This is a genomic window from Nocardia sp. NPDC052112, from assembly GCF_040680135.1.
Lineage (GTDB): Bacteria > Actinomycetota > Actinomycetes > Mycobacteriales > Mycobacteriaceae > Nocardia.
This window is the reverse complement of the sequence record NZ_JBFAWD010000007.1, coordinates 226695-284365: the sequence shown is the minus strand read 5'-3', so window position 1 is coordinate 284365 and position 57671 is coordinate 226695. Positions and strand designations below refer to the sequence as shown.

The following is a 57671-nucleotide window of genomic DNA, read 5'->3' as shown; positions in this document are numbered from 1 at the left end:
ATGCGCAGAGTCGGTGCGATCGCAGCATGGGTGTGCGCCGCAATGTTTCTTGTTCCTGCGTGCGGCAGCGGCGGCTCCAGCGGCCCGGCCGATACGAGTGGGCCGGTCAAGGTGGGCGTGCTGACCTCGCTCAGCGGCGCCGCGACCGCCAATTACGCAGGTACCGAAGCCGGGGTGAAAGCCCGTTTCGCCGCATACCAGGCGGCGAACGGGAAGTGCGCGGTGCGCGGCTTCGACGTCGTCATGGGTGATGACCAGTCCACGCCGCAGGGCGCGTTGACCGCGGCGCAGAAGTTGGTGCAGCAGGATCGCGTCTACGCGGTACTGCCGGTGAGCACGTATTTCTACGGCGCGGGGCAGTACGCGGGCACCCAGGCGAGCAAGACGCCGTTCCTCGGCGCCGGCTTCGACGGCGGCGAGCAGTGGTTCAACCCGAAGTACGACAACCTCTTCGCCGCGACGGGTGGCACCGACTACAACAAGACCGCGACAACCCTGGGTGACTACTGGAAGAAGATCGGCGGAACCAAGGCCGCCGTGCTGTCCTATAACACCCCGAGTGCCACGAAGTCGGCGGAAGGCGCGGCGCTGTCGGCCGAACACGCCGGGCTGACGCGCGGCTATGTCAACATTCGCATTCCGTTCGGAACCACCGATGTCGGTCCCTATGTCCTCGGCATCAAGGAATCCGGTGCCGATGTGCTGTACGCGCCGGTCATTCCGGATACCGGATTCGCGCTCATGACCGGTCTGCGGCAGGCCGGAGTCGAGATGAAGTCCGTGCTGCTGGCCACCGGCTACGGGGCGGATCTGCTGAAGTCGCCGCCGGCGATCGCGGCGGGCCAAGGCGTCGGCTTCATGACGTCCTTCGCACCGACGGAGATGAATACCGAAGCGACCCGGGCCTTTTCGGCGGCGCTGAAGCAGTACGCGGGCTCGGAGAGCGGTATCCCGTCCTTCTCGATGGCGGTGGGCTGGGTCAGCGCCGACCTGCTGATCGAGGGGCTCGAGAAGGCCGGCTGCAATGCCGGCCAGGAGCAGTTGATGTCCGCGCTGCGTACCGATAAGACCTGGACCGCCGGTGGCTTGTTCCCGAAGCCCGCCGATTTCGAGAACCGGGGCTCCTATTCGGTGGGCTCCCCGGGCAACTGCACCTTCATCTCCATCCTGCGCGGCGACAAGTTCGTGCCGGACACGAATGGCGCTCCGGCCTGCGGCGAGCAGATTCCGGACCTGAAGGTCGTGCCGAAGTAGACGTCCCTCCACATCGAAGTCCGAGGGATCCGAAAGAAAGAGAACGCAGGATGAGGAAGATCGCAGCCGCCGGTGTGTTACTGGCATCCGCGCTCGCAGTAACCGCACAGGCCGGGGTCGCAGCACCGCAGGCCGACAACGGTGGCGTCGAGTACACGACGAACGTCACCGACACATCGACGATCATCACCACCGATGCCGGTTCGATGGCCGTGGAAGACGGAGTATTCAAGATCAAGGCCGCCAATGGGATCACCCTCGCCGGTGCCGAATTGGCTTTCCGGGTGGACGATTTCGTCTTCCCCATCGCCGCCGAGATCAAGGACCACACCGCCACACTGACCCCGCAGTTCGATCGTGAACACGCGGTATACAACCCGGTCGCCCTGCCCTTCGAGGACCAGGCTCCCTGGAAGACCCCGTACGACCGGGAACAGGCCGCGTTCAGCCGGATGATCAGCACCATCACAGCGGGTGCGACGGTCGGCACCATGGTCGGCGGCATCGCCGGCGGGGCTGTCGGCTGTGTCCTGGGCGGCATCGCCGGCGCCACCGTCGCCTCGGCGACGATCATCGGCCTGTTCGGTCCGTTCATTCCCGCAGCGGCCATCGGCTGTCTCGGCGGGATCGTGGCCATCGGTGCGCTCGGCACCCTGGCCGGGCAGCTCCTGGTGACCGCGCCGGTCGCGATCATGGCGGCCATCCAGTACTTCACCACGATCAACTCGCCGATGCCCGCACCGAAGTAACCGAATCGGGAAGACCCGTCAGCAGATAGACAGGGACGCCCCCGCATCACTACAGCGAGCACTCTGGACACCACAACCAGAGTGCTCGCTCGATCGATAAGACGGGCAACTACTTTCGGTTGGTCCGAGCCGCGAACCGGCACGCCACCTCCACCACATCCGAACACCAGGGCAACTTCGCCCGCGCCGCCCCAGCGGGTGTTCGAAGAAGCCGCCGTCGACTGCGGGCGCGCATTGGCCGCGTTCTCCGACTCCCGCATCGGCAAACGCAGAGGGAGACGCGTCGGATTCCCTCGGATCGAGAAGAAACGCGCGACCACCCCCGTCGTTTCGGCTGCGCCACCGGACTATGTCAGCCGCGGCGGCTGGCGAAATCGTTGTCCCGCAAACGGAAAGGATCCCGCAACCGCAAAGATGCCGCCGCCCGCCTGGCGTGCCACCATCGCCACATCGCCAATATTCGCCGCCGCTTCCTACACCAGGTCACCAACAGGCTGGTCAAAACCCACGACCGGCTCGTCCTCGAGGACCTGCATGTGGCGGGCATGCTCCGCAATCGGCGTCTGCGCGCAATTTTCAGGCACGCTGTCAGACCGTCAGAACCAGCGCCGAGCCCATGCCGCCGCCCGCGCACATGGCCGCGACCGCCGTTCCGCCGCCGCGACGGCGCAATTCATGGGCCAGGGTCACCACCATCCGGGTGCCGGTGGTCGCGATCGGATGGCCGAGGCTGCAACCGCTGCCGAACGGATTGACCCGCTCAGGATCCAGGCCCAACCCCCGAACGGCGGCCACGGTTACCGATGCGAAGGCCTCGTTGATCTCGAACAGATCGATGTCGCCGATGCCGATCCCGGCCCGGTCCAACGCCTTTCGGATCGCCTCGATCGGCGCGAGGCCAGTGCGCACCGGATCGACGCCGACGCTCGCCCATGACCGCACTGTCGCCAGCGGTGCGAGCCCGAGTTCGGCGGCCAGTTCGGAACTGGCGACGACCACCGCGGCCGCACCGTCGTTCAATCCGCTGGAGTTACCGGCGGTGATCGAGAAACCCTCGATCTCCGGATGCAGCGGCTTCAGCGCCGCGAGTTTCGCCATGCTGGAGCCGCGGCGCGGATGTTCGTCGATGTCGAAGACCGACACCCCGCCGTCCCGATCGGTGACCTCGACCGGGACGATCTCGTCGAGGAACCGGCCGGCGTCGACCGCCGCGATGGCACGCTCGTGCGAGCCGAGGGCCCAGGCGTCCATCTCCTCCCGGGACACCCCGGCCAGCCGCGCCGTATTCCAGCCGACGAGCACCGCCATATCGTTGCTCGGCGCCTCGGGTGTCGACACATGCGACGGCGAGCTCCACGGGTCTTGCCAGTCATCGGTACCGGGAATCCGCCGCCGCGAAACGGGCGCGGTCGAGAACGACTGGGTCCCACCGGCGATCACCGCACGATCCATCCCGGCCAGCACGCTCCCGGCGGCGGTCGCGATACTGGCCAATCCGGAGGCGCAGTGCCGGTTGTGCGCCAAGCCGGGAACATGCGTGAGCCCGGCCTCGATCGCGGCATACCTGGCGATATCGCCGCCACCGGCCACCGATTCGCCGAGCACGACGTCATCGATCAGCTCCGGCGGCAGGCCGCTGCGTTGCGCCGCCTCCCGGACGACGACGGTGGCGAGATCGAAGGCGCTGGTGTCGCGCAGGGTGCCCTTGCGGGCGGTGCCGATGGCGGTACGGCAGGCGGAGAGCAAAACGGCATCAGTCATATAATTCGTTGTACTCTATTACCGCGCTGCCTGAAAGATGCGGGGTTAAAAGCGTGGTGAATCTCGACTCGAGATGTAAAAAAGGATACCTTCGCAATGACGTTTATGTCTTCGGCATCGGGTGGTGACTGATGAACTTCGAGCTCAGCGACGAGCAGACGATGTTGTGCGCCGCCTCGCGCGACCTGCTGTCGGACCGGGCGCCGATCGCGGCGTTACGGACCTTGATGGAGCGTGACGAAGATGTCGACCCGCAGCTGTGGCGGCTGACCGCCGAGCTCGGTTGGCCCGGCCTGGCGCTACCCGAGGAGTACGGCGGTGCGGGCCAGGGGCTGGTCGAGCTGACACTGGTCGCGGAGGAGATCGGGCGCGGGCTCGGGCGCGGCCCGTTTATCTCGACCGCCATCGTCGGTGCCGCGATCGCCGCGGCGGGCGCACCCGCGCTGCGGGCCGAGGTGCTGCCCGCGCTCGCCGAGGGATCCGGTTGGGCCACTTGGGCTTTCGCCGAAGTACGGGCACCGTGGACCCTGGACGGGGTGCGCGCCGAGGCCCGCAGCGACGGAGAAGGGTTCATTCTCGACGGGGTCAAGACCGCGGTCCAGGACGCGGGCGGCGCCCGTTGGCTGCTGGTCACCGCGCGGCACGAAGGCGTTCCGACATCATTTCTCGTCGACCGGGACAGCGCCGGGGTCACCGTACGGCGTCAGCAGGTCCTGGATCTGACGCGCGCGTTCTACGAGGTCCGGCTCGAGCAAGTGCGCGTCCCGGCCGAGCGCCGCCTCGAGGTCGGTGCCGCCGAGGTGCAATGGCTGCTCGACTACGCCTCGGTACTGCGATGTGCCGATGCCCTCGGGGTGATGGCGCGCATGCTGGAACTCACCGTCGAATACACCGAGGCCCGCGTGCAGTTCGGTCGGCCGATCGGCACCTTCCAGGCCGTCAAGCACGCGTGCGCCGATTTGGCGATGTTCGTGCACAGCGCCCGCGCGGCGACCTACTACGCGGCGATGGCCGCCGATGCCGACGACGCCACGCGCGCCGCATGCGTCGCTGCCTCCCATACCTCCGCCGCCGCCGGGGAGGTCACGGCCCGCGCCCTGCAATTACACGGCGGTATCGGCTTCACCTGGGAGCACGACCTGCATCTCTACCTGCGCCGAGCCGAGACCGACGCCGTCCTCTACGGCGGCGTCACCGTCCATCGCGACCGGCTGTGCACCCTGCTGCAACAGTCCGTTACCTGAAGTGTGAGTGTCTGTATGACGACTCATCGTTCAGGCAGCCGTTCCCTGCGGAGCGGCAGTCCCTGTCTTCCCGGCCGTATGGCCGTGCGGGGTAGACGCTTCCACGCCACCTGCCTTCCCCACCTGGTGGGCGGGGTGGGTCTTGCGGTCGGCTCCACGTCCTTGTCCAGCCCGATGACTGGCGGCCGGGCTACTCCCGGTATCGGTCCCCATTCCACCACCGATGTGGGTGGTGTCGCCGAGGCGGGCGAGGTTGATCGCGGCGTTGAGATCCCGATCGATCACGAGACCACACCCGACGCAATGGTAGATGCGTTCGTGCAGCGGCAGCTTGGTTTTCGCGCCGCAGCCCGAACACGCCCGCTGATCCAGATTCTTCTTCACCACATCCAGCATCACGTTGAACGCCTTGCGCGCCGCCCCGACGTGCGAGGCCAACACTCGCTTCTGCGCGGGGGTTGGGTCGAGTGCGAACCGATACGCCTGCACGGTCCACCCCTCCGGCACCCGATAGCCGGCCATCAGCGCCACCGACCCGGAAACGTCCGCGGAATCACAGGTTCGGCGAGCACAGCCGAGCACCGAGACAACGCGTCCCCGGTAGGCGACGACTTCATCAAGCCCACGCGGGCAACACCGTCGCCTGCGACTGCATACCCAACCCCCACATTCACGACTGCCATTCGAACATACATTCGATGGCGAAGATTCGCGTTCACGCACAACCCAGAGAACGGTTCACAACCCCGCATCCGTCTGAGCGAGAAGGAATTTCATGGAGATCAAGGGTAAGAAGGTCGTCGTATTCGGCGGCGCCTCCGGCATGGGCCGGGCCAGTGCCGAACTGCTGGCGGCGCGGGGCGCCGACGTCGCCGTGCTCGACCGTCCAGGTACGGCTGGCGCCGAGGTCGCGGCCGCACTCGGCGCCAGCTTTCACCCCGTCGACATCACCGACTTCGCGGCGACCGAGCAGGCACTCGCCGATGCCGTGGATTCCCTTGGCGGACTGCATGTCTCGATCACCACGGCGGGCGGCGGCAAGGCCAAGCGCACGCTCGGCAAGGAAGGTCCGCATGACCTCGAGACCTTCCGTCAGGTGCTCGACCTCAACGCCGTCGCGACCTTCAATATCAGCAGGCTCGCGGCGGCGCATATGAGCCGCAACGAACCCGAGGATCCCGAGCAGACCGGCGAACGCGGCGTCATCATCAACACCTCGTCGATCGCGGCCTTCGAAGGCCAGATCGGTCAGGTCGCCTACGGGGCTGCCAAGGCCGCCATCGCGGGTATGTGCCTCACCATGGCCCGTGATCTCGGCTCTCTCGGCATTCGGGTGCTCGCCATCGCACCCAGCCTGTTCGACACCGGTATAACCGTCAAAATCCCGGACGAGACGCGGGCGCAGCTGGTCAAGGACGCCGCCTTCCCCAAACGGCTCGGCCGTCCGGAGGAGTACGCCAAACTCGCCCTCGCCATCATCGACAACCCCATGCTGAACGGCCAGTGCCTGCGCTTGGACGCGGGCCAGCGGTTCGCCCCGAGGTAATCGCGGTACCGAAAATTCAAGTCGGGCATCGTATTACGGTGCCCAGTTCCAAGGAGGGACCCGATGTCCGAACATGAGGGCAAGATTGCGGTGATCACCGGAGGTGGCCGCGGCTTCGGTAAGGCATTCGGCACCGCATTGTCGGAGCTGGGCGTGCACGTCGTGCTCGCCGATATCGACGGCGAGGTCGCCGCATCGGCGGCCGCGGAACTGACCGCGCAGGGCCGCGATGCGACCGGCGTGGCCTGCGATGTCGCCGACGATGACGGCGTCGCCGCGATGATCGACGCCGTCGCCGAACGCCACGGCGGTATCGACATCCTGGTCAACAATGCCGGTCTGCATGCCGCATACAACAGGCCGTTCACCGAACTCGGCCTGGCCGAGGTCCGGCGGGTATTCGACGTCAATGTCATGGGTGTGGTCAACTGCACCCTGGCGGCGCACAAGGCGATGGCCGGGCGCGCGGGCGCATCGATCGTCAATATCTCGTCGTCGGCGGCCTATGCCAACCGAACCGTCTACGGCGTCTCCAAACTCGCTGTGCGGGGCCTGACCATGTCCTTCGCCCGCGAATTCGCCCCCGACGGCATCCGCGTCAACGCGATCGCACCGGGCCTGATCTTCACCGAGACCATTCGCGCCGAACTCGCTCGCGACGAGGCCGAGCGCGTCATGGGTCAGCAGATTCTCCAGCGCGAGGGCGAGGAGCGCGACATCGTCGAGGCACTGCTCTACCTGGTCTCGTCGAAGGCATCCTTCGTCACCGGCGAAACACTCCGTGTGACAGGCGGTTTCGCACTCTCCGTCTAACGTTGTGTCGAATTCCCCTGCACAACAACAACTGCGGCCGGGTCGCCCCATCAGGATTGCGAGATCCGGCCGTAGTTTCGGGTCAGCGCCCAGCCCAGTGCTCGTCGACGAATCGGCGGAATTCCCCGGCCCTGTCCCGGTCCTCCGGCGCGGTCCCGAGGAACATGCCGTGCCCCGCGGCGTCGAAGACGTGCAGGTCCGCGGTGATACCGGCGGTCGAGATGAACGGTACCTACCCATGAAGACGCTGCCGGTTTCGTGCGATCCGCACGAAACCGGCAGCCTCCACCTGCGTTATGCGGTCGCAGGCTCCGCGTCGACAGCTTCCTTCTCGGCGAGTTCGGCTTCCTCGCCCTTGATGGCCTTCAGCAGTACCAGCGGCGTGGCGACCTTCCAGACGAGGTAGGCCAATGCCGGAATGCCCTGGGCCAGAATGCCATTCCACGCGAACGGGCCGGTCTTGTTGAGGAAGACGAAGGCGCCCGAGATGAGCAGAACACCCAGCAGCATGCTGAGGTGCGCGTACCAGCGCGGGAAAATCGGCTTGGCGCGCTGGTCGAAGTAGGAAGCGAACCCGATCGACCAGACCTGCAGGACGAAAATACAGGCGTTGCCCACATACATCAGCCAGAAGATGTCGGTCATCGCGGACAGGACATCCGTGGAATGGCTTTCCGGCCGATATGCGGCGGCGGCCAGAATCGCCAACGGGTAGAAGAAGCCGGTCGGCGCGACGACGCCGGTGGTCAGCTGCACCATCGACAGCCAGCCCCAGCCGCCTTCGACCCGCTTCATCTGCATGCTGGTCACGACCACGTATGGATATTCGAATGGCACGGTCAGCACCATGATGGCCACACACAGCAGAATCCCGTGCTGATGCTCGACCAGGAAGTCGCGAACCTCATTCGCGGACATCGTCGGACTCATGGGCGAGAGCAGATCGCCGATCCCGTAAGCGGTCAGCATCAGTACGAGCACCAGGAATCCGCTCCACGCCGACCAGCGTTGCAATCTGAAATAGACCGATTTTTGCATTGACGGATCTCCTTCGATCTCTGCACTCATCGCGAGCAATTCCGTCCCGAGGACGAAAGCTCCCCCAGTGTGATGACCCGCACATTCGACCGGCGGCGAACTTCCGCAGAGCGGGATGGCCGAACGGCCGACCCATAGTGCACGACCCGTATTCCCGTTCAGCGGCAGCCGCGTGCGAGCCGTCGTGTTCCGGCTGGAGTACGCGGTGCTCAGGGCGCAGGATTACGGCATGGACAACGATGTAGCCGCGGCGGTGCGCGGGCTGCTGCCGGAACTGGCCGAACGCGCGGCTCAGGTCGATGTGACCGGCGAAATACCGGAACAGACGATGACCGACCTGATCGCCGCCGGCGTCTTTCGGCTGCTGCAACCGAAATGGAGCGGCGGCTCGGAGGCCGATCCGAATCAGTTCTACGACGTGGTCCGGATGATCGCGGGCACCTGCGGTTCCACCGGGTGGGTGGTCTCGGTGCTCGGGGTAGTTCCGTGGCATGTGGCACTTTTCGACGAGCGCGCACAACGCGAGGTGTGGTCCGGTTACCCGAATGCGCTGATCTGTCCGTCTTATGCGCCGGTCGGCCGGTTGACGCCGGTCGAAGGGGGCTACGAACTCAGCGGACATTGGCGCTTCGCGTCCGGCTGCGCACACGCGTCATGGGCGGTACTCGGCGGCACTGTCTACGCCGAGAACGGTGATCCGGTGGATATCGTGTCCGCGCTGGTACCGCGCGCAGATTACCGTATCGACAAGGTGTGGGACTCCGTGGGCCTGCGCGGCACCGGGAGCCATGACCTGCACGTCGAGCGCATCTTCGTCCCGGAATACCGGACGACGCGCAACTACGACGTCACCCACCGTCGTGGTCCGGGCCAGAAACTGAATACCGGCCCGCTGTATCGCATGCCGTTCGGCACGATGTACAGCTATTCGGTCACCGCGCCGATGATCGGTTTGGCGGAGGGCTGCCTGGAGAAATTCCTCACGCGCATGCGCAGTCTCAACCGACCGAGTTTCGGCGGCGGCAGCCTCAGCACGGACCGGTCCGTGCAGATCGCCGTGGCGCGGGCCGAATCGGATGTCGACGCCGCCGTCCTGCAGTTGCACCGGAACCTGCAGGACCTGTACGAACGTGCGCGCCGCCGCGAGGACATCCCGATGGAGCTGCGGCTGCGCGGCCGCCGGGATCAGGTGTGCGGCACCGAGCGCGCAATCACCGCGATCGATCTGGTTTTCCAGGCCGCGGGCGGCATATCACGACGTCGTGGCAATCCGATCGAACGGGCTTGGCGGGACGCGCATACGGGCAGTATCCATGCCGGTAACGATGTCGAATCGTCGCTGGCGCTGTGCGGCCGCGGCTCGTTCGGGTTGTACGTCGACGACATGCTGGTCTGAACAGACGACGACCCCAATGGCCTGCGCTGCCATTGGGGTCGTCGAATTGCGCACTGGCACATGAGCTCAGGTGGCTACCACCCGACGAGCCGGTCCAGTACCAGCGGCGCGCTGGCGAGATAGTCGCCGTACCCGCCGCGGAAGAACAGCAGTGGGGTCCGCACGGACTCCACCCGCAGTTCGTGCACCTGCCCGACGACCAGGACATGGTCACCGATCTCGACGATCTGCGCCACGGTGCAGTCGACCCACGCGACAACCCCATCCAATACGGGATTGCCCAATGTGGACGGCTGCCACGTCACGCCGTCGAACCGGTTGCCGCCCCTGGACGCCATCCGCCGCGACACGTGTTCCTGGTTGCCCGCCAACGCATTCGCGCAGAACCGTCCGGTGTCCCGAATACGTTGCAGGGTCGAGGAAGACGTGTCCACCAGGAACGAAACCAGGGGCGGGTCGAGCGAAACGGAGGTGAACGTCCCGACGATCAACCCGTGCGGCCGCTGATCGTTGTCGAGGGTGGTGATCGCGACCACGCTCGTCGGGAAATGGCCGAGCACATCCCGGAAGTGGCGGCCGTTGATCGCCACGACCGTTTCCTGTGCCGATGATCGGATCTCGCTCATATCCGTCCTCCCTGCCCTGCCTGTGTCAGACCATCACGACCATCGACGGCGGCAGCTCGAGCCCCATCTTGACCAGAGCATTCGCGTGATAGGCCGTGCCGGGTACGTGGATCATGTGCTGCAGTGCCATATGCGCGTCGCGCCAGTACCGCTGGATCGGATTACTTCGGCGACCCGCGTTTCCACCGGAGCGTGCGAAGATCTCGTCCAATGCCGAAACCGCCCGCCAGGCACAGCGGACCTGATTGCGCCGGATATCCAGCCGGTCCTCGAGTGTGATCGGCTGTCCGGCCTCCAACTGGTCGTACAGCCGACTGACGCCGCTGATCAACTGAATCCGCGAGGCCTCGATCTCCGAGGCCGCCTCACCCGCGGCGTAGAGCGTGTACGGATCGTCGCGCACCTGGACACCGGTCACCGCGACCCGCTCGCGCTGCTGGCCCAGGTGCACGGCCAGTCCGCCCTCGCAGATCCCGATGACAGCGGAGGTCAGTCCGAGCGGGAACATGGTCGTAAACGGCAGTTTGTACACCGGATCGGTGAGTCCGCGCTTTTCGGCCGCCGCGCCCTGCATGATCTCGTCCTGGACGATGACCCGGTAGTCGGGCAGGAACGCGCCCTCGATCACCACATCCTTACTGCCGGTGCCCGACAGGCCGACTACGTCCCAGGAATCGTCGATGATCTTGTAGTCCGTACGCGGGACGACCACATGCAGCACGGTCGGCGGCCCGGCGGGCTTGCCGGTGCCGTCACCGAGCAGAGCGCCCAGGAAGACCCAGTCGCAGTGGTCGGTACCGGAGGAGAACGGCCAGCGCCCACTGAGCCGGTAACCGCCCTCGACGGGATCGGCGACGCCCATCGGCATATAGGGCGAGGCGATCCAGGTATCCGGGTTCGCACCCCAAACCTCTTGTGGCAGACGGGGATCCATCTGCGCCATCTCCCACGGGTGGACACCGACGACGCCGCACACCCAACCGGCGGCGGGGTCGTGCCGCGCGACCGCCATCACCGCATCGGCGAAGTCGCGCGGGTGCGCTTCATAACCACCGAACTCCTTGGGCTGCAGGAGCCGGACCACCCCCGCCGCACGCAGCAGTTCTGCGGTCTTATCGCTCAGCTTGCCGAGCTTCTCGTTTTCCTCGGCGAGTGCGGCCAGTTCCGGCCCCAGCTCCTCGACACGTTGGACTACTTCGTGTGCCACGACGCACACCTCCTACCTACTGGGAAACTACAGGTGCCGCCGCGACGGCAACCGAATGTGCCGATCTGGCGAGGGGATTCGCTCATTGTCATTCCTTGGTCCAGTTGGTCACCGCGCACTTTCCGCTCACCGGAAATGCGCGTGCGCCGGAGTCGAGCGGACTATCAAGCGGACGTGGCGGTTGTTTTCCGGGTGAGGAATTCGATCGCCACCCGCTCGAAATCGGACTTCCGCTCGATCTGCACCCAGTGCCCGCAGCGGGCGAAGGTGTGCAGTTCGACATCGGGCAGCCAGCGATTCGCGAAATGCGCCTGGTCGTAGGGCAGCATCCGGTCGTCGCGACCCCACAGCATCAGCGTCGGAGTCGTAAAGGTGGCGGCCTTGGTCCACAGCGGCGTGTACGTCTGGCGCCGATTCGGATCGAACATCGAACCGAAAATCGCCCTGGTCCGGTCGAGCACACCCTCGGCGGTGGCATTGCGCAGTCGTTCATCGACGAGTTCATCAGTGATCAGCGCGGGGTTGAACACCATCGTCTTGATCCAGGCGATCATGCGGTCGCGGCTGGGATCCCCGAGGAATTCGAACAGACGCGCAAAGCCCTCGCTGGGCTCGGCCTGGAAGATGCCGACCGAAAGTCCGCCGGAACCCATGATGGCCATCCGACGCACCCGTTCGGGATACAGCGCCGCCAATTCCGCGACCACCGCTCCGCCCATGGAATTGCCGATGAACACCGCGGTTTCGATGCCGAGGTGATCCATCAGGCGCGCGATCCACCGCGCGGCGACCACCGGATACACCTCGTCGAGTTCGGGCAGCGCGCTACCGCCGAAGCCCGGCAGATCCGGCGCGATCACCCGGAACTGCTCGCCGAAGACGGGCAGATTGTGCTGAAAGTTCGACCAGGCGCTGACACCGGGCCCGGACCCGTGTAACAGAATCAGCGGCTCGCCCGCACCCACCTCGTGGTAGTTGAACGTGAGACCCTCGACATCGGCTGTGCGCTGGGTCATTTCAGGCCCGCCGACGGCGAGGTGGTGAGGAATCCGGCGCCCGGACCGACATCGAGGACATCGCCGTACCAGGTCTGGCCGTACTGCAGCTCGGGCACCTTCCACTCGAGGGCCTGCCAGTCCGGATCCATGATCAGGTATCCACCGGAGTACAGCTCGACCCGGTGACCGGAGCCGGGGTCGTGGATGTAGAGATACATCGCCTGACCGATGCCGTGCTTGCCAGGGCCGTGCCCGTAGTCGATCTCGAGATCGCGGATCTCGTCCGCGGCTCGCAGAATGTCGTGGTAGTTCTCGATATTGAAGGCGATGTGGTGGAACCGTGCCGTCGCGTCCTCCGCGTTCACGCCGATCGCGATGTCGTGCACCTGCGGTGTCACCGAAAGCCAGGACGCCATGATGGTCTCCGGGAACTGCGGAATCATCGCGAATTCGCGGCGCTTGAAGCCTAGCGCTTCGCGCAGCCACCGCTCGGACTGGTTCACCGTGCTCGCGCTGGTCTGCACGTTCAGGTGGTCGAGGCGGCGCACGCCGAAACCGCGACGGCGCGAGCTGTTGCTGGGCAGCTTCGAGCGCAATTCCTCTGGTGCGAGCGGCTTTTCGATGTCGTAGTACAGCTCGAAGGGATGCTCACTGCCCGGCACCAGGAAGCGGACGGCCTCGCCGCGGCCGAGTTCGTGCCCGGCGGGCAGTTCGATCGACTCGATCTCCTGTTGCTCGAGCTGCTTGTGGAAGAGCTCGACATCCTGCTTGCGCTGGACCCGGAAGCTGTAGGTATTCACCGTGGCCTCGTCCTGCTGGGTCAGCACGAGCGAGTGGTGGGTGAGCTCCTGATAGCCGCGCAGGTAGGCCACGCCGTCGGTCTGCGCGACGACCTCCATGCCGAGCAGGTCGCGGAAGAACCCCAGCGAACGCTCCAGGTCCGTCGTGCCGAGATTGATACCACCCGCGTGGGCGATCCGAGGGCCGGGATCGTAGTCGTGGGAAAGAGTCATGCGAGCTCTCCTTGAAATCGATTGACGGCCGGGAACGCTAATTCGTGTGGCGCCCGCCACTCGGAGAATTTCCGCCCACCGGAAGCGGCGCCCTCATATCGGCCGGACGCGGCATTGATTCCGCACAGCGGAAACCGATTCCGGCCCGATTGCCGCAGCCGCCACACTCGGGAGATCCACGCCCCGGGTGACGCAGGTCACTGGCGGCTGGCAGGAGATTCGCGGTCTGGAAGCAAGGAGATGGTTATGCCCGCTGACGAGGAAACCTACGACGTCGTGGTCGTCGGGTCCGGAGGAGGGCTGGTCGGAGCGTATGCCGCCGCATCTCGTGGCCTGCGCACGCTTGTCATCGAGAAGACCGATCGCTTCGGCGGTACGACCGCCTATTCCGGTGCGGGACTGTGGTTTCCGGGCAGCGCCCCGCTGCGGCGCGCGGGCGTCGAGAACGATATCGAAACGGTGCGCGGCTACCTCCGGGAGATCGTCGACGATCCATCCCGCGAAGTCATGCAGGATGCCTACCTGCGCGCCGGGCCGCAACTGATCGACGAAATCGAGCAGAACCCGTGGTTCGGGTCCTTCGCCTACCAGCCCGTACCCGACTACTTTGCGGAGAAGCCGGGCGCGACGGCCGCGGGCAACACCATCTTCCCGGCCGAGATCGAGGCCGCCGAGCTCGGTGATCTCGCCCCGCTGATCCGCGACCTGCTGCCCACCGAGCTCTCGGGCGCTGCGGCCGGATCCCTGCTCACCGGCGGCCGCGCCCTCATCGGGCGAGCGCTGAAGGCGTTCCTGGAAACCGGGAACGGCTCCTACAAGCTCGAGACCGCGCTCGAGAGCCTGATCGTCGAGGGCGACCGCGTGGTCGGCGTGGAGGCGGTCGGCAAGGGCGAGCGCATCCGGATTCGCGCTACCCGCGGCGTCATCCTCGCCGCCGGCGGATTCGAGCGCAATCGCGAGCTGCGCGAAAAGCACATGGTCGCCCCGTATCACGGCGACTGGTCCGACGGCGCTCCGGGGAACACCGGCGACGCGTTGCAAGCTGCCGTCGCGATCGGGGCCGCTACCGAATTGCTGGACCAGGCGTGGTACGTCCCCGGTGTCGTGCAGCCTGGCGGACGGCCGGTCTTCCACACCGGCACCCGTAGCGGCATCTGGGTCAACAGCGCGGGTGAGCGCTTCATGAACGAACTGCTGCCCTACGACCGAGCCGGGCGCGAGATGCTGCGTCAGCACAGGGAGACCGGCGTCGCGCACATTCTCTGCCACTGGATCTTCGATCAGCGCCACATCGACCGGGACAGCTTCGGCGGCGACCCGACCGTGCCGCCCCGCCCCGAGTGGTTCGAATCGGGTGCGCTGCGCAAGGCCGACACCATCGAGGAGTTGGCCGACCTCATCGCCGTGCCCGCCGAGAACCTGCGCAAGTCGATCGAGGAGTTCAACTCCTATGCTGACAAAGGGGTCGACGAGAAGTTCCACCGTGGCGAGACCGTCTGGGACCAGATGGCCCAGTACATCGTCGGATTCCCCGCCGGACCCGTGATGAGCTATGTGAATCCACTCGACAACGGCTACCCGAACCCCCTGGTGGCGCCGATCGACACGCCGCCCTACTACACCGCCACCATCGCGCTTTCCGATATCGGCACCAAGGGTGGCCTCGAGACCGACGAGCACGCCCGCGTACTGCGCGCGGACGGCAAGCCGATCGCGGGCCTGTACGCCAGTGGCAACACGATGGCCGCCATGTCCGGCCGGGTGTACCCGGGCGCGGGGACACCGGTCGGCTCTTCCCTGGTCTTCTCCTATCTCGCGGCGCTCGACCTCGCAGGCGCCGCCGCGTGACAGGCCGCTCGATAACCGAGATTGCTTGAGCACGAGCAATATTCAGTAGCCTGAGGATCGGCCGGGAGCGAACGACTTCCGGCTGATCCCAGAAGCGCCCGGCGGAAAGTAGCGGCCGGGATACAGATCAGTACCCTCTTTCCTGCCAAAATTCTCTGTACCGATCTGTATAAATTTCGGCGATTTCGCCAATCCGGGGGTCTGCGCGCGGTTACACTGACCGCCGAAGTTCGAGTCTCCGAAGTAAGGAGGCGCTGAAATGACCTCAATGTCGAGGATCAGTGAAGCTGCCGACGCCGCAGATCAGTCTGCGTTATCCCCCTCGCTGGTAGAACGCATGACGTTGATCATGGAATCGTTCGGGGGCGCACAGACGCGCCTCACGCTCGAGGAGGTCAGCGGCCGGACCAACATACCCCGGTCCTCGACCCATCGCATTCTGAAACATCTCGTTCAGCTGCGCTGGCTGGAGCGCGACGGCAGGGAGTACGGCCTCGGATCCCTGGCATTGGGTCTCGGCGGTCGAGAAGACGGCCACAACGCATTACGCGCCGCGGCGTTCCCACTGCTGCACGCGCTGGCGGTGCGCACCGAGATGGTCGTACACCTGGCCGTATTGGACGGCACCGATGTCTACTACCTGGATAAATTCGGTGGCCGGGCCGCGGTGGAAATTCCGTCCCGGGTCGGTGGCCGCGCCCCCGCCCACTGCACGGCCATCGGCAAAAGCATGCTCGCGTGGTTGTCACCCGAGCGGGTCGATAAACAGTTCAAGGGCGCGATCCAGAAGCGAACCACCCGGAGCATCAGCGATATCGGGATCCTGCACCAGGAATTGAGCCGGATCCGGGCGCGCAACGGCCTAGCCTTCGAGCGCGGCGAATGTTATTCGCATATCGCCTGCGTCGGTGCGGCGGTGCGCGGGCCGGACGGGCCGATCGGCGCGATATCCATCGTCTGCGACGCCCAGGCCGCACTCCAACGACTGGCGCCGCTGGTCGCCAATACCGCGCACGCGATATCGGAGAAGTTGTTCGGCGTAGCGCCGCAGCCGCAACGGCCACGCCACGCACCGGCCACACCACGGATCGCCTTGCCCAGTGAAGCGCTCGGCGAACTGGTCGCGATGGGCGAGCGGGGCGCGTGGTTCTGAGATGACGAACGGCCCCGCACCATCGGTGCGTGGCCGCCGAATTCCCTTATGCTGCCTGCACTTTCGGCCGCCAACTGGCAGCGAGCAGAACCGCCGCGCCGCCGACTCCACCGATCACCGCAATGGCAAGTCCGAGACCCCCGGCGAGCGTCGCATCGATACCGAGCGCACGATCCATTGACGCCTTGCCCGGCCCGATGGCTGCGATGCAGGCGGCCACCACAGCCAGGATCAGCACGTACTCGTAGCCATCCTTGAATACGAAGAAGCCGTTCTTCCGATGTGCTATGACCGCGGCAACTGCCATGCTGCCGACAATGAACGCCGCCGCAGGCGCGGTGAGAAGTCCGGCCGCGAAAGCGACTCCGGCCGCCAACTCCCCCGCACCGCTCAATGCCGCCTGGACCCGGGGATGCCGCAGCCCCATCGATGCGAACCAGCCCGCCGTACCGGCCACACCCCCTGGGCCGAACAGGTGGTTATAGCCGTGCGCGGCCATGGTCAGGCCGACCACCAGCCGGAGCGCCAGGATCGCGGCATCGATCGTTGTCATGCGAAAAGAGACTCCTCATTGTCGAGATACGGCTACGACGTCCACAGCCGCGCACAAGGCAGCGGAAGCAGGCCCTCGTCAAGCTTCGTATCGATGTCGACGTCGACTCCCAATCCCCGCACGGCCGCCGCGAAACACTCGGCGGCATCCCGGGCCGCGCGATACTGCAGGGTGGGATGCCCACGAAAACGTACTCGGATACGGCAATCGTCACAGCGCGGGCGGGACCGCCGCAGCGATATCGGCTGCCAGTCGGGCTGGCGCTCGAACACCGTCGATGTGTCGTATCGAGCCACTGTCGTTTCCTCGTCGTGCAGCTATCGGCGTGCCTGCTCCGCACACAAAGGCGGATGGAGCAACCAACCAATTAAGTACACTTAATATAGCCTCCGCAGATCGGCGCGCGTAGACGAGTGTGACCCACGCCACAAATGTCTCGAGAATCACTGCCGGCCGGTACCAGCGGGCGACAACCCCGTCAGAAACGACAGCGGCGTCCGGCGCAGTGCCGGATCGGTACCGATGAGCGCGACAACGGCGGGCTCGATGCCCGCTCCGGCATCGGCCGCCAACCGTGGCAGCCCGAGCTCGGCGCACCGCGCCAACGCCGGATCCAGCACCGCGACAGCCTCTTCCAGCCGGTCCGCGGTTGCCAGGCAGCACGCCGACAGCAGTCGCGCCTCCAACAGCGCCCGCGGGCGGCGCTGGCGCTCGAGGCCGCGCACCAACCGCTCGGCCGATACCACGGCGGCCGCGACGGCCCCGGCCGAGCGGTCCGCCAACAGCAGCCGAATCGCCGAATCCCACTGGATTTCCGAGGTGAGGATAGTGATCCCATCGCCTTCGGCGCGGTAGGGCTCGAGTCGCTCCAGTGCTGTGGCCTCGTCCGCGGCGATGGGCAGGCCGAGGCGTATTCGTTCGTTGACAATGCGCGCGGCCAACCGGGGCAGCGCGAGGTTGCGGGCAATCTTCGCCCCCTCGGCAAGTCGCTCCCGCGCCGCGCCGAGATCGCCGCGCAGCGCCGCGAGCCGCGCGCCGATTCCATAGGTCGCGGCGACGAATTCGACCGCACCGCCCTCCGGCCCCGCCTTGACACTCTCGTCGAGCAGCGCCACCGCTTCGTCGAGTTCGCCCCGCCAATAGCACAGTGCACCGAGCAGGGCGGCGGTCATACGCGTGATGTAGGAATGGCGGCCGGTTTCCAGCGCCAGCTGCCGAGCGGTTTCCAGATGTGCCTGGGCCGCAGCGATATCGAGTTGTTCGAAGGCAGCCGTACCGGCCAGGCCATAGCTGTGCATCAAGCCCGTCGGCCCCTTGACCCTGGCCCGGTGCGGCGCCACCCACCGCTGCCACCGGTACACCTCGTCGAAGTCGAACCGGTAGAGGGCGGATGCCGATCCCACACCCGCCGCGATGGTCGCGATGAACGGACTGACCTGCGACTCGAGCCGCTGTGCGACAACCTCCGGCAGTTCCGTGAATCGGTCGGCGGTGAGTCGGTTCGCCGCGCGCGCCAGCGCGGCTTCGAGGTGTAGATCGGTGGCGTCACCCGCGTCGGGCCGATCGGCGCTCAGCACCGTGTCGGCCCTATTCAGGGCCGCCTCGGCGGCCACCGGCCGTTGCAGCGAGATATTCCCCCATGCCACGAACAATTGCAGGCGCACACTCGATACCGCAACCGCGGTCGGCAGTTTCGCGACCAGCCCGAGCAGCGTGGCCGTCCGCGCACTCTCCAGCAGTTCCGCCGCGCGATCTTCGATCAATCGCATCGCGCCCGTCGAATCATGGGCGGCCAGCGCGTGATCCACCGCCTCGTTCAACATCCCATGATCGGCGAACCAGTCGGCCGCGACGCGGTGCAGCCGCAGGCACCGGTCGGGATCCTGTTCGGCGAGTCTGCGGCGTAGAAAGTCGCCGAACATGCGATGGTAGCGGAACCACTCGAAGTCGTCGCCGATAGTGTCCGGGAAATCGACATTGCGCAGGAACAGATCTCGGGCATTGACCTGCTGTAACAACTGCGGGGCGGCAGGACCCGACAGCGCTTCGGCGAGTCCGGCGCAGATCTTTTGGGTGATCGAGGTCGACAGCAGAAAGTCGAGCAGGTCCGGATCGAGCGTATCGAGCACGTTTTCGACGAGGTATTCGCCGATCGCCTGATGTCGGCCCGACAGTTGTTCGATGAATCCGGCGGGATCACTGCTGTCGCGCAGCGACAGCGAGGCCAGTTGCAGTGCCGCGATCCAGCCTTCGGTCGAGTCCAGCAGTTCGGCGACCTGTGCTCGGTCCAGCGTCAGGCGGTTGATATCGAGCAGAAACGCCGTCGACTCGGCAGCGTCGAATCGCAAGTCGTCGGAATCTATTTCGACCAGTTCGTCGGCGACCCGCATCCGGCTCAGCGGTAATCCGGCACGCGTTCGGCCGGTGACGATCACCCGTAGGTGATGACATCCGTTTTCCAGCAGAAACGCCATGGCGGCGCGGGTACCGGTATCGGTGACGAGGTGCCAGTCGTCGATGACGACGGCGAGCGTCGCACCGCTGTCGTGTACTTCATCGATGAGCGATGCCAGCACGTAGCGGGTGGCATCGTTGGAACGCTCCTCCAGCATCATCACGAGCTCACCGGCCAAATCCGGGCGAGCCCGGCGGATCGCCTCGATCAGGTGCGCGAGGAACCAGACGGCATTGTTGTCGTCGTGGTCGATCGTCAACCACGCGACCGACATCCCTTGCGCGGTAAGGACATCGCGCCACTGCGCGGCCAGCGTGCTCGTGCCGAAGCCCGGCGGCGCGTGGATGAGCAGCAGTCGGCGATTGCCACCTTCCTGCAGCTTGCGCAGCAGCCGCGGCCGGTTCACCAGAGGGCGAGCCGAGGTCGGCGGACGATATTTGGTCGAGGCGACGGGCGGAGGCACGGTGGTCCGTGGGCCGGTGCCGCGCTGTGCGGGCACCATTATCGGCCCGGACCGCGGTTCCTGCGCGGCCGCGGGCACCACCATGGCGTCCACGTCGAGCCCGCAATCCCGTTGGACATCGCGCAGCAGATATCCGAATTCGACTGCGGTACGCGGTCTCCGATCAGGTTCGGTGGCCATCGCCGCTTCGATCGCGGCCCGCAGTTCGGCGGGAACATCGATATCGCCCAGGTCGGGCGCGGGCGTCGAGGTGACTCGAACGAAATGTGCGACCACGGCCTCACCGGTCCGGCGTTCGACGGCCGCGTGCCCGGTCAGCAGGCAGAACAAGGTGGCGCCGAGGCTGTAGATATCCGAAACCGCGCTCGGCGGCGCACCCCGCAACACCTCGGGTGCGATGAATGCCGGTGTGCCGGTGATGCGTCCGTCGGAGGTCTCGAATCCCCCACCGATGTGCGCGATACCGAAGTCCGCCAGCTGCGGCTCCCCGTAATCGGTCACCAGAATGTTCGCGGGCTTCACATCCCGATGCAGCGTGCCCGTCGCATGCGCCGCGGCAAGTGCCCCGGCAATCTTCACCCCGATCGACAGCAACTCCCGCCACGGCAGCGGACCGGTCGCACGCAACCGCGCATCCAATGAACCGCGCGAGTGGAAGGGCATGACGATGAACGGACGGCCTTCGGCGGTCACATCGGCCTGATGGACCGCCACGATATTGGGATGACCTGAGAGTCGGCCCAGCGCGTGTTGCTCGCGGACGAAGCGCTCGCGTTCGTCACCGGTGATCTCCGAGGTCAGCACCTTGACCGCGACGGTGCGATCGAGGGAGTGCTCCAGACACCGATAGACGACCCCGAAACCGCCGCGGCCGATCTCCTCGGCATCCTCGAATCCGGCGGCGGTCAGCTCCGCGACGATCCCGGACTGGAGATCGCGCTGGGTGCGGTCGTTCTCGGCGTCGGGCATGGTGAATCGGCTAATCGACCGGCGTCGATGTGCGCGACCCCCCGAAGTCGCAATGTCCGACCATAGGATCACCTCTCGAGGCAAACTGCCGACCCCGACCAGCCGATCATAGTCGTGATGGCCGAGCTCCGGTGCGGTTGCCGAGGCGGTGCCGGGATTGGCGAAAATGTGTAGTCGACGAGCTGAGCCCGCATACTCGAGAACCTTCCGCTCACCGGGATCCAACAGACACGCCGCCCGGCACTCGCTACCGTCCGATATTCGTCACCAGCCGACAAAATCAGCCCGGCAAGTCGGATACGCGCGGAACAGACCACGGTGCCGCGACCCCGATCCGGTAATCGATGAGCTGCTGCTCGATCGACGGCGTGCGCGGCGGCTACCGAGCCCGATACACCGGGTCACCGGCCACGATGGTCGCCGCGACGATCTCGGCACCGAGTCGGTGGGCGGCCTCCTTCGGCGGAACCGACAGCAATGTCAAGTCGGCGACCGCGCCCCGCGTGATCCGGCGCGGCGTCGCCGGGCTATCGGGTGCGCCGAAGAACAGTGACAGCGCCGTCGGGAGCGATACCGCTTCCGCGGCATGGAATTCCGGCGGTCGATGTACCGCGGCGCGCACCACTTGCCACGGATCGGACGCACCGAATGGCGCATCCGATCCGGCGGCGACACCTACCCCGGCGGCGAGCAGCGAACGCAGCCGCCACAGATCGGGCAGATCTTCAGCTGGCACCTCATCGCGGTACTGCTCGCCTCGTTCGACTACGAAATGCGGTTGGGTCACGACCGAAACCCGCTGTCCGCGTAGCCAATCCAACGATTCTTCGGGGATCACCGCGCCGTGTTCGATCCGATCTCCCGCGCGCACACCGGCCCGTTCCAGTGCGGCCATGGTCAAGACGAACTGCACCCGCGTGACGCAGTGCACCGCGACTGCCCGGCCTGCCGCATGAATCGCCCGCAGCCGGTCGGCGAATTCGTCGAATGGGGGCAGATCGACATCATCGAGCAGAATCTTGGTAGGCCCCAGTGTGCAGCGTGCGCCTTCGGGCTCGGTCACTTCGGGTGGTGCCATGCAGTGCACCCGCTGCACGATCCGCCCGCAGTCGACCGTCTCGGCCAGGCGGTCGATATCGCCCTGCGTCAGCCCCGGGGTCGCATCGGTGAATCCGGTGACACCCATTGCCGCCGCAGTGGCACTCACTGCGGCCAGATCCGTTGTCCGCGAGTCGATTCGCTCCCCCAACCAGGAGTCCAACCGGCGCAGCCGCCCGGTCGGCCGCCCGGTCTCGTCGCGCTCCACACCCGATGCGTCATTACTGTCCAGGCCGACCAGATCGCATGCCATCGAGTTGAGCTGCCACAGCACACCCGTGCGGTGCTGCACGCGCACGGGACGGTGCGGGAGCAGCCGGTCCAGCACCGCGCGATCGAGCGGTCCGGCTACCGATTCGTGGTATCCGGTGCCACGAATCCACTTGCCCGGCTGCAGCTTTCGATCGGCTTCCCACAGCCGCGCCGCGAACTCGGTTGCGGTGCGCACCTGCGGCGGCCCCAGCGCAACCGACTCGTAGGTCGCCGCGAGCGAACGCAGATGGATGTGGTGGTCGTGTAGCCCCGGCAGCAACCAGCCGCCACTCGCGTAGATCTCGTCCTCACCGGGCAGGCGCACCAGTCCGGTCGCGCATTCGGTGACGACTCCACCGCGGATGCGCACGTCCATTCGACCCGATCCGAATACCTCTGCGTCACGAATCAGCATGGGGCACAACTCATTTCACGCATCATCAGGCCGATCCACCTGGTTGCGGTATCCGCGGCCGCAGCACCCGTTGCGCACGACCGTAATGCGGGCACTCGACAACCCAGCTCGCGCCGTCGGCGAGCACTCGATGCGGTCCATGGGTGAGCACGGGCGCCGCGGCAAAGGCTGCGGAGGTGGCCCGCATGGACAGATCGATCAGCAGTCCCCCGCCACCGTGGACGGCACCGCACACCGCGAGGGCGGCACAGATTCCGGTGAGCGGATCGGCGATGGCGTCACCGCAGAACACCGGCTCACCCGTATCCCAGCCGACCAAGCCGCCCGCCACCGCCGCATCGTCGCCGAATGCGACGCGCATCGGATCGGCGCGACCGTATCCGGTCAGGCTCAACCAGATCTGTCCGTCGCGATGCGCGCGGTCCCCGGGAGCGAGCCCCAGCTGCGCCAGCGCCCGCGGCCGGGATGCCTCGATCACCACATCCGCGGCGGATACCAGCTCACGCAGCGTCGCCTGCCCCGCGGGCGTGTGGAAGTCGACGGCGATCTGTTCGTGCCCGCCGTGGAGCCATTCGAAGAAGCGCGGATCACCGCGACGTGCACCATCCGGGCGTCGGGTGCTCTCCACCTTGACCACCCGTGCCCCCGCGCGCCCGAGTAGGTGCGCACACAGCGGGCCCGCCCACATCGAGGACAGGTCGACGACCACCGCGCCGTCCAGCCGTGCGCCGACGACCGGCTCGGCTATCCGGCTTGTCTGCCACGGACATCGGGAATCCGGCGGTGTGCATGGCGCGGCTGATAGTCCGGCCACGGGGCGAGCCGCGTCATCGGACAAGCCAGTGGCCGGGTGCGCGTCGACGAGGTGCCGGGCAGGTGGCGCGGCGCCAGAGTCCGCAGCAGCAGGAGCAGGCGCGGCAGCGGACAGCACGGCGCCAAGGCGCGGGTCGGCAGGCAGCGCGGCGGCAGGGTACGCAGCGGTGGGCAGCGCGGCGGCGGGTACGCCGAGCAACTGCGCTCGGTCGGCTAGGTCGGTTGCGGTCCGATCACGGGCGGCCGCGGTGAGCGTCTCCCACGGATCGTCGGCCACCGAATCCACCCCCAGGATCGCGGGCACCGAGTCGATATCGTCTTGGCGGCTCAAGGTGATCGCGCACCAACCGTCCGAGGTGCGCAGCAATCGACCGGCTCCGCCCGCCGTCTGCTGACCGCCGCGCCGTAGGTTCAGCAATCCGGCTCGACCGGCCAGGAGCAGTCCTGGATCGGCACGGACCTCGGAGCCGATCTCCGCGGTGATTCGCGCCAGCGCCCCGGTGGTTTCGAGGAGTAGTCCGTATGCCGCCGCCGGCGAGACAGCGGGAGCGCCATCAGGGCGTCCGGTCAGGTCCATGACGCCGGACGCGGCCCAGGCGAGCGCCGCGCACTCCGGCTGCGTTTCGACCGGGCGCGACAGGACATCGGACGGGCACAGCGACCGCACCCAATCCCGCAACACCGCTGCCGTAGCCGAGGTATTCGTGTGCGATCAACTCCTCGCCTGTTCCACCGCGTCGACCATGCCCCACTCCAGTGCGGCCGCCGCGGTCAATCGCTGTTCGGTCAGCATCAACCAGGCGGCGCGCCAACGGCCGATCCGCCGCGGCACGCTGACCGTACCGCCCGCTCCGGGCACCAGGCCCATCCGCAGCTCCGGGAATGCGAAGTAGGTATCGGGGGCGGCGATCACCGTGCCCGCGAACGCGGCCACCTCCGCGCCCGCACCAATGCATGCTCCATGGGCGCGCACCGTGACCCGGTCCCGGATGCGGTCGATGATCCGCCATGGCGCCCGGTCCAGCCGGACCAGATACGCGGCAACCAGATCCGTCGCCGTACCGAATTCGTCCAGATCGCCGCCGCTGCTGAAAACCGGTCCCGCCCCGTTGATTTCGACGGCGGTGAGCGTGGCATCGAGGTCGGCCAGGCGCACCGCATCCAGCAGTTCCTCACGCAGTCGCATGCCGAGTGCATTGCGTCGCTGTGGGTGATTCAGCGTGATCGTCAGGCGATCGTCGTCGCGGTGCGTCCGGACCAGGGCATGCTCCGGCGGTGTGACCGCGCGTGGCGCGCCACGCTCGGCCAGCCAACGCTCGAATTCGGTGCCGCCGAGGAGCATCGAGTACACCGCCGCCTCCGCCGCCAGCGCGGGCACGGTCGGCAACTGCACCGTCTGGCGCAGCAACTGTCCGCACGCGACGGCCGCGCGGGGCGAATGCCGCACCGCCGCCCCCAGCAGATCGAGCGCGGCATCGATGTCGTCCACCACGACCGCCTGCGGCAACGAGTTCGCCGCGGCATCCGTGGTGAGGGTGAGCGTCGCTGCCGCCAGCAATGGCGTCAGGCTGGGTGTCACAGGCCCACGCAGCACCCCGATGACGAGCGGTAGCGCCTGATGCATCCGCTCGGCGGTCCGGGAGATTCGGTCGGGTGTTTCCGTGCCGAACGCGTCCAGCGGGACCACCATCGTAGGGGCGGCCGGAGTTCCGTCCGCGGTGAGGTCCACCGCGAACTCATCGAACAAATCCATCCCCGAATCCGGCATACCTAGAAACTAACCGCGTCGACGAGAGGGACCAACTGCATCGGCGCTCCAGTCGTTCATGGCCGGAACCCGACCGGAAAGAGTATACCTAATCTGGTTAGAGTAGCTCACGTCCGATTCTCGACCCGGAAGGCCGACAATGACCGATCAGCCCGATGTCCTCGTGGAACGCACCGACACGATCGTGCGGCTGACCCTCAACCGCCCCGACCGGCTCAATGCCCTGACCGCCGACATGATGAACGAGGCCGCGACGGCGGTCGAGAAATTCGGCGACGATCCGACCGTTCGTCTGTTCGTCGTGACCGGCAACGGGCGGGCCTTCAGCTCTGGAGCGGATCTTTCCGACTCGGCCGACAATGGTCCGCAGGTCGCGACGCTCGACGCGGCGAACCGGTTGATCCGTGCCCTGCGCACCGTACCCCAACCGGTGCTCGCGGCGATCAACGGTCCAGCGGTCGGCGTCGGATGTTCACTGGCCCTGGCCGCGGACATCACCGTCGCCCGCGAGTCCGCCTACCTCCTGCTCGCCTTCGCCAATATCGGCCTCATGCCCGATGGCGGTGCCACGGCCATGGTCCCGACGCTGATCGGATATGCCCGCGCAGCCCGCATGGCCATGCTGGCCGAGCGCATTCCCGCACCGCTGGCCGCCGAATGGGGTTTGATCGGCCAGGTAGTGCCCGACACCGACTACGATGCCGAAATCGCAAGGCTGGCAACCAAGCTCGCCAACGGGCCGACGGCGGCACACACCCGCACCAAGCGCGCATTCAACGCGATGGCCCTCGCCCAGCTCGACCAGGCGCTCGACCTGGAACGCGAAGGTCAGACCGCGCTCTTCGAGACCGCCGATGTCGCCGAGGGCATCGCGGCGTTCAAAGCCAAGCGCACGCCAGGTTTCATCGGTCGCTGAGCGAGTTCGTCAGATACCACAAAAATCAGCGGAACCTGTTTCAGAGGTTTCACAAAAGCCCTGCTCAGCGCGGATAGTGCGGTGCGACTGCGTGATTGACACCGAGGCGGACGCCTCGTAGCTTCGGCGGACCGGAACGGGATCCGGCCCGACGAAGGGACTCAGCGTTGATACGGCGTGCGTGGTCAGGTCTCTGGTCGGCAAGAACATGGTGGCGCGCAATAACTTCGGCGATGGCGGGTGTCGCGGCGGCCGCCGTGCTGGTGCCCGCGCACGCGGAGCCGAGCGACGCCGCGCGAACGGAGGTGCCGGTGACTTCGACATCGGCGATCTCATCGGTGACCGAATCCGTTGTAACCGTGCAGATTCCGCTGCCGGAGTCGGTCGGACCGCATCCCGCCGCCTGCGACCGACTGTCGTATCTGCGCTACCGCGACATCGACGGTCCGCGGCGCTCCGCCGATGCGGACGCCGTGCTGGTCGCCCAGCCCGGCATCTTCGAAGGCGCGGGAGCATTCGACAGCGTCGCCCGCAATACCGTGGCCGCGGCCGCGAAAGTCGGTCGGCACGTGGAATTCTGGGCGCTGGATCGCCGTTCCAACTGTCTCGAGGACCACACCGGAATCCTCGCCGCCCTCGCCGACGAAGACGTCCATCGCGCTGTCGACTACTACTACCGCAACGCCGAGATCGACGGTCACCGGTTCGGCGGCTATCTACTCGACGACCGTTCGGCCTGGCTCGGCCACCTCGGCATCGCCCAAACCGTGCAGGACGAATTCGACCTGCTCACCGCAGAACTGCCGGATCCCACCGTGCGCAGACAGAAGGTGCTGTGCGGCGGCCACTCGCTCGGCGGCATCATTACCGGTGCATTCGCCGAATGGGATTTCGACGGAGTCGCCGGTGGTGACCAATGCGCGGGCTATTTCGCGCTGGACTCCGCGATCGACACCTCGCTGTCCGCGCTCAACGGCATTCCGGACATGGTCGATCTATCCATCGGCGGCCGTGGCTACGACGCCGTGACGGCCGGGCTCGACAGCGGCACGCTCCCGCGAGTGCTGGCACTACCGGCGGTCATCAATCCCGAGACGATGAACCTGCTCGGGATCGCGGGGCTGGCCGCATATCTGGCTCCGGACACCGAATCCGACCTGGCCCACTACATTCCGAACAGCCTCGACCAGGAGGCCACCTACCGGGTGCTGATGTCACGCGACGCCGCGACCGCGGCCACCGGCGCGCCGTCGGTCCGCGACTTCCGAGTCACCAATGCCGCCGTGCTCGGCGCGTTCCTCGACGCCAACTCCCAACCGCTCGCACTGCTGCAAACGGGATTCGGGTTCTTCGACGGTGGACCCGTGGCCGAGAAGAACTTTCCGGTGCCCGGTGACATCGCCACGATACCCGCGCTGCAAGGGCTGACCGGCACCATGCTCGGCCCCGATCGCAAGGCGATACCGGCGGCACCCAACGGCCCGCTCTACACCTGGCGCGACTACGACCGACTCACCGATAGCGCCGTACCGGCCGACAGCCACGGGATCGCGTTCACCGATTCCGGACAGGAGGTCACCGACCTGCGGGACCTCGCGCGCAGTCTGGCAGCACAGCCCCTGGACTTCACCGAGTGGTACTTTCCGACGAAACTGGCCAGCGATACCTTCCAACTGCACGCCCCCGACATCACTGGCCGCACCACCCATCCCGGCGCCATCGACGCCCATCCGACCATCAATCTGATCGGCGGCTCCGGAATCGCACTGGCGAGCGGACATCCCGGCCGTGGCAGCACGGTGGTCGCCCCTGGCTACCACCACCTCGATGTACTCACCGCCGCCACGAATCAGAACAACGGGCAACCCGAAATCGTCTCCACCACACTTGCCCGCTTCGCCATCCACACCACCCGGCCACACTGAGCGAAACGGTGGTGTACCCAGGTACACCACCGTTTCGGTACCTGACTCCCTGGGCTCGCGCATCCGGCAACGGCATCGTTGATCACAACGAACTCATCGACCGGGCACGCCGAGCCGATGATGAATCCAGAGAGGACAGGCAGCATGGCAACGATGAAGTCGGTTCAGACCAGCACGCCCGGCGCGGTCACGGTGGTCGAGGCGCAGCGCCCCACCCCCGGTCCGGCGGATGTGCTGGTGCGGATCCGGGCGTGTGGCATCTGTGGCACCGATGCGACCTTCGTGCATATGGGTGGCATGCCCAAGGTGCTCGGGCCGCGGGTCAAGGCCGAGGCGCTGACACCGGACCAGATGCGGCCGGTCGTGCTCGGCCACGAACCCGCCGGTGAGGTCGTCGAGGTCGGCGCGAATGTCACCGGATTGCGGGTCGGTGATCACGTCGTGGTCAACCCGCAGGCCGCACCGTCCGGCATCATCGGCTGCGGCGGACCGCTCGGCGGTATGAGTGAATATCTGCTCATCGAGCACGCCGAGGTCGGCTCCAGCGTCGCCATCGTGCCGGATTCGGTGCCGTTCGCCGTGGCCGCGCTCAACGAGCCGATGGCGGTGTCGCGGCACGCCGTGAACCGCTCCGAGGCGAAACCGGGTGATAAGGCAATCGTCTTCGGTGCGGGCCCGATCGGGCTCGGTGCGGTGATCTGGCTGAAGCTGCGCGGTGTCGAACACGTTGCCGTCGCCGACGTGATCGTCTCGCGGCTCGACACCGCTCTCGCGGTGGGTGCGGACGCGGTCATCGACTCCGCCACCGAGGATGTCGCAGCCCGGCTCGGTGAACTGCACGGGCACGGCAGCAACGCCCTCGGTGCACCGCGGCCCGACACCGACATCTACATCGATGCCGCCGGTGTGGCCGCCGTCGTCGATACCGCTCTCGCCGCAGGCAAGTGGGGCGCCACATTGGTCACGGTCGCCGTGCACAAGAAGCCCGAACCGATCGACCTCGGTGCCATCCTCCGCAACGAGATGACCATCATCGGCTCGCAGGGCTACCCCTCCGAGATTTTCGAGGTGACCCCGGAAATCAGCAAGCATGCCGATCGCTTCGCCCGGCTCATCAGCCACCAGATCCCCTTCGCCGATGTGCAGAAGGCGTTCGAATTGGCGCTTACCCCGGGTGCGGCGGAAAAGGTGATCGTCACCTACGAGTGAGCCGCGGCCCGATGACCCCGGTTACGTAGCGGTTCCGCCGTCGGTAACGAACGGCACCGGTATCGCACGAATGCCACCGAGAGTTAGCTGAACCGTCGGTATTCTCGGGCCAGAGCATCGAATCGACCTATCGCCCCGGAGATACGTCGTCATTACGAAGTTTGCCGGAAGAGCACCAACGATATCCGGGATTCGACTCCCGGCCGGGTGCCCACATCAAGCCGCACGCTCCCGCCGATGCGCCGAAGGTGCTGCATGCATACCGCAAGCCTTGTTCCGACACGACCAACCATGATGTTCGTGTCGGGTGGCCGGCAAGCCTGGAGACCACGATGTCAGCGTGACCCGACGATTCGGAGGAGCACACGATGTCCAGGGGCGAGACCCGACGAATGAGGATCGGTGAGTTTCTGCTTCGCCGGCTGGCAGAGGCCGGGATCGGGCACCTCTTCGGTGTCCCCGGCGACTATAACCTCGAGCTGCTCGAACAGCTCGAAGACCAGAGCACCATGAAATGGGTGGGCAATTGCGCCGAGTTGAACGCCTCCTATGCGGCGGACGGGTACGCGCGGCTCAATGGCATGGGCGCGCTCCTCGTCACGAACGCCGTAGGCGCGATGAGCGCGATCAACGGGGTTGCCGGCTGCTATGCCGAACACGTTCCGGTGGTCTGTATCTGCGGGTCGCTTCCGCTCAGGTCGATCGATCGCGGCTTGGGGATGCACCACACGATGGCCGATGGGACACGGGACCGCTTCCTCAGTGCTTTCGCGCAGGTCACCGCCGCGCAGGCCAGGCTGACCCCGTGCAACGCGGCGCTCGAGATCGACAGGCTGATCCTGACCGCGTGGCGCGAGAAGCTGCCGGTCTACCTGGAATTGCCCTCCGACATCGCCTATCTCGATATCGAAGTTCCGACCGATTCGCTTGTGCTCGTACAACCGGCCAGCGACCCCGAACGGTTGGTGTCGTGTGTCACCGCGATCGCGAGCCACTTGTCCGACGCCGCGTCACCGGCGATTCTGGTGGATCTGGACGCGGACCGGTTCGGTGTCGCCGCCCAGGTCATGGAACTCGCCGCGAAGATGCAGCTTCCGATCGCGGTGAGCAGCACGGCCAAGGCGGTGATCGACGAGACGTTCCCTTACTACGTCGGTGTCTACAACGGCAAGGCAAGTGCGCAGCACACACTCGACGCGATGGAGAGCAGCGACTGCCTGGTCTGCATCGGCTACCGACCGATCGAAGTGACCACGGGCGCCTTCACGGCGTCGCTGCCCGCCGACACGATCCACCTGCGGGGACACTCGGTCGACGTCGGCGATGACAACTACCAGGCGGTTACCATCCAGGAAGTTCTCGGTGGCGTCATCGCTGCGGTGCCGCACGTCACCGATCGCGCCACGAGCCAACCCAGCCAAGCCGCGCCACGCATTCACACCGACGACTCTGCCGAGCTGACACAGGCTGTGTACTGGGAGGCCATCCAGGACTACATCCAGGCCGGTGACGTGCTACTCGTCGATAACGGCACGTCATACGCTCTCTTCGGGCTGCAACTCCCACCCGGCTGTACCTTCGTCGGATCGGTCAATTGGGGTTCGATCGGCTATTCGGTCGCCGCGCTGCTGGGCACCCTGACCGCAGCACCGGACCGACGCCACCTGCTGTTCGTCGGCGACGGCTCGTTCCAGCAGACCGCGCAGGAGCTCTCGACCATCCTGCGATACGACCACAAGCCGGTAATCTTCCTGATCAACAACGGGGGATACACCATCGAGCGGGGCTATCTCGGCAAGACCGAGTCCTACAACGACATCGCCACGTGGGCATACGCGGAGCTGCCGAAAGTGCTCCGCCCAGACACCACGGCACGGTCGTTCGTCGCCAAGACTCCAGCGGACCTACGCAACGCCCTGTCCGCGTCCAATGACAAGCTGATCTTCGTCGAATCGATCATGGATCCCTTCGATTCACCCGCCCCGATCACCGCGAGCAGCAACAGAGGGGCCGAACTCGACTACGGACCCCGAGGCCCCCAACACCGCGAAGGCACCCAGCTACGGCCGGCCTGACCGGCAACAATGTGAAACGACGACGGCCCACGGTACGGGTGAACTCCGCTCACCCGACCGAGGGCCGCTGCGCGGCCTGCACCGTGATGGCACCTGCTGCGCTACGACATGACCGGCGACGACCTACTTGGCGGGCGGCATCGGCGAGTTGATGGTGGTGAAGTACTGCACGGCCGCGGCGATCGCGATCGGAGCGGTCACCAGCAACTGACCGGCCAAGGTGCCGAGGGCACCGATCGCGACAATGCCGCCGAGGCAGCCGATGGCCGCGGCCGGGATGAAGGGGCCGAATAGTCCGATGATGGTGGCCGAGGCCACGGTCGCACCGGCGATTCCGCCGAGTACGCAGCCGACGACGCCGCCGCCGATTCCGCCGACCGCACCGCCGATGGTGGCACCCATGGTGATCGTGCCGATGAGTCGACCCCACGCCGCCTGCTCACGGTCGTACTGGGTCTTCCACGGCGCCTGATCCTCATACGGCAGGGCGACCGGCTTGTACACCGCATGCGCCACATCGAATTGCGGGGTGAGGGTGGCGGTGCGACCAGCGATCTCGGCGGCGACCGGGAATTCGAAGTCGTCTACCCGGAACTTCAGCTCGGTACCGGCGAGCACGGCACCATTAGCCGCCCTGATCTCGAGCACCCCGTCTCGGATACCGATCGAACCCGCATCGGTCGAGATGATGGTCGACTTCTCATTGGCGCTCGCCTGGAAGTTGACCGCATCCGCCTCTGCACCGGGCGATGCACCCGCCGTACCCATTCCGACGCCGAGCGCTGTCGTCACAACAGCAGCCGCCACGGTGAGGTTCCTCATCTTCACGATAACTTCCTTCTTCCCTACGCGAATCTCTCTCTCCATTGAGAGAATGTCATTCTTGCAGGAATGCGGCCGGTTAGCGGGGGTTTTTGCGATATCGGGCGCTACTGCTGTCCCGGCAGCAGGGTGAGAAATAGCGCGTGCGCCTCGGCGCACAGTCGGTCGCCATCATGCAGGGTGGCGACCAGGAAGATCTTGCGCCCCTCCTGCCGCTCGACCCTGGCGCGAAGGGTCAGCTCGGTATCCAGCGGCGTAATGGACCGGTAGTCGACGGTCAGTGATGCGGTGCGAATCGCCGCCCCCGAGTAGGCGACGCCGCTCATCCCGAGCACGGTATCGAAGGCGAGCGCGATATGTCCGCCGTGCACCGCCGCATTGCCGCCGAGATGGAAGCGGCGAAAGGTAATGCGAGCCGACACACCCGCACGATCGGAGCGGTCGACGATGAACGGCGGCAGGGTGATGTTGCCGTTCGCGGGCACATCGGGTCGCACCCAGCCGGGTACCGACCACTCGTCGACCAGCACCGTATCCAGTAGCCCGTTGAGTTCCTTCAGCGTGGTGATGCTCTCCAGCGCCACCTCGTCGGAGGGGCAGGCCAGGCGCACCCGGTCCATCAGACCCCGCACCTGTTCGATGAACTCACCGAAGTGCGGACCACCGCGGGAGATATCGGGCGTGCGATCCAGCGATCGAGACCGCGACGGCCGAAACCCACCTTCGTGGTGCTCCTCGGTGGGCAACGACTCGAACTGGCTCTCACTCATGAGAATTACATTATCGGCCGGTGCCGCGGCGCGACCGACCGCTGCCGCGTACTACGGACCGGCGGAGCCGTCCTTGCTGATCGCCTTTCCGTTCAACCGGTCGCCGAGCTGTGCGAGATCGTAGGACTGTCTGGCCAGCCAGAAGCGCAGGAATCCGGTGAGCGAGTACCGCAGGAACAGCGCCGACCCCACCACGCTCGCCGCCACGGCACCCAGTGCGAGGGTTATCGCATCGCGTTGTGCCAGTGGGTCTTTGGTGCCGTGCGCCATGAAGTACGACACCACGGCCACCACCAGACCCAGCACCATGAGCGTCACTCCGGTGCGCAGCCACAGCACCGCTCGACCCGCCGCGGGATCGGGAATCTTGGCTTCATCGAGTTCGCGGACGAAGCGGTCCGCGCGTGTTTCGGTCATTGCGAGCTTCCTAAGTAAAGGGCCGCCAATTCATCGCGGATACCGCTGTCGGGGTGGCCATGTTTTTCGATGCGACCGCGCACGAGCACGGCCGCGTGGTCGGCGATATCCAGTACCGCCGCGGCGAATTGCTCGACAACCAGGACAGCCACACCCTGACGGGCGATTTCGGCGACCTGTTCGTAGAGCTGACCGACCACCAGCGGCGCCAAACCCATCGACAGCTCGTCGAGCATGAGTACCGCCGGGTCGGTGGCCAAGCCGCGGGCCAGGGCGAGCATCTGCTGTTCACCGCCGGACATGGTGCCCGCCGTCTGATCGGCCCGCTTCCCCAGAATCGGGAACCGGGTGAAGGCGATGTCCTGGATCTCCTCCCGGGAGCGACCCGTGAAGGTCATCATCAGCAGGTTGTCACGCACCGACAGATTGGGAAAGACACCTCGCCCCTCCGGGATCAGGCATACCCCGGCTCGGGCCAGGTCGCGCGGGTCGGCACCGGTCATATCGCGTCCGCCCAATCGCAGTTGGCCGGAGGCGACCGGGTGCACGCCCGCCGAGACCTGCAGTGTGGTGGTCTTGCCCGCGCCGTTCGGCCCGAGTAGCGCGACCACCTGACCCGCAGCGACACTCAGATCGATGCCGTGCAACACCGTGATCGCGTCATAGGCCGCGCGCACCTCGCGCAGTTCCAATAGCGGGCCGGTGGCGGATTCGGTTGTCGCCGTCACTGTTTCGATGCTGTCCACGGTCATGCCGCCCCCAGGTAGGCCGCCAGCACGGTTTCGTCGCGCCGGATCACCTCGGGTGGACCGGAAGCGATGACCTTGCCGAGGTCGAGCACATAGACCTCGTCACAGACATTCATGACCAACCCCATATCGTGTTCGACCAGCAGCACCGCCGTCCCATCTTCAGCCAGCGAACGCAGCAGCGCCGCGAATCGTTCGGTCTCGCTGTGGTCCTGACCGGCCGCGGGTTCATCGAGCAGGATGAGCTCGGGCCGCGCGGCCAGCGCCCGGCCCACTTCGATCAATCGGCCCGTTCCCGTCGGTAGCGCGTCGGCGCTGCCGTCGGCGACTTCGTGCAGATCCAACCGCTCGATGATCTCGTCGACGACCTGGGCGGCCTGCCGACGCCGCGGCCCGAGTTCCGCGGCGACCAGCAGGTTGTCCCGAACGCTCAACCGGCCGAACAGTTCCAGACGCTGAAATGTGCGAGCCATGCCGAGCCGGGCACGGCGGGCCGTGCCGAGCCGGGTGACATCGCGCCCATTGATCAGCACCCGCCCCGAGGCCGGTTTGCGCAGACCGCAGATCACGTCGAAAAACGTGCTCTTACCAGCACCGTTCGGCCCGATCAAGCCGGTGACCCGGCCGGCTTCGGCCACCAACCCGGCGCCGTCGAGCGCACGGTGGCCACCGAAGACGACGGTCACATCCTCAACTTGCAGCAGCGGTGGCACGATTCAACACCTCCTCGTCCTGCGCACGCCATGGCCGCCGAATCCCCCACCATTCGACCGGTAGCTCGGGTTCTTCGGCGGGCACGCGCTGCCGCGCGATCCAGACGCGGGCGCCGATGACGACGAGCACCAGACCGAAGCAGAGATGCCAGCCGGTGATCAGATCACCGAGCCGAAGCAGCCACAGCACCACCGTGGCGGCCAGCACCACCGTCAGCACCGCCCGGTCCCGGAACATCGGCAGCCATTCCGCCCGCATCGTGGCGATCGCCCCCTGACCGAGCATGCCGCCCGCGAAGGCGATACCGCCCAGCGCGGGCAGCACCTGCGACAGGTTCAGCAGCGACGGCCACAGCACTGGAATCACCAGCAGCGGCCCGGCATAGGCCACGCCGGTGAAGAATCCGCTGCCGACCGCGCCGAGACCGGCGATCACCACGATCAGGAATATCGGCAACCCGGACACCAGGTTGAAGTGATCGGAGGTGACCGCACGCAACTGCATGCCGTACAGCGCACCGCCGAGTCCGGCGATCGCCGCCGAGAGTGCGAACACCAGCACCTTTGCCATCAGCAGATTGCCGCCGAGCGTCGCATACGCGGCCTCGCTGTCGCGCATCGCGATCAGACGCCGCCCGAATCGGCTGCGCCGCAGCATCGCTATCGCGAAACCCGCCACCGCCAGGCATACCGCCGCGAATACCGTCACGTGGGCGGTGCTGTCGAGACGCACGCCGAATATGTGTGGCCCGACCAGATTCACCGAGCCCTGTTCGAAAAAGTCGAGCCGCACGCCGAATACGTGCACCGTCGGCAGGGTGAAGACCCAGCGGTCCAGGACCACCGAGAAGGCTACCGTCGCCAGGGCCAGATAGACCCCGGACAGTCGCAGTGCGGGCAATGCGATCACCGCACCCACCGCGCCCGCGACCACCATTGCCAGCAGCAATGCCCACCACTGTCCGCTCGCGCCGTACTGTGCATAGATGACCGCCCCGATGCCGGCGACGCTGAGCTGGCACAGCGAGATCTGTCCCGCGTATCCGGCCAGCGGCACGAACGACAGACCGATCACGCCGAAGGCGAAGATCTGCCCGTAGGTGATCAGATCCGCCTCACCGAGGACGGTGGCCAGTACCACGCCCAGGGCCACGACCACCGCCGCGAAGGCGACCGATCCCGAGACCGTCGGCAGCGGCACCGGACTGAGCCGCCGATCCCGCCCACGCAGCCGTCCGTGCGGGAACAGCAGCAGCGCGATGAACAACAGCAGTGCGGGCGCGGCCAGTCGCAGACCTGGCAGATATTCGTTCTGCGGCAGATAGCCGGTGAGATAGCTCTCCAGACAGCCGACCACGATCGCGCCGAGGAAGGTCATCGGCAGACTGCGCAACCGACCGAAGATCGCCGCGGTGTAGGCGCTGACGATCAGCAGCGACAGCTGGGGCGCGTCGAGCGCGACGGTCGGCGCCACCAGGATGCCGCCGATCGCCGCCAACTCGATGCCGAGAATCCACGCCACCCGGTTCGCCCGCCGCGGATCGGCACCGGTCAGACCCACCAGCGCACGATCGTCCACGGTGGCCCGCATCTCCGCCCCGGTCCTGGTGCGGTACAACAGGATCCGCAGTCCGACGGCCACCGCGATCGCGACCACCATCGTCAATGCCTGATGCCACGTCACGGTGATCACGCCGACGTGCAGCGGTCGCTGTTCGGCGAAGAACTTCGGCAGGGTGCGGGCCTGATTGGGGTCCCACACCCATTGCGCGAGCAGGATGAGACCACTCAGCAGGGCAATGGTCATCACCAATTTCTCCGCATCGCCGAGGCCCTGGGTCGGCGCCAAGGCCCATGCGAAGAACAGGCCGAACAGCGGCGCGAATACCAGCAGCACCGCGGCGATCGCCAAGGGCGCGGGCACATCCCAGCCGATATGCAACTGCCAGTACACGAACGCCGACACCATGCCCGCCGCCCCGTGCGCGAAATTGAATACGCCGGTGGTGGTGTAGGTGAGTACCAGGCCGCTACCGATGATCGCGTAGATCGCCGCGGTGCTCAGCCCGACCACGCCGAAGGCGAGGAATTGTTCCATTGCCGAACGACTCCGCTACTTGAAGTCGTTGCTGCTGAGGCCGACGTCGGCGAGGGTCAGGCCCTTGCCGTAGTCGGTCTTGTACACGTAGGCGTTCATATCGCAGCGGTACGGGCCGTTATCGGGTTTGAAATCGGCGGGCTGCTGCCAGCCCTGCGTGGTCGCCTGCACGATGTTGTAGCACTTCGGCAGCGCTGCCCCGGTCGGCCGCAGATCCATCGGTGCCTGCAGGCCGCCCGCGGTCCACGCCGTCTCCTTGGCGGCGGCGTCGTACACACACTTGCGGGTCAACTGGTCTCCGCAGCTCGCGGCCGACTTGGCGAACAGCAGCCACGCGGAGAACGCGCGCAGTGCCGGGTAGGTGACATCCTTACCGGGGGCGTACTTGGCGAACAGGTCCTTCACCAGCTTGACGTCCGGTACCGTCGCGACCGCCTCGACCGGCGCGATGCCGGCAAGATCGGCGAAATTGTTCTGCCCCGCAAGGGATTTGCCCGCCAGCTCCAGGAACTGCGCATTGTAGGCGTTGCTATTGGCGTCGATCCAGTCCAGCTTGTAATCCATCCCGGTCAGCACATCCTCGAGCTTGGCCAGGCTGCGGAAATCGCCGAGGAAGATCAGCCCTTTGACACCCTTGCTCTTGATCGACTGCGCATACGGCGTCCAGTCCGCGACACCGATCGCCGGATAGAGCTCGTTGTAGACCACCGAGGCGTTCATCGCGGTCAGCGATTCCTGGAATTTGGGCACCATCACCTTGGTCGACGGCGAATCACCGGTGATGATGCCGACCGCACCGGCCGAGGCCGGGTAGGTCGTGATCAGCCACTGGTGGTAGCCGGTGTAGGGGTTGTACGGGCGAGAGGCAGACGCACCGCCGCCGACCTGCAGGTCGGATCCGGAGTTCTTGACATCGACGACCTGTGCGGGAAAGTCCGGCAGCAGGCACTTCAAGCGATCCTCGGTGCCGAGCGAATCCAGCGCGGCGCCGCCGCCGACCAGCGCGAAGTCCTCGCGGCAGGCCTCGATCATCCGCTGTCGGACTTCCCGCAGCTTCGCATCGCGCACGGTGGCCACCAGCTTGCGGCCGCCGATACCGCCGGCGGCATTGCACCAGGAGGTGAAAACGTTTGCTGCATCGACGAATTCGGTGTTCTTGGTGAAACCGACGTCACTGAAGACACCGACCTTGATCTCGCCCGCGGTGACGCCTTGCGCGGACGAACTCGATGGCTTCCCGCCCTGGCAGACATTCTTCAGATCACCGAAGTCGCCCGACGCAGCCGTGGTGGTGGCGTTGGTGCCCTCGGCTTCCTCACCACCCCGGCTACAACCGGCCGCCAGCAGCGCGGCCGCCAGCAGAGCAACGAGTATTCGCTGCGATTTCACGTTTCCTCCTCTACGGACGCCACCGCTCCGGTCCGCGATCGGTCGAGGCCCGCGTCCTTGTTCTTCATCGAGCGGCGCCCTACCTGATCTGGCGCTCTCGCCGCTGGGAAAGCAGCTTTGCACATGAGGAGAATCAAGATGGTCAATTTTGGAAAATGAGGTCTGCGCAAAGTTTCAATGACCGGACGACCAAGTGGAGACCGCAACCACCTGTCATCACCACGATTGCCACCGGACAGCAATGAGAATAGGATTCTCGCAACAAGCAAAGGAGGATCTCATGCCAGTGCGGACATTGCCCTACCCGCTGTTCGACGCGGACAACCACCTGTACGAGACCAAGGAAGCACTGACCCGCCATCTGCCCAAGCGCTTCCAGGGCATCATCCAGTACGTCGAGGTCGAAGGACGGACCAAGATCGCGCTGCGCGGCCAGATCAGCCAGTACATCCCCAACCCCACCTTCGAGGTGGTCGCCCGCCCCGGCGCCATGGAGGACTACTTCAAGAACGGCAACCCGGAGGGCAAGAGTCGCCGCGAGATCTTCGGCAAGCCGATGAAGGCCATCGACGCCTTCCGCGAACCCGGACCGCGCCTGGCTCTCATGGACGAACTGAACGTCGACCGCAGCCTGATGTTCCCCACTCTGGCCAGCCTGGTGGAGGAGCGCCTGCGCGACGACCCCGAAGCCATCCACGCCATCGTCCACTCGCTGAACCAATGGATGCACGAGGAATGGTCGTTCAATTACCAGGACCGCATCTTCGCCGTCCCGGTCATCACCCTGCCGATCGTCGAGGAGGCGATCAAGGAGCTGGAGTGGGTCGTCGAGCGTGGCGCGAAGGCCATTCTGATCCGTCCGGCCCCGGTGCCGGGCTTCCGTGGCCCGCGCTCGTTCGCGCTGCCGGAATTCGATCCGTTCTGGAAGCGGGTCGTCGAGCTGGGCGTCGCCGTGACCATGCACACCTCCGACAGCGGCTACGCCCGCTACACCCAGGAGTGGGACGGCAGCAACGCCGAGATGCTCCCGTTCGTCACCAATGCCTTCAGCATGGTCAATGAATGGCGTCCCGTGGAAGACGCGGTGACCTCGTTGCTGACTCATGGTGCGCTGCTTCGGCATCCGGATCTGCGGGTCGCCATCATCGAAAGCGGCGCTGCCTGGCTGGGCCCGCTCATGACCAAACTGAAGGAAACCTTCAAGAAGGCGCCCGAAGGCTTCGGCATGCAGGACCCGATCGAGACCATCAGGCGGCAGATATTGGTCAGCCCGTTCTATGAGGAGGGTGTGTCCGATCTGATCGATCTCATCGGCGTGGATCAGGTGCTGTTCGGTTCGGACTACCCACATCCGGAAGGCCTGGCCCAGCCCACCACGTTCGCCGACATGCTCACCCATTTGCCGGTCGACGACCAGGCCAAGATCATGGGCGGCAACCTGGCGCGGCTGCTCGGCGTATGACGTATGAGCTTTGAGACCATCCCGCAGATGGTCATGAGTGCGGCCGACCGCTTCGGCAGTGCCGAAGCGGTCGTCGACGGACCGTTGCGGATCAGCTTCACCGATCTCGCCGATCGGGTGCGTCGGGCCGCAGGCGCCTTCGCGGAGGCCGGGCTCGAATCCGGTGACCGGGTGGCGATTTGGGCGCCCAACAGCGCCGAATGGATCGTCGCGGCCTTCGGGCTGCTGACCGCCGGTGGCGTGCTGGTCCCGGTCAACACCCGGTTCAAGGCCGAGGAGGCCGACGATATCGTGCGCCGCAGCGGCGCGAAAATGCTGCTGGTTCAGCAAGGTTTCCTCGGCGTGGACTACCCGGGTCCAGCTGGTGTGCCGGTGATCGATGTGAAATCGGATTTCCTGTCGACCGGTACGCCATTCGAACGGCAGGTACGCGGTACGGATATCGCCGACATCATCTACACCTCGGGCACGACCGGAAAGCCCAAGGGCGTCATGATGAATCATCTGCAGACATTGCGGCTGTACACGGAATGGTGCGAGCTGGCCGATCTGCGGGAGCGCGACCGCTATCTGATCGTCAATCCGTTCTTCCACACCTTCGGATACAAGGCGGGGATCATCGCATCGCTGATCCGCGGCGCGACCATCCTGCCGGTCCCGGTCTTCGATGTCGATCGGGTGCTCGAGCTGGTCGAACGCGAGCAGGTGACGATGCTGCCCGGTCCGCCGACCCTCTATCACTCGCTGCTGGCGGCCAAGGACCGATACGAGTTGTCGTCGCTGCGGGCGGCGGTCACCGGGGCCGCCGATATTCCGGTCGAACTGATCCGCCGGGTGCACGAGGAGTTGCCGTTCCGATCGATCATGACCGGATATGGGCTCACCGAGGCGGGCACCGCGACGGCATCGCGCCCCGGCGACACCTTCGAGCAGATCGCGTCGACCGTAGGGACCGCCTGCGACGGCGTCGAGGTGCGCGTCGCCGATGACGGTGAGGTGCTCATTCGCGGATACTCCGTCATGCAGGGCTATTTCGACGATCCCGAGGCGACCGCCGCGGCCATCGACCCCGAAGGCTGGCTGCACAGCGGCGATCTCGGGAGCCTCGATGCCGGCGGTCGGCTGCGGATAATCGGCCGCAAGAAGGATATGTTCATCGTCGGCGGCTTCAATGCCTATCCGGCCGAGATCGAAGGCGTCCTCCTGGCGCATCCGATGGTCGCGCAGGTAGCGGTGGTCGGCGTTCCCGACGAGCGGCTCGGGCAGGTCGGCACGGCGTTCGTGGTTGCCACCGGCCCGATCTCGGAACGAGAGCTGATCAGCTGGGCCAAGACCCGCATGGCGGGATACAAGGTCCCGCGCTTCGTGGAGTTCCGTGCGGCGTTGCCGTTGAACGCCACCGGGAAGGTGATGAAGGATCAGCTGCGGTAGGCGCGCACCGGCGGCGTGGCCCGCAGGTCCCGGATGACCGTCGCCCCGAATTCGGCCAATGTCTCCGGTGCGGCGAAATCCGTGAACCACACATAGAACCGCTCGACGCCACGTTCGATGAGATCGCCGAAGTGCTGGGCGAGCTGGGCGGCGTCACCGACGACGAGGCCCTCACCCAGCTGACCGAATCGCCTACCGCTGCGTGCTCGAACCTCCGCCGCATCCCGGCCCTCGCCGACGAAGCCGACCAACTGCTGGATGGATACCCGCGCCGAGCCGATCTCGGGCAGCAGTTCGGGCAGCCGATTCAATTGCGGCGCAGGCAGATTCCACCAGGTCGCATAGCGGCGCACCAATTCCAGCAGTGGTGCGCTGGTGCCGCCGATGACAATCGGAATCGGTGTGCTGGGTGGCGGCACCTGCACCGGTCCCCCGGAATTCGATGCGCCCCAGTACTGGTGCAGCAGTTCCAGACTGCGTCGCAGCCGATCGCGCCGTGCGGGCGCCCGGTCTCGGGTGATATCGAATCCCACCAATTCGCGCGGCACCGAACCCGCACCGAGGCCGAGTTCGAATCTGCCACCGGATGCCTGTTGCAGAGTCACCGCTTCCTTGGCGAGAACCGCCGGGTGTCGGAACGCGTCGCACAACACCAGATGTCCGATCCGCAGCCGCTCGGTTCGTGCGGCCACCCATGTCGCCACCGTCATCGCCTCCCACAGCGGCAGCTGTTCGGCGCCCGGCGCGACCAGATGGTCGATGAACGCGAGACCGTCGAATCCGCTGGCCTCGGCCACCCTGGCTCGTTCCACGATGTCGTCCACGCGCAACTTGATCTGCGGCAGGAACAGAAACCACTCGGGCATCGGTGGGCTCACAGCGCCAGTCCCCCGTCGACGGCGACCGTCGCACCGGTCATCGGGCTGCTGTCGGGACCGGCCAGAAAGGCCAGTACGCGGGCGATCTCATCCGGGTCGAGTAACCGTCCGATCGGCTGCTGGCCGGCGAATCCCGTCACATCGGGCAGCCGGTAAAGCCGGGCGATCTCGGCCAGGAGCGGGGTGTCGGCGGAGCCGGGACTGACCGCGTTCGCGGTCACCCCGGTGCCGCCGAGTTCCGCGCCCAGTGCCCGAATCAGCCCGGTCACACCGGCTTTCGCAGCACAGTAGACGGCGAGTTGGGGTAGGCCCTTCGTCGCGGCGGCCGACGCGACGGCCAGGAACCGCCCCGATCGCGGTGCCGGTCGGGCCAGCAGCGCCGGAACCGCCGCCCGCGCCAGATTCACGACACCACCCAGGCAGACATCCAGGACCGCGCGCTCCTGCTCGATCGGCATCTCCCACAACGGAACTCCCCCGGCGATCACCCCGGCCGCCGCGATCACCGCATCCAGTCCGCCCCAGGTACCCACCGCCTCGGCTACCGCGTCCTGCAGTGCCGTCGGCTCGCGCACGTCGGCGATATACGGTCGCACCGCACCGACCCGGTTCACCCGTCTGCTCGCCTCGGTCGCCACCGCGACGAGTTCGCGCTTGCTTCCCATCGGATAGGGCAGCGCGGGATCATCGCTCGCCAGATCCACCGCGAGCACCGACCATCCCCGAGACGCCAGTTCCAGCACCGCCGCCGCCCCGATGCCCCGCGCGGCACCGGTGACCAGCGCGACCCGTCGATGCTCCGACCGCGAGGTCATGCCGACCCCCGAACCACCGGATACTCGGCAACCGGCCGATGCCGCTGCGAACAGTCCTGAGGCGGCTTCGACGCGACGGCGGATTCGCTGGTGTTGCCGATCATGGGACTCCCGCGTCATTGCTTGCGCCACCCGGATGGGTGGAAACATTGTTCTCATTAAAGGATAATGAGATTCTACGAGGGAGACAAGGACACCCGCGGACGGATACCGGTCAGGCGACGGCTTCCTCGCCGACGAGGGTGGTGCGGTGCATCAACCGCCGCGAGGTCACTTCGTACGGCTGGGCCCGGTGCAGCATGCCGGTGTTGTCCCATACAACGAGGTCGCCGAGCCGCCATCGGTGCCGCAAAGCGAACCGCGACTGGGTCGACCATGCGAGCAACCGATCGAGCAGCGCTCGACTTTCCTTGGCCGACATGCCGACGACCTGCGCCGCGGTAGCGCCGATCAGCAGAGATTTACGCCCGTTCTTGCGCGTCCACACCAGCGGATGCACCCGGGTCGGCACTTTCGCCCATGCCGCCCGCTCCCGATCCGTCGGATCCGGATTGGCCAGTGACTGCGCATGCGCGAAACTGTGTACCACGCGCAGGGTTTCGAGTTCGGCCCGCTCCGCATCCGGCAGCGCCGCATAGGCGGCGAAGGTATTGGCGAATTCGGTGTCACCGCCGTCGGCGGCCACCTCGAGCGCGGTCAACAGAGTAGCCTGCTGCGGGACCGCGTCGGTCGCGCCATCGATATGCCAGAAGAATGTGCCCTCCCGATAGGCGGCCAGCACGCTCTTGGCCGGATCACGGGTGATGGCCGATACCTCAGGATGCGATTTTTCCCCGCCGAACGGCGCGACCACGACCTCGCCGAGCAGGCGACTCAGCGCCACGAGCGCGGCGTCGTCGATGTGGGCGTCACGGTAGATCACCACCCCGTACCGGTCGAGCGCCGCCCGCAGGTCGTCGGCAACGCGCCGGTCGGCGAGTTGGCGGCCGGACAGCCCGGTGATCTCCAGTCCGATGTGATCGGTTACGGGGGTGGCGGTGACGGTCATGATGCGCCTCTTCGATACGGCAGCACGCGGGTCGATGCACCCACACGTGCTGAACAAGTGCCCAAACTCGGTATATGCATATGCTTAACATCGTGACGAAGGAAGGGTCAAGAGGTCGCATGAGCGAGCGAACAATCGGCACAGCCGCCACCGCGGTCATGGCGGAGCCGAGCGCCAGCGAGGCGCAGACATGAGTGCGGACGAGTCGACGGCCACCGGCGGCGGCGCCCGAGTCCGCCGCATCGGCGCGCAGGATTCGACCACCCGACTCGCCATCCTGGATGCCACCGCGCGGGTCATGCTCGAGCAGGGACATGCCGCGGCGACGTCACGGCGGGTCGCCGCGCTGGCCGGGGTCAAACCCGCGCTGGTGCACTACTACTTCCCGACGATGGACGATCTGTTCCTGGCGGTGTTCCGACGCGGCGCCGAAGCCAATCTGGAGCGGCAACGCCAGGCCGTATTCTCCGAACAGCCGCTGCATGCGCTCTGGCAACTCAGTCGGGAACCACACGGCACCCGGCTGCAGCAGGAATTCATGGCACTGGCCAATCAGCGCCCGACCATTCGCACCGAAATCGCCGCCTATGTCGAACGTTTCCGCGATATCCAGGTGACGGCGCTCACCTTCATCGCCCGAGCCAAGGGTCTCGACCTCACCGAGCTGCCGCCGGTGGTGATATCGCTACTCATCGCCAGTATCTCCGGCGTCATCGCGACCGAGAATGCCGTGGGCGTCACGAACGGTCACGCCGAGTTGATCGCATTCGTCGAGCAATACCTGGACAGGTTCGAGACGACGGCATCCGAACACAGTCCGCCCGCGGCCGAAGCCGCGGATTCGTGATCTGGCCGTGTGCCCAGCCAAATTTTGAGCGCTAGTTCAGCACACCAACCGTGGTAGCGCGCGGCATCGACAGCTCGTCGGCAATATCCGGTGGGAATTTGTCGACCGCGCCCGCGCGCAAGGTGTATGGTCGAATCATTGCGAGAGTGACATTCTCTCAAATGAAGACTGACCATCTCTCCGCTTGTCGAGATCGGGGTGAGGCGCACCCCCGGCGTTCCCACGAACAGCAAGGAGTCACGTGAACATCGACGACATGATTCTGGTGAGCATCGACGACCACGTCGTCGAGCCGCTCGATATGTTCGACGGCCGGGTACCCAAGAAATGGGCCGATCTGGCGCCGAAGGTGATCGTCGACGACAAGGGCGTCGACCGGTGGGTCTACCGGGGGAAACCGACGGGTGTCACCGGGCTCAACGCGGTCGTTTCCTGGCCGGCGGAGGAGTGGGGGTACGACCCGGCCGGTTACGCGGAAATGCGGCCCGGTGTCTACGACATCCACGCTCGCGTACGGGATATGAACGCCAACGGCATCCTGGCCTCGATGTGCTTCCCCACCTTCGCCGGATTCAGCGCCGGCCACCTGAGTCATTTCAAGGACGAGATCACCGTCGCGATGATCCAGGCATACAACGACTGGCATCTCGAGGGCTGGTGTGACATCTATCCCGGCCGGTTCATCCCGAATGCCATTCTGCCGCTGTGGGATCCGCAGCTGGCCGTCGCCGAGATCCGCCGCGTCGCCGCGAAGGGCTTCCGCGGCGTCACGATGGCGGAACTGCCGCACCTGCAGGGCAGCCCCAGCTATTTCGACGAGGACTACTGGGGACCGGTCTTCGCGGCGCTCGACGAAACCGGTCTGGTCATGAACCTGCATATCGGCACCGGATTCGGCGCGCTCAAGCTGGCGCCGGACGCGCCGATCGACAATCTGATGTGCCTGGCACCGACGGTCTCCCAGATCACCGTCCAGGATCTGCTGTGGGGTCCCGCATTTCGCTCCTACCCCGGTCTGAAGGTGGCGCTGTCGGAGGGCGGCATCGGCTGGATCCCGTTCTTCCTGGATCGCTCCGATCGCCACTACACCAACCAGAGGTGGCTGCGGCGTGATTTCGGCGGCAAGCTGCCGAGCGAGGTGTTCCGCGAGCACGTGATCGCCTGCTACGTCACCGACCCGACCGCACTCACCTATCGGGACGCGATCGGAATGGACATCATCGCGTGGGAATGCGACTACCCGCACTCGGACTCGTTGTGGCCCGATGCACCCGAATTCGTGCTGAACGAACTGAACGCCGCCCACGCCGACGACGCCGATATCAACAAGATCACCTGGCAGAACGCCTGCCGTTTCCTGAATTTCGATCCGTTCGAGCACACCTCCAAGGAACAGGCCACCGTCGGCGCGCTGCGCGCGAAGGCCGCGGGTTGGGATACCTCGACGACGACACGGCAGCAATACGCCGAAGCCTATGCCCAGCAAGCACACTGATCGAGAGACGATATGAAGTTGATGGTTTTCTCCCGCCCGCAGCCCGGCCGGGACGAGGAATACAACACCTGGTATCGCGATGTCCACGTCCCCGAGATGCTCGCCATCGATGGCGTGGAATCCTGTACCCGCCACCGCCTGCGGGCCACCGAGGACCAGCCCACGGAATATCTGGCCGTCTACGACATCGACGGTGATATCGACATCGTGATGAAGGAGCTGATCGCCCGGTCCAAGGATGGCCGGATGCGGCTCAGCCCGTCGATCGATCCCGCCAACACCCGGATGACGATCTGGGAGCCGATCTGATCGCTGCGCACGGGACAATCCCCGTTTCCACGCCAGCGCGCGGTTTACGGTTACCCGACTGGTTGATTCGGGGTTGTGCGTCTCTCATCCCAGATACGGCGTCGAGCGTTGTTCGGCGTGGTGCTGCAAGCGGAGCCGAACCGTCTGGTGCACCGGCAGTGTCTCGAGCTCTTCGAGCCGAAGGAATCTCACTTCCGTCGACTCAGAGCTGACCTCGATACGGCCACCGATCACCCTGCCGTAGAACGTGATATTGAACTCTTGGCGGATCTCGCCGTCCGCGTATGCGATCACGTGCTGAGGGTCGGTATAGATACCGAGTATCCCGGTGATCTCGATATCGAGTCCAGATTCCTCTTTGGTCTCACGGATGACGCACTGTTCGAGCGTTTCTCCGATCTCCATGATTCCTCCGGGGAACGACCAGTTCCCGGAGTCGCTTCGGCGTTGCATGAGGACGGCGCCCTCGTCGTCGACAACCAGTGCCGAGCCTCCGGGAACCAAGCTGTTCGGCTGGGGTGCGTTCGGATCTCGGTAATAGTCACGCCGTGAGCCCATCGGAATTCACCTCTTGCAGGTACGGGGTTACGGTTCCCCAGATCTGTTCGAATTGGTCTTCGAACGATGCGAACAGCCCGTACGGGGAGAGCTTTCGGAGGTAGAGCGCTGGGTGCTGATAACCCCTCGCTCGAACCAGGTACGGCGTCACCAACATCAGGTCATCGAACCTGAACACCGAGTTGTACAGGTGCGTTGTGTGTAGCCCGATTCGGCATCCGGGAGTCTCGGCAAGGGTACCTATCATGCTCAGCGCGTTTCGTATCCGGCCGGGCAATGTCCCTTGCATCTGCTCGAGCGCGTCACGCTCGGCTACGTGTGCGGACTCCGGGTCTGCGAAGGCCAGGCGGACGCTCGCGCCGTTGCGGCACTTGTCCGCGATCAGATCAGCGGCATCAGGCAACAGCTCGAGGACGAACGGGTATGCGTATCCGATGATGTCTATTCGCTGAGTAGCGCTCAGCAGCAACGATGTCCAAACCTCGTTAGGCACGTCGGCGCGGTGTGCGTAGGCACCGATGACTTCGGCTGTCGCGGGAGCTCCCGCGCTGATGTCCGGGCGAGTAGCGGGCCAAAGACTCGACTCCGATTCGCCGAGCGCACTCGCCACCGCGGCGCGAGTTCGTTTGTGCGGCACCCGGACCCGCTAGCCATCGGTTCACGGTCTTCACGTCCACGCTGACCGTCTTCGCGAGCGCGGCGGAGTCGATTTGTGCTCGCAACATCGCCGATTGGAGGCGGTGACTCATACCGAAACGATACCGGGACGTTGAGGTGCTTTGAAGTGTCCGGCGAAACGTCCTCCGCGAAGTTCAGGTGTCCCCGGTTCGTCCATAACGTTCGATTCGGCCCCCGTGACATGTGACGCCAACCGGTCACGGGGTGCCTTCCAAGGATGCGGCCGAGCCGAGGAGACACCGTGTTGAACAGTCGACAGCCACAGCCTGATTGTGTTCTGCCGCAACGAGACCCGTTCGTCGGCCCACCCCGGCCCGAGCTCCGAGAGTCGTGGCAACCGCCTCCCGCCGAAGTGATCGAGCTGTTCGTCGTTGCGGTCGATCAGTGGAGCTACCAGATCGATTCCGAAGAATCGTCCAACAAGGAGGCTGTTCGACGCGTATCCGGACTTGGCCGACGCTCGGGAGATGCTTCCACAACACGAAGACCTGTGGAACGTGCTGCGCGATGACTACTGGGCGGCGCTGCTCAGTACAACCGATCTCCCAAATCCGTCGGGGGCGTATAGATGCCGTCCGATCGCGTTCCATCTCGTTCGCAGGAGATAGCTCCGGCCGTGCGGGCGTTGCTCGCGCAGTTCCACGAGGACACCCAAAACAAGCTGGCCATCGCTCCGACCGATAGCGCACCGATCTACCAGGCAGCTGACGGTTCTCTGACCCGGGTTCAGGACGGCTGGATCTCCGACTCAGACGCCGAACTCGACAAGGCGGACGCGGTCACGATTCAGCCGACCAGTGTTCGCGATATCGAGCAACCCATGTAATGAAACACTGACACAGCATGGGCAGCGACGATCATATGGAGGCATCGTCGTGGGGAATGACGAGCAACTCGGTCTGGACTTCCAAGTCGAACAGACCGAATGGGGTAAGTAGGTGGACCCGGACCGGCGAGCGGCGCAAATCCGTAAGCTCTGAGTGAGAGGCGTCTCGTGACGTCGGAACTGCCCCGCGCACACCCGCTGCGCCGACCGACCCGGGCGGGTGGTGACATCAATTCACGGCTGCCGTCCATAGACATGATCTGCGCAACTGTTTCCGGCGCCGGCTCGCGTGCCGGATCGACCGTGATACGAACGACTGCGGTGCGCATCAGCGGGGCCGAAGGCCGTCGAGCAGGAGGCGGACGGTGAAGTGGACCCGCTCGTCGAGCTGTTCGGGCGTGGGCGGGCGACCTGCCACGATGGCGCGCACCTGACCGCCGACGACCATGCTCATGAAGGCGCGGGCGGCCTGTCCGGAGTTGGTCGGCGCGATCGCTCCGGCGACGATCGCGCGGTCGAGGACGCCGGCGACGAAGTCGACAACCGGCCCAGAGCTCAGTTCGTAGCCGGCGACGAAGATCTCGGGAAAACGATAGCTCTCGGTATTGATAATGCGTTGCAGGCGTAGTCCGTTCGGCGTCATCACCTGATCGATCCGCAGCCGGGCGACCGCGGTCAATGTCTCGGCCAGATCGCCGTTGTCGAAGCCCGCGAGTACGTCCGGTGGCACGACCTGCCGCTCGATGGCGCGCCGGACGGCGGCGAGGAACAGTGATGCCTTATCGGGATAGCGGGCATAGACGGTGCGTTTGGTCATATTCACGCGACCGGCGATCATCTCGATCGTCGCCAGCTCGTAGCCGCGCTCCAGGAAGAGGTCCAGCGCGGTATCGAGCAATTCCTCGTGCCGTGCCTCGGCCTGCGCCCGGGTGGGTCGACCGGCCGAGCGCCGAATCGTCGGACCGGCCTCCGTCATCTCCAGCTCCGCGAAACCGCCGCTTGCGTCATAGTGCCTCCGATCGCCGATAACGATACGGGTGAGCCGCCATTTTTCCACGGGCGACCGCACGGAACGCACGTCTCACCACAGGTGTAGGAAACTCCGGACGTCGTCATACCCGTCGACGGCCCGGCCATCCACGTCCGACGGGTCAGCCTCGGCACGCGCTGCCAGCGACCTCACCAGTGCAAGGGCTTCATCGCCGAGACGCCCGAAACGCCGAGCGGTGTGTCCCAGGCACAGGCCGGCCAGCCCGAGCAACGGACTACCCGGCTCTGCCCGTGTCCCCACCTGCACGCACCAGTGCTCGACAAACTCCACGTCGTTGTCGTTCAACGCGCTTCCGACCAGGACACTCGCGGCCTCCCCCTCGGCCGTGCGGTCACGCAAAGCCCGCTCCAACGTCTCGACCACGACCTCGTGAGGCAGCGCAGGAGGGTTCTCGAAACTCAGATGCGAGTGCACCGCGCGAGACTACGTGCCCCGCGCGATCCGCATTGGACTAGGAGACCGCGTCGTGGTCGGGCAGCCGCACCGTGACCCGCATCTGGAACGTCAGCGAGCGGGTCGGCAGCACTATGACCGCGCCCAGCGCCGCGGCCCGCCGGACCGCGACGGCGTGCGCGCCGACCGGTCCCCACCACCAGCTCCAGCCGCAGCCGTGCACCGCGAGTATTCCGGCGGTCCGACTGAAATCGGCGGCCTCGAGCCCGTCGGCGGCGACGAAAAGTCCGCCCAACGCAATGGCGCCGAACAGCATCGACGGCGCGACCCCGTCGCAGACCACATGCACGGTGCCCGCGGCGCCGACACACCGCGCGGCGCGCTCCAGCACCGCACGACGAATCCGCGCGCTGCCCGAGACAAGCGCGACGGCCTCCGGCCCCGCCGTCAAGCCTCGGGTCCTTGGAGGATTGTCACCGCCGACACCGCGGTCGGCCCACCCAGGTTGTGGGCCAAACCGATACGCGCACCGTCGACCTGATTGACCGCTGTACCGCGCAACTGCTCGAACAGCTCCACGCATTGGGCCACGCCGGTTGCCCCCGGCGGATGCCCCTTGGCCTTCAGGCCGCCACTGGGATTCACCGGCAGCGTGCCACCGACCTCGGTGACCCCACTCTCGATCAGTTTCGCGGCCCCGAATCGCTCGGCGAAGCCGAGGTCCTCGTAGCTGATCAGTTCGATACCGGTGAAGAAGTCGTGCACCTCGGCGACATCGACATCCGCGGGCGTCAGACCCGCCATCGCGAAGGCCGCCCTGGCGGCTCGAACGGTGGCCGGGAAGGTCGTCATATCCGGCTTGTGCTGGTGCATCACCGAATCCAGGCCGAGGCCGACGCCGCGGATCCACACCGGGCGATCGGTGTAGCGATCGACCACATCCGCCGCGGCGAGCACCAGCGCGGCCGCGCCGTCGCTCTGCGGTGCGCAGTCATAGAGCCCGAACGGTCCGGCCACGATCGGCGCCGCCAGTGCCTGTGCCAGGCTGATCTCGAAACGCAAGCAGGCCTTGGGATTACGCACACCATGCCGATGGTTCTTCACCGCGACCATGGCCAAATGCTCTCTGGTCGCGGGCGATTCGTGCAGATACCGGGCCACGTGCAGCGCGAATCCGGCGGGCGCGATCAGGCCGAGCGGGTAGTCCCAGGCCATATCGCGCGCCATCGCCTCCCATTCCCACAGCATGTCCTTCTGCGCCGTCTCACGCACCTTGTCAGCACCGACCACGAGGGCCACGTCGACCGCACCGGAGGCGATGCCGAACAGGGCATTGCGCACCGCGTCATTGCCTGTCGCACAGGAGTTTTCGACGCGGGTCACCGGCAAGCCCGGCAGCCCGAGCGCATCGGCGAGAATTCCGGCCGGGAAGCCATCGGTATTCCCCATCGCACCGAACCAGGCCGCCTGCAGATCGGCGGTGGCCAACCCCTTGTCGATGCTGGCGGCACATTCGGCGAATGCCATCGGCACCAGATCCTTGACGCCTAGGGCGAAATGTTCGGCGAACGGCGTCATACCCGCGCCGACGATGGCCACTTCCCTCACCGCGCGACCTCCGGTTCGAATGCGTATCCGTAGTCGGGCACCCCGGACCGCACCGCGACCCGGCGCAGCACCATGCGGCCGCGATCACCGATCGCCACGGTGCCCGGATCGGTCCCGGTCACCTTCGCCAGCGCCCGCACCCCGACGCCGTCGAGCTCGATGATCACCAGCGTGTACGGACATTTCAGACCCGGCACCGGCATCGCCACGGTGGCCTCGGTGTACACGGTGCCGGTGCGCGGCAACGGCACCAGGGTGTAGTCGGTGCTGAGACCGCCGTCCGCGGCGACCCGATAGCGCGGCGGGAAGTCCAGATCATCACTGCCGGAGTATTTTCCGGCCTCCCAGCGCACCTTCGCCTCGAATGCGCGTTCATAGGCGGCCAGCGAGATCGGAATCTCGGAACCGGGCCACAGCGTACCGTCGGGCAGGTCCCGCGCCGTCGACTCGCGCCGGTGCAGCGCGGCCGTACCGGCGGCCACCGTGATACCCGACAGGCTGGCCTGCTCCACCCCCACCAGCAAACCCGTACTACCCCATTCGGCCATGGCCGCCAAGGCGAACAATCCGGCACTGGCGCCGACCGTCGGCAGCGCCGGTGGGTTGCCCAGGCACAGCTCGGCCGCCTGTTTGTCGTCGACCCCGGCCACCGCCGCCGGCGTGTCCAACCACGCCGCCGCCAGCGAGGCCAGCAGACCGCGCTTGTGCAGCAGTCGCGGATCACCGTAATCGTGCACGGCCCCAATGGCATTGCGGGTACGCACCGGCAGGCTGCGCGCCACCCTGGCGGCCGTACGCACCTGCAGGCCGTGATCGGAGATCAATGCCGCGGCCGCGCCAGCGGGTTCGGTATCCACCCCGATGATCAGCGTGCGCGGCCGTGCGGAACTGAGCGAGTCGAGGGTGGCGGGCGCCCCGCCGAGCCGCTCGATCACCTCCAGCTCCGGATCCAACCCCAGCCCCGCCAGCAGGACCGCGGCATTACTGCTTTCCACCAGCGGCAGATCGCGACCGACCACGACCACCCGTTCCACCGGACCGGCGTCGTACAGCGCGGCACGGCCGGCCTCCACGGCCAGGGTGATGGCGTCCTCGTCGTCACCGAGCACCCGGTGGCGCTGGGCGCCCCAGCACGGCAGGTAGGTCCCGATCGAAGCGATGTAGGTCATGGGTACTCCAGCGAATTATGTGATCGCACCCGCGGTTTTGAGCGCGATGATGCGGTCCCAGTCCAGGCCGAGTTCGAGCAGGACCTCGTCGGTCTGCGCGGCGAACTCCGGGCCGGGACGCAGTTCGGGCGCGGTGAGGTCGAACTGCACCGGACTCGAAACCAGCTGCAGCTCACCGGCTTTGCGGATATATTCGTTCGCCTGGACCTGCGGGTCGTCGATGGCCTGAAGTGCATCCTGCACCGGCGCCCACGGTCCGGACAGGGTCGCGAAACGCTCGGTCCACTCGGCGAGTGTGCGGGTGGCGAATACCTCGCGCAGGATCTGTACGGCCACAGCGGTATTGGTGGCGATCGCCGCGGCATCGGCGAACCGCGGATCTTCGGCGAGATCCGGTCGGTCGATATGGTGACATACGTCGGCCCAGAACTTGCCCGGCTGCAACATGACCAGCGACAGGTACCGACCGTCCTTGGTGGCGTACAACCCCGACAGCGGATTCGCCGGCGAACCGTGCGATCCGGTCGGAAACGCCCGCAGCGGTTCCCCCATGTACGCCGAGAGCGCGATGGTGTGCCCCATCGACCACAGCCCGCTGCTCAACAGCGACACATCCACGATCGACGGCTCGCCCGTGCGTTCCCGCCGCAGCAGCGCGGCCGCGATGCCGCCGGCCAGATTGGTTCCGGAAATGGTGTCGCCGAAAGCCGGACCGGGCGGGGGGATCAGTCCGTCGATATCGGGCGGGGTGATGGTGGCGGCCACGCTGCCGCGGCACCAGTAGGCGGTCATGTCGTAGCCGCCCTTGTCGGCCTCCGCGCCGCGCGGGCCGAGACCACTGCCGCGGGCATAGATGATCGCGGGGTTCACCGCGCGAATATCGTCGACATCGATGCCGAATTTGGCCCGATGCTGCGGCAGGAAACTGGTCAGGAATACGTCCGCGGTCTTGGCCAGGTCGTGGATCACCGCCCGACCTTCCGGCACCGACATATCGACCCCGATACTGCGCTTGCCCCGATTGGCATGTTCCACATTGGGATTGGGGTCGCCCTCGACCTTGAAGGTGGCGATCTGCCGCAGCCCGCGCTGTGGATCACCGGTGACCGCGTGCTCGACCTTGATCACGTCGGCACCCCAGTCGGCGAGTACGGCGCCCGCGGACGGCACGAACCCGTACATCGCGACCTCGAGGACGCGGATCCCGTCGAGTGGCCGCGCGCTCATCGGGCCACCGCCGCGAAGGTCTTGGTCTCCAGGAATTCCGTCAACCCGTCGACCCCCATTTCGCGGCCGATGCCGGACTGTTTATAGCCGCCGAAGGGCGCGTCGGCGGCGAAGTAGTTGCCGCCGTTGATGCTCATGGTGCCGGTGCGGATGCGCCGCGCGACCGCAAGTGCCCGCTGCTCGTCGGCGCTGAATACCCCGCCGGACAGGCCGTAGATGGAGTTGTTCGCGATTCGCACGGCATCGTCGTCGTCCTCGTACGGAATCACCGCGAGCACCGGCCCGAAGACCTCTTCCTGGGCGATTTCGCTGTCCGGATCGACCCCCGCCAGCAGCGTCGGCTGGTAGAAGAAGCCCGGGTCGACCTTCTCGCCACCGGTCACCAGTGCGGCGCCCGCCGCCACCGCGCGCCGCACCAGGCCGTCGACCTTGTCCCGCTGGCGCTCGCTGATCAATGGGCCCATATAGGTTTTCGGATCTGCGGGATCGCCGTAGCTGACGTGCGCGAAGTTCTGCGCGACCAGTTCCACGATCGCGTCGTGGTCCTTGCGCGGCACCAGCAGCCGTGACGTCAGCGCACAGCCCTGCCCGGCATGGACGACAATGCTGAACGCCGCGAACTGCGCCGCGGTCCGATAGTCGGCGTCGTCGAGCAGGATCGCGGCCGACTTCCCGCCGAGCTCCAGGAATACCCGCTTCAACGTCGCACTCGCGGCGGCCATGATCTTGCGTCCCACCGGAGTCGAACCGGTGAAGGTGACCACGTCGACATCGGGATGTGTCGTCATCCGTTCGCCGACGGCCACGTCCGAGGAGGTGAGCACATTGACCACACCCGCGGGTATGTCGGTGTGACGCGCGATGAGCTCGCCGATCGCCAGGGTGGCCAGCGGCGTATCCGGCGCACCCTTGAGCACCACCGTGCAGCCGGCCGCGAGCGCGGGCGCGAGTTTGGCCAGGGCGAGCTGATGCGGATAGTTGTAGGCCGCGATGGCCGCCACCACGCCCGCGGCTTCCTTCTCCACCCAGCGCCGATGGCGCTGACCACGGATTTCGATATCGCCGAGTTCCTCGGTGAAGGCGAACTTCGCCAGCAGCTCGGCGTAATAGCGGACGATCTCGAAGGGGATCTCGAGCTGGTTACCGTGGGTGAGCTGCCTGGTCGCGCCGACCTCCGCGATCGTCAGCTCGCGCAGTTCTTCGACGTTATCGCGAAACGCCTGGTAGAGCTGTTCGAGGCAGTGCGCGCGGAAGGCGGCGTCGGTGGCCCAGGTCGTGGTGTCGAAGGCCCGCCGGGCCGCGGCGATCGCCGCGTCGGTCTCGGCAATGCCTGCCTCCGGTGCGTACCCGTACACCTCGCCCGTCGCGGGATTGAGCGAGGCGAGGGTGCGGCCGGTCTCGATCAACTGTCCGTCGACGAGCAGTCGCCGCGTCGGAACCCGCTCCGGCCGGGCGGCCGCTTGGTCTTGCACTGACATCCGGTCTCCTCGCTGCGCAAATGAAAACTTCATTCTCACTATCGGAGAATCATACATTCGCCGATTGCGCGAAGGTAGCAACATTCCGAAATGGGCGACACCCGCCGCGCACCGATGTCACTGACGCTCATGTGCCAATATCCCGCATCACCCGGGAAGTCTTGCGGATAAGCTCAAAGCGAGAGTACGGTTCTCAACATCCGGAAGGGAGATTCTTGCGTGAAAACCGCTGTGGTCACCGGAGGCGCATCGGGTATCGGCCTCGGCATCGTCGAGCGCCTGCGCGGCGACGGCCTGCATGTCGCCACCCTCGACCTGAACCCGGCCGCCGAGGACGATTTCGCCTATCAGGCCGATGTGACGAAACCGGACGAGATCGCCGCGGCGCTGACCGATGTGCGCGCCGCGCTGGGCCCGATCACCGTGCTGGTCAATGCCGCCGGAATCGAGAAGTACCGCCGCTTCCAGAACCTCACCTTCGAGGAGTGGCAGCGGATCATCGATGTGAACCTGCACGGCGTATTCCACACCGTCCAGGCCGTACTGCCGGATATGACGGCCGCGAACTGGGGACGCATCGTCAATATCTCCTCCTCGAGCACCCACTCCGGTCAGCCGTTCATGTCGGCGTATGTGGCGGCCAAATCCGGACTCAACGGCCTCACCAAATCGCTTGCGCTGGAACTGGGGCCGTACGGAATCACCGTCAACGCGGTCCCACCGGGCTTCATCGATACCCCCATGCTGCGCCGATCCGAGGAAAGGCAGCTGCTCGGCGGAACCATCGAGGAGCACATCCAACGGACCCCGGTGCGTCGGGTCGGCCGCCCCGCCGATATCGCCGCGGCCTGCTCGTTCCTGATCTCCGAGGACGCGGGCTACATCACCGGCCAGATCCTCGGCGTCAACGGCGGCCGTAATACCTGAACCCGTCCGTGCGCGGCACGAGCGGTACAGCCCCAGAAGAAGTAGGACCGAAAGGAAGATCCGTGGGACGTGTGCAGGGCAAAGTCGCCTTCGTCACCGGAGCCGCGCGAGGCCAGGGCCGCAGCCACGCGGTAAAGCTCGCGGAGGAGGGCGCCGACATCATCGCGGTGGATATCTGCGCCGATATCGAGAGCATTCAGTACTCGCTGTCCCGACCGGAGGATCTGGAGGAGACGACCCGTCTCGTCGAGAAGACCGGGCGGCGCATCATCGCCGAACAGGCCGATGTGCGCGACCGAGCGCAACTGGCCGCGGCACTCGAGCGCGGTATCGCCGAATTCGGCCACCTCGACATCGTGGTGGCCCAGGCCGGTATCGCCGGTATGAAGGGCGATCCGAAGTGGCAGGCTTGGACCGATGTCATCGATACCAACCTGATCGGCGTCATCAATGCCGTACAGGCGGCGCTGCCACATCTCGGCGCCGGCGCGTCGATCATCGCCACCGGTTCGACCGCGGCGCTGATGGAAATGTCGAAGGTCGACCAGCCGGGCAAGGATCCGGGCGGTGTCGCCTACATGGTCGCCAAACGCCTTCTGTCGCAATATATCCACGAGATTGCCACACATCTGGCCGCGAGCAGTATTCGCGCCAATGTGGTGCATCCGACCAATTGCAACACTCCCATGCTGCAGAGCGAGGCGATGTACCGGTCGTTCCGCCCGGATCTAGAGCATCCGACACGCGCGGATGCCGAACCCGCCTTCTTCGTGCAGCAGGCCATGCCGGTCCCCTATATCGAGCCTGAGGAGATCAGCAACGCGGTGTTGTTCCTGGCTTCCGACGAGTCCCGTTTCATCACCGGCACGCAGCTGCGTGTCGACGCCGGCGGCTACCTGAAGTGGTACGACTACCACATCTGAAGGGAAGAAACACCGTGAAGGTTCATGTCGATG

At 66.0% G+C, this 57671-nt stretch carries 52 protein-coding genes and 1 pseudogene (1 of these 53 only partly in view); 22 read left to right on the top strand and 31 right to left on the bottom strand.

Translation table 11 applies throughout. From position 1 onward, the window contains the following. The 3 genes and pseudogenes from AB0L58_RS16410 to AB0L58_RS16400 all read left to right on the top strand — a co-directional run. A complete protein-coding gene (locus AB0L58_RS16410) occupies positions 1 to 1254 on the top strand; it encodes an ABC transporter substrate-binding protein (RefSeq protein WP_364387248.1) in 1254 nt (417 codons plus the stop codon). Positions 1255 to 1304: 50 nt separating this feature from the next. Beyond that, the gene (locus AB0L58_RS16405) at positions 1305 to 2003 is read left to right on the top strand and encodes a hypothetical protein (RefSeq protein ID WP_364387246.1); all 699 of its coding nucleotides are present in this window, start codon (positions 1305 to 1307) and stop codon (positions 2001 to 2003) included. Between the two features lie 119 nt (positions 2004 to 2122). Further along, positions 2123 to 2548, top strand: a pseudogene (locus tag AB0L58_RS16400) (transposase); the annotation flags it as partial. Positions 2549 to 2591: 43 nt separating this feature from the next. On the opposite strand, the gene AB0L58_RS16395 reads toward AB0L58_RS16400, so the two are convergent. After that, on the bottom strand, positions 2592 to 3764 hold the full coding sequence (locus AB0L58_RS16395) for a thiolase family protein (protein WP_364387244.1): 1173 nt from the start codon (positions 3762 to 3764) through the stop codon (positions 2592 to 2594). Positions 3765 to 3895: 131 nt separating this feature from the next. On the opposite strand from AB0L58_RS16395, the gene AB0L58_RS16390 reads away from it, so the two are divergent. After that, positions 3896 to 5008 (top strand): acyl-CoA dehydrogenase family protein, encoded by a 1113-nt coding sequence (locus tag AB0L58_RS16390; protein WP_364387242.1) that lies wholly within the window; start codon positions 3896 to 3898, stop codon positions 5006 to 5008. A 30-nt stretch (positions 5009 to 5038) separates the two neighbouring features. Here AB0L58_RS16390 and AB0L58_RS16385 read toward each other — a convergent pair whose 3' ends face one another. Continuing rightward, positions 5039 to 5530, bottom strand: a complete 492-nt coding sequence (locus AB0L58_RS16385; RefSeq protein ID WP_364387240.1) for a zinc ribbon domain-containing protein — start codon at positions 5528 to 5530, stop codon at positions 5039 to 5041. Positions 5531 to 5783: 253 nt separating this feature from the next. Between AB0L58_RS16385 and AB0L58_RS16380 the strand changes: the two genes are divergently transcribed. Together AB0L58_RS16380 and AB0L58_RS16375 are read left to right on the top strand one after the other, a co-directional pair. Next, on the top strand, positions 5784 to 6554 hold the full coding sequence (locus AB0L58_RS16380) for an SDR family NAD(P)-dependent oxidoreductase (protein ID WP_364387238.1): 771 nt from the start codon (positions 5784 to 5786) through the stop codon (positions 6552 to 6554). 63 nt (positions 6555 to 6617) lie between these two features. Then, complete coding sequence (locus AB0L58_RS16375) at positions 6618 to 7367, top strand: SDR family oxidoreductase (protein WP_364387236.1); 750 nt, start codon at positions 6618 to 6620, stop codon at positions 7365 to 7367. 294 nt (positions 7368 to 7661) lie between these two features. Here the strand turns inward: AB0L58_RS16375 and AB0L58_RS16370 are convergent, their stop codons facing one another. Further along, positions 7662 to 8405, bottom strand: coding sequence for a hypothetical protein (locus AB0L58_RS16370; protein WP_364387234.1), 744 nt, complete (start codon positions 8403 to 8405; stop codon positions 7662 to 7664). 229 nt (positions 8406 to 8634) lie between these two features. Here AB0L58_RS16370 and hsaA point away from each other — a divergent pair, with 229 nt between their 5' ends. Continuing rightward, the gene (hsaA, locus tag AB0L58_RS16365; RefSeq protein WP_364387232.1) at positions 8635 to 9801 is read left to right on the top strand and encodes a 3-hydroxy-9,10-secoandrosta-1,3,5(10)-triene-9,17-dione monooxygenase oxygenase subunit; all 1167 of its coding nucleotides are present in this window, start codon (positions 8635 to 8637) and stop codon (positions 9799 to 9801) included. Between the two features lie 74 nt (positions 9802 to 9875). Here the strand turns inward: hsaA and AB0L58_RS16360 are convergent, their stop codons facing one another. The 4 genes from AB0L58_RS16360 to AB0L58_RS16345 all read right to left on the bottom strand — a co-directional run bounded on the left by AB0L58_RS16360 (position 9876) and on the right by AB0L58_RS16345 (position 13645). Next, positions 9876 to 10427, bottom strand: coding sequence for a flavin reductase family protein (locus tag AB0L58_RS16360; RefSeq protein WP_364387230.1), 552 nt, complete (start codon positions 10425 to 10427; stop codon positions 9876 to 9878). A gap of 25 nt (positions 10428 to 10452) precedes the next feature. Beyond that, positions 10453 to 11634: a hydroxylase gene (locus tag AB0L58_RS16355; RefSeq protein WP_364387228.1), complete on the bottom strand. Its 1182-nt coding sequence runs from the start codon at positions 11632 to 11634 to the stop codon at positions 10453 to 10455. 164 nt (positions 11635 to 11798) lie between these two features. Then, entirely contained in the window at positions 11799 to 12650 is an 852-nt protein-coding gene (locus tag AB0L58_RS16350) for an alpha/beta fold hydrolase (protein WP_364387226.1), read from the bottom strand. Further along, entirely contained in the window at positions 12647 to 13645 is a 999-nt protein-coding gene (locus AB0L58_RS16345; RefSeq protein WP_364387224.1) for a VOC family protein, read from the bottom strand. Before AB0L58_RS16345 ends, AB0L58_RS16350 begins: the two co-directional genes overlap by 4 nt. Positions 13646 to 13891: 246 nt before the next feature. On the opposite strand from AB0L58_RS16345, the gene AB0L58_RS16340 reads away from it, so the two are divergent. Continuing rightward, a complete protein-coding gene (locus tag AB0L58_RS16340) occupies positions 13892 to 15493 on the top strand; it encodes an FAD-dependent oxidoreductase (protein ID WP_364387222.1) in 1602 nt (533 codons plus the stop codon). 337 nt (positions 15494 to 15830) lie between these two features. Beyond that, positions 15831 to 16646, top strand: coding sequence for an IclR family transcriptional regulator (locus tag AB0L58_RS16335; RefSeq protein WP_364387220.1), 816 nt, complete (start codon positions 15831 to 15833; stop codon positions 16644 to 16646). A gap of 46 nt (positions 16647 to 16692) precedes the next feature. Here AB0L58_RS16335 and AB0L58_RS16330 read toward each other — a convergent pair whose 3' ends face one another. From AB0L58_RS16330 to AB0L58_RS16310, 5 genes are all read right to left on the bottom strand, one after another. Further along, a complete protein-coding gene (locus AB0L58_RS16330) occupies positions 16693 to 17199 on the bottom strand; it encodes a DoxX family protein (RefSeq protein ID WP_364387218.1) in 507 nt (168 codons plus the stop codon). A gap of 443 nt (positions 17200 to 17642) precedes the next feature. Next, entirely contained in the window at positions 17643 to 21086 is a 3444-nt protein-coding gene (locus tag AB0L58_RS16325) for a protein kinase (protein ID WP_364387216.1), read from the bottom strand. Positions 21087 to 21465: 379 nt separating this feature from the next. After that, complete coding sequence (locus tag AB0L58_RS16320) at positions 21466 to 22851, bottom strand: amidohydrolase family protein (protein ID WP_364387214.1); 1386 nt, start codon at positions 22849 to 22851, stop codon at positions 21466 to 21468. A 25-nt stretch (positions 22852 to 22876) separates the two neighbouring features. After that, on the bottom strand, positions 22877 to 24343 hold the full coding sequence (locus AB0L58_RS16315; protein WP_364387212.1) for a CoA transferase: 1467 nt from the start codon (positions 24341 to 24343) through the stop codon (positions 22877 to 22879). A gap of 33 nt (positions 24344 to 24376) precedes the next feature. Beyond that, positions 24377 to 25417 (bottom strand): enoyl-CoA hydratase/isomerase family protein, encoded by a 1041-nt coding sequence (locus AB0L58_RS16310; RefSeq protein ID WP_364387210.1) that lies wholly within the window; start codon positions 25415 to 25417, stop codon positions 24377 to 24379. A gap of 154 nt (positions 25418 to 25571) precedes the next feature. Here AB0L58_RS16310 and AB0L58_RS16305 point away from each other — a divergent pair, with 154 nt between their 5' ends. From AB0L58_RS16305 to AB0L58_RS16290, 4 genes are all read left to right on the top strand, one after another. After that, the gene (locus AB0L58_RS16305) at positions 25572 to 26348 is read left to right on the top strand and encodes an enoyl-CoA hydratase (protein WP_364387208.1); all 777 of its coding nucleotides are present in this window, start codon (positions 25572 to 25574) and stop codon (positions 26346 to 26348) included. Positions 26349 to 26581: 233 nt separating this feature from the next. Continuing rightward, positions 26582 to 28273, top strand: a complete 1692-nt coding sequence (locus AB0L58_RS16300; RefSeq protein WP_364387206.1) for a hypothetical protein — start codon at positions 26582 to 26584, stop codon at positions 28271 to 28273. A 153-nt stretch (positions 28274 to 28426) separates the two neighbouring features. Further along, a complete protein-coding gene (locus tag AB0L58_RS16295; protein ID WP_364387204.1) occupies positions 28427 to 29482 on the top strand; it encodes a zinc-binding dehydrogenase in 1056 nt (351 codons plus the stop codon). A gap of 368 nt (positions 29483 to 29850) precedes the next feature. Continuing rightward, the gene (locus tag AB0L58_RS16290) at positions 29851 to 31557 is read left to right on the top strand and encodes a thiamine pyrophosphate-binding protein (RefSeq protein WP_364387202.1); all 1707 of its coding nucleotides are present in this window, start codon (positions 29851 to 29853) and stop codon (positions 31555 to 31557) included. Positions 31558 to 31680: 123 nt separating this feature from the next. Here AB0L58_RS16290 and AB0L58_RS16285 read toward each other — a convergent pair whose 3' ends face one another. The 7 genes from AB0L58_RS16285 to AB0L58_RS16255 all read right to left on the bottom strand — a co-directional run bounded on the left by AB0L58_RS16285 (position 31681) and on the right by AB0L58_RS16255 (position 38515). Beyond that, complete coding sequence (locus AB0L58_RS16285) at positions 31681 to 32379, bottom strand: hypothetical protein (RefSeq protein WP_364387596.1); 699 nt, start codon at positions 32377 to 32379, stop codon at positions 31681 to 31683. A gap of 107 nt (positions 32380 to 32486) precedes the next feature. Then, positions 32487 to 33149: a PaaI family thioesterase gene (locus AB0L58_RS16280; RefSeq protein ID WP_364387200.1), complete on the bottom strand. Its 663-nt coding sequence runs from the start codon at positions 33147 to 33149 to the stop codon at positions 32487 to 32489. Between the two features lie 51 nt (positions 33150 to 33200). Beyond that, complete coding sequence (locus tag AB0L58_RS16275) at positions 33201 to 33566, bottom strand: hypothetical protein (RefSeq protein ID WP_364387198.1); 366 nt, start codon at positions 33564 to 33566, stop codon at positions 33201 to 33203. Continuing rightward, positions 33563 to 34294 (bottom strand): ABC transporter ATP-binding protein, encoded by a 732-nt coding sequence (locus AB0L58_RS16270; RefSeq protein ID WP_364387196.1) that lies wholly within the window; start codon positions 34292 to 34294, stop codon positions 33563 to 33565. Before AB0L58_RS16270 ends, AB0L58_RS16275 begins: the two co-directional genes overlap by 4 nt. Positions 34295 to 34314: 20 nt before the next feature. Further along, a complete protein-coding gene (locus AB0L58_RS16265) occupies positions 34315 to 35028 on the bottom strand; it encodes an ABC transporter ATP-binding protein (protein ID WP_364387194.1) in 714 nt (237 codons plus the stop codon). After that, positions 35006 to 37126: an ABC transporter permease gene (locus AB0L58_RS16260; RefSeq protein WP_364387192.1), complete on the bottom strand. Its 2121-nt coding sequence runs from the start codon at positions 37124 to 37126 to the stop codon at positions 35006 to 35008. Before AB0L58_RS16260 ends, AB0L58_RS16265 begins: the two co-directional genes overlap by 23 nt. Before the next feature lie 15 nt (positions 37127 to 37141). Further along, complete coding sequence (locus AB0L58_RS16255; RefSeq protein WP_364387190.1) at positions 37142 to 38515, bottom strand: ABC transporter substrate-binding protein; 1374 nt, start codon at positions 38513 to 38515, stop codon at positions 37142 to 37144. 280 nt (positions 38516 to 38795) lie between these two features. On the opposite strand from AB0L58_RS16255, the gene AB0L58_RS16250 reads away from it, so the two are divergent. Together AB0L58_RS16250 and AB0L58_RS16245 are read left to right on the top strand one after the other, a co-directional pair. Next, entirely contained in the window at positions 38796 to 39977 is a 1182-nt protein-coding gene (locus tag AB0L58_RS16250; protein ID WP_364387188.1) for an amidohydrolase family protein, read from the top strand. A gap of 3 nt (positions 39978 to 39980) precedes the next feature. Further along, the gene (locus AB0L58_RS16245) at positions 39981 to 41408 is read left to right on the top strand and encodes a FadD3 family acyl-CoA ligase (RefSeq protein WP_364387186.1); all 1428 of its coding nucleotides are present in this window, start codon (positions 39981 to 39983) and stop codon (positions 41406 to 41408) included. On the opposite strand, the gene AB0L58_RS16240 is transcribed toward AB0L58_RS16245, so the two are convergent. From AB0L58_RS16240 to AB0L58_RS16230, 3 genes are all read right to left on the bottom strand, one after another. Beyond that, positions 41396 to 42274, bottom strand: a complete 879-nt coding sequence (locus tag AB0L58_RS16240) for an LLM class flavin-dependent oxidoreductase (protein WP_364387184.1) — start codon at positions 42272 to 42274, stop codon at positions 41396 to 41398. The two genes, AB0L58_RS16245 and AB0L58_RS16240, sit on opposite strands and share 13 nt — an antisense overlap. A gap of 8 nt (positions 42275 to 42282) precedes the next feature. Further along, complete coding sequence (locus tag AB0L58_RS16235; protein WP_364387182.1) at positions 42283 to 43101, bottom strand: mycofactocin-coupled SDR family oxidoreductase; 819 nt, start codon at positions 43099 to 43101, stop codon at positions 42283 to 42285. Positions 43102 to 43315: 214 nt separating this feature from the next. Further along, a complete protein-coding gene (locus AB0L58_RS16230) occupies positions 43316 to 44149 on the bottom strand; it encodes a TauD/TfdA family dioxygenase (RefSeq protein WP_364387180.1) in 834 nt (277 codons plus the stop codon). 190 nt (positions 44150 to 44339) lie between these two features. Between AB0L58_RS16230 and AB0L58_RS16225 the strand changes: the two genes are divergently transcribed. From AB0L58_RS16225 to AB0L58_RS16215, 3 genes are all read left to right on the top strand, one after another. Continuing rightward, positions 44340 to 44996, top strand: a complete 657-nt coding sequence (locus AB0L58_RS16225; protein ID WP_364387178.1) for a helix-turn-helix domain-containing protein — start codon at positions 44340 to 44342, stop codon at positions 44994 to 44996. Between the two features lie 241 nt (positions 44997 to 45237). Continuing rightward, positions 45238 to 46491, top strand: coding sequence for an amidohydrolase family protein (locus tag AB0L58_RS16220; RefSeq protein ID WP_364387176.1), 1254 nt, complete (start codon positions 45238 to 45240; stop codon positions 46489 to 46491). Positions 46492 to 46503: 12 nt separating this feature from the next. Next, complete coding sequence (locus AB0L58_RS16215) at positions 46504 to 46800, top strand: hypothetical protein (RefSeq protein ID WP_364387174.1); 297 nt, start codon at positions 46504 to 46506, stop codon at positions 46798 to 46800. Positions 46801 to 46884: 84 nt separating this feature from the next. Here AB0L58_RS16215 and AB0L58_RS16210 read toward each other — a convergent pair whose 3' ends face one another. Beyond that, positions 46885 to 47358, bottom strand: a complete 474-nt coding sequence (locus AB0L58_RS16210; protein WP_364387172.1) for an NUDIX domain-containing protein — start codon at positions 47356 to 47358, stop codon at positions 46885 to 46887. Next, complete coding sequence (locus AB0L58_RS16205; RefSeq protein WP_364387170.1) at positions 47342 to 47995, bottom strand: hypothetical protein; 654 nt, start codon at positions 47993 to 47995, stop codon at positions 47342 to 47344. The genes AB0L58_RS16210 and AB0L58_RS16205 overlap by 17 nt, the downstream gene beginning before the upstream one ends. A gap of 657 nt (positions 47996 to 48652) precedes the next feature. Between AB0L58_RS16205 and AB0L58_RS16200 the strand changes: the two genes are divergently transcribed. Further along, positions 48653 to 48862, top strand: coding sequence for a hypothetical protein (locus AB0L58_RS16200; protein ID WP_364387168.1), 210 nt, complete (start codon positions 48653 to 48655; stop codon positions 48860 to 48862). Between the two features lie 328 nt (positions 48863 to 49190). On the opposite strand, the gene AB0L58_RS16195 is transcribed toward AB0L58_RS16200, so the two are convergent. The 7 genes from AB0L58_RS16195 to AB0L58_RS16165 form a co-directional block, all read right to left on the bottom strand. Beyond that, complete coding sequence (locus AB0L58_RS16195; protein ID WP_364387166.1) at positions 49191 to 49838, bottom strand: TetR/AcrR family transcriptional regulator; 648 nt, start codon at positions 49836 to 49838, stop codon at positions 49191 to 49193. A 105-nt stretch (positions 49839 to 49943) separates the two neighbouring features. After that, positions 49944 to 50327 carry a hypothetical protein gene (locus AB0L58_RS16190; RefSeq protein WP_364387164.1) on the bottom strand — a complete coding sequence of 128 codons (384 nt, stop codon included), beginning with the start codon at positions 50325 to 50327 and terminating at the stop codon, positions 49944 to 49946. A 37-nt stretch (positions 50328 to 50364) separates the two neighbouring features. Beyond that, positions 50365 to 50757 carry a hypothetical protein gene (locus tag AB0L58_RS16185; protein ID WP_364387162.1) on the bottom strand — a complete coding sequence of 131 codons (393 nt, stop codon included), beginning with the start codon at positions 50755 to 50757 and terminating at the stop codon, positions 50365 to 50367. Beyond that, entirely contained in the window at positions 50754 to 51914 is a 1161-nt protein-coding gene (locus AB0L58_RS16180) for a beta-ketoacyl synthase N-terminal-like domain-containing protein (protein WP_364387160.1), read from the bottom strand. The genes AB0L58_RS16185 and AB0L58_RS16180 overlap by 4 nt, the downstream gene beginning before the upstream one ends. Then, positions 51911 to 53083: an OB-fold domain-containing protein gene (locus AB0L58_RS16175; protein ID WP_364387158.1), complete on the bottom strand. Its 1173-nt coding sequence runs from the start codon at positions 53081 to 53083 to the stop codon at positions 51911 to 51913. The genes AB0L58_RS16180 and AB0L58_RS16175 overlap by 4 nt, the downstream gene beginning before the upstream one ends. A gap of 15 nt (positions 53084 to 53098) precedes the next feature. Beyond that, on the bottom strand, positions 53099 to 54310 hold the full coding sequence (locus AB0L58_RS16170; protein ID WP_364387156.1) for a CoA transferase: 1212 nt from the start codon (positions 54308 to 54310) through the stop codon (positions 53099 to 53101). After that, positions 54307 to 55788, bottom strand: a complete 1482-nt coding sequence (locus AB0L58_RS16165) for an aldehyde dehydrogenase family protein (protein ID WP_364387154.1) — start codon at positions 55786 to 55788, stop codon at positions 54307 to 54309. The genes AB0L58_RS16170 and AB0L58_RS16165 overlap by 4 nt, the downstream gene beginning before the upstream one ends. A gap of 219 nt (positions 55789 to 56007) precedes the next feature. Between AB0L58_RS16165 and AB0L58_RS16160 the strand changes: the two genes are divergently transcribed. The 3 genes from AB0L58_RS16160 to AB0L58_RS16150 all read left to right on the top strand — a co-directional run. Next, positions 56008 to 56715 (top strand): SDR family oxidoreductase, encoded by a 708-nt coding sequence (locus tag AB0L58_RS16160; protein ID WP_364387152.1) that lies wholly within the window; start codon positions 56008 to 56010, stop codon positions 56713 to 56715. A 62-nt stretch (positions 56716 to 56777) separates the two neighbouring features. Beyond that, a complete protein-coding gene (locus AB0L58_RS16155) occupies positions 56778 to 57638 on the top strand; it encodes a mycofactocin-coupled SDR family oxidoreductase (protein ID WP_364387150.1) in 861 nt (286 codons plus the stop codon). A 14-nt stretch (positions 57639 to 57652) separates the two neighbouring features. Next, positions 57653 to 57671, top strand: partial view of a ferredoxin gene (locus tag AB0L58_RS16150; protein WP_364387148.1) — the 5' end (the start) only. Its footprint extends 176 nt past the window's final position; 19 of the gene's 195 nt are visible here — the first part of the coding sequence; the start codon lies at positions 57653 to 57655; its stop codon lies off the right edge, out of view.

Bases quoted from the DNA above. Each gene is read 5' to 3' on its own strand.
- AB0L58_RS16325 (WP_364387216.1), bottom strand. From the start codon at position 21,086: ATGCCCGACGCCGAGAACGACCGCACCCAGCGCGATCTCCAGTCCGGG.
- AB0L58_RS16360 (WP_364387230.1), bottom strand. From the start codon at position 10,427: ATGAGCGAGATCCGATCATCGGCACAGGAAACGGTCGTGGCGATCAAC.
- AB0L58_RS16370 (WP_364387234.1), bottom strand. From the start codon at position 8,405: ATGCAAAAATCGGTCTATTTCAGATTGCAACGCTGGTCGGCGTGGAGC.
- AB0L58_RS16215 (WP_364387174.1), top strand. From the start codon at position 46,504: ATGAAGTTGATGGTTTTCTCCCGCCCGCAGCCCGGCCGGGACGAGGAA.
- AB0L58_RS16210 (WP_364387172.1), bottom strand. From the start codon at position 47,358: ATGGGCTCACGGCGTGACTATTACCGAGATCCGAACGCACCCCAGCCG.
- AB0L58_RS16375 (WP_364387236.1), top strand. From the start codon at position 6,618: ATGTCCGAACATGAGGGCAAGATTGCGGTGATCACCGGAGGTGGCCGC.
- AB0L58_RS16385 (WP_364387240.1), bottom strand. From the start codon at position 5,530: ATGGCCGGCTATCGGGTGCCGGAGGGGTGGACCGTGCAGGCGTATCGG.
- AB0L58_RS16330 (WP_364387218.1), bottom strand. From the start codon at position 17,199: ATGACAACGATCGATGCCGCGATCCTGGCGCTCCGGCTGGTGGTCGGC.
- AB0L58_RS16320 (WP_364387214.1), bottom strand. From the start codon at position 22,851: ATGCTGATTCGTGACGCAGAGGTATTCGGATCGGGTCGAATGGACGTG.
- AB0L58_RS16395 (WP_364387244.1), bottom strand. From the start codon at position 3,764: ATGACTGATGCCGTTTTGCTCTCCGCCTGCCGTACCGCCATCGGCACC.
- AB0L58_RS16170 (WP_364387156.1), bottom strand. From the start codon at position 54,310: ATGAGCGCGCGGCCACTCGACGGGATCCGCGTCCTCGAGGTCGCGATG.
- AB0L58_RS16295 (WP_364387204.1), top strand. From the start codon at position 28,427: ATGAAGTCGGTTCAGACCAGCACGCCCGGCGCGGTCACGGTGGTCGAG.
- AB0L58_RS16410 (WP_364387248.1), top strand. From the start codon at position 1: ATGCGCAGAGTCGGTGCGATCGCAGCATGGGTGTGCGCCGCAATGTTT.
- AB0L58_RS16250 (WP_364387188.1), top strand. From the start codon at position 38,796: ATGCCAGTGCGGACATTGCCCTACCCGCTGTTCGACGCGGACAACCAC.
- AB0L58_RS16165 (WP_364387154.1), bottom strand. From the start codon at position 55,788: ATGTCAGTGCAAGACCAAGCGGCCGCCCGGCCGGAGCGGGTTCCGACG.
- AB0L58_RS16280 (WP_364387200.1), bottom strand. From the start codon at position 33,149: ATGAGTGAGAGCCAGTTCGAGTCGTTGCCCACCGAGGAGCACCACGAA.
- AB0L58_RS16245 (WP_364387186.1), top strand. From the start codon at position 39,981: ATGAGCTTTGAGACCATCCCGCAGATGGTCATGAGTGCGGCCGACCGC.
- AB0L58_RS16405 (WP_364387246.1), top strand. From the start codon at position 1,305: ATGAGGAAGATCGCAGCCGCCGGTGTGTTACTGGCATCCGCGCTCGCA.
- AB0L58_RS16390 (WP_364387242.1), top strand. From the start codon at position 3,896: ATGAACTTCGAGCTCAGCGACGAGCAGACGATGTTGTGCGCCGCCTCG.
- hsaA (WP_364387232.1), top strand. From the start codon at position 8,635: ATGGACAACGATGTAGCCGCGGCGGTGCGCGGGCTGCTGCCGGAACTG.
- AB0L58_RS16225 (WP_364387178.1), top strand. From the start codon at position 44,340: ATGAGTGCGGACGAGTCGACGGCCACCGGCGGCGGCGCCCGAGTCCGC.
- AB0L58_RS16275 (WP_364387198.1), bottom strand. From the start codon at position 33,566: ATGACCGAAACACGCGCGGACCGCTTCGTCCGCGAACTCGATGAAGCC.
- AB0L58_RS16175 (WP_364387158.1), bottom strand. From the start codon at position 53,083: ATGACCTACATCGCTTCGATCGGGACCTACCTGCCGTGCTGGGGCGCC.
- AB0L58_RS16240 (WP_364387184.1), bottom strand. From the start codon at position 42,274: ATGCCCGAGTGGTTTCTGTTCCTGCCGCAGATCAAGTTGCGCGTGGAC.
- AB0L58_RS16380 (WP_364387238.1), top strand. From the start codon at position 5,784: ATGGAGATCAAGGGTAAGAAGGTCGTCGTATTCGGCGGCGCCTCCGGC.
- AB0L58_RS16235 (WP_364387182.1), bottom strand. From the start codon at position 43,101: ATGACCTCGCGGTCGGAGCATCGACGGGTCGCGCTGGTCACCGGTGCC.
- AB0L58_RS16300 (WP_364387206.1), top strand. From the start codon at position 26,582: ATGGCGGGTGTCGCGGCGGCCGCCGTGCTGGTGCCCGCGCACGCGGAG.
- AB0L58_RS16260 (WP_364387192.1), bottom strand. From the start codon at position 37,126: ATGGAACAATTCCTCGCCTTCGGCGTGGTCGGGCTGAGCACCGCGGCG.
- AB0L58_RS16345 (WP_364387224.1), bottom strand. From the start codon at position 13,645: ATGACTCTTTCCCACGACTACGATCCCGGCCCTCGGATCGCCCACGCG.
- AB0L58_RS16310 (WP_364387210.1), bottom strand. From the start codon at position 25,417: ATGGATTTGTTCGATGAGTTCGCGGTGGACCTCACCGCGGACGGAACT.
- AB0L58_RS16290 (WP_364387202.1), top strand. From the start codon at position 29,851: ATGTCCAGGGGCGAGACCCGACGAATGAGGATCGGTGAGTTTCTGCTT.
- AB0L58_RS16340 (WP_364387222.1), top strand. From the start codon at position 13,892: ATGCCCGCTGACGAGGAAACCTACGACGTCGTGGTCGTCGGGTCCGGA.
- AB0L58_RS16285 (WP_364387596.1), bottom strand. From the start codon at position 32,379: ATGAGGAACCTCACCGTGGCGGCTGCTGTTGTGACGACAGCGCTCGGC.
- AB0L58_RS16195 (WP_364387166.1), bottom strand. From the start codon at position 49,838: ATGACGGAGGCCGGTCCGACGATTCGGCGCTCGGCCGGTCGACCCACC.
- AB0L58_RS16350 (WP_364387226.1), bottom strand. From the start codon at position 12,650: ATGACCCAGCGCACAGCCGATGTCGAGGGTCTCACGTTCAACTACCAC.
- AB0L58_RS16230 (WP_364387180.1), bottom strand. From the start codon at position 44,149: ATGACCGTCACCGCCACCCCCGTAACCGATCACATCGGACTGGAGATC.
- AB0L58_RS16335 (WP_364387220.1), top strand. From the start codon at position 15,831: ATGACGTTGATCATGGAATCGTTCGGGGGCGCACAGACGCGCCTCACG.
- AB0L58_RS16305 (WP_364387208.1), top strand. From the start codon at position 25,572: ATGACCGATCAGCCCGATGTCCTCGTGGAACGCACCGACACGATCGTG.